A 41,237-nucleotide genomic window follows, 5' to 3' on the forward strand; every position below is an offset into this window, starting at 1 on the left:
GCTGGGCGGTCTCTACGAGGCGGTGCAGATCGAGGATGTGCGCTTCCAGCCGCTGGTGGCGCCGACAGACGAACGGGGCATCAGCGACCAGGCCGATATCGGCGCGCCCTATGTCCAGGAGGGCATGGAGACGATGGCGGGCGATCTGTTCCGCTGCACGCCTGGTGCGGCCTTGCTGGTTCCGCCGGCTCCGGCGGTGGGTGAGGGCGGCTATATGCTGTGCATCGCGTTCAGGCCGGTGGTGCGGCGCGAAGCGGCGGACGAGGTACGCGCGGCGGCATAATCGAGAGAGAGTGGCTCCTTTCCACCGGCCAAAGAAACAAAATGTGATCAAAACAGGAATATATGCTTGACATTCCTGCTGGAGCGCGATAGGCGTAAATAGAGAGTGGGAGAGCCGCGGCAGCGGTCGCCCGCTTTTTTCATTTCCAGGCATCGCCAATGATCCGGCCAGCGACGGCGCAAAAGCTGTCGCGCGGAGCGGTGTCCTGCGCCCTTTCTCCAGACACAGGATGATGCAATGACAGTCGAGATCAGCTTCTTTGCGAGAGCCGCGACGGGCGGCCTGCCGGTGGCCGCGGACCCGGGACAGGACGGAACCGGTGCCGAGGCGCTGAGCATCGCGATCACCGCCACCCCGGCGCTCAGCGCGGCGACGCCGGACGGCCAGACGGCCATGTCGATGATCGCCACCGAGGCATTCCGCTACGAATATAGCCAGGCAGGGGCGATCGCGGCGGTCGCGAACTCGAACTATGTTGCCGCGGGGGAACGAATGTGGTAGAGCATCTCGTTTACACCGAGAGGGTCGGCGGTTCGAGCCCGTCACCGCCCACCAGATGCAAAGGGCATTCATGGCCGCCGGCGTGCGCGCGGATCAGTTGCTGGTGGATCGCGGGCTCGTCGAGAGCCGCGCCCGCGGGCAGGCGTTGATCCTGGCCGGGCTGGTCTTCTCCGGCGAGCGCAAGATCGAGAAGGCCGGGCAGGCGCTGAAGCCCGATGCCGCGATCGAGGTGCGCGGGCGCGATCATCCCTGGGTGTCGCGCGGCGGCGTGAAGCTGGCCCATGGGCTTTCGCATTTCGGCTGGAGCCCGGAGGGCGCGGTGGCGATCGACGTCGGATCGTCGACCGGCGGCTTCACCGACGTGCTGCTGAGCGGCGGCGCGGCGCGGGTCTATGCGGTCGATTCCGGCACCAACCAGCTCGCCTGGAAGCTGCGCAGCGACCCGCGCGTGATCGTCCTCGAGCAGACGAACGCGCGGCACCTGACCGCCGCGCACGTCCCCGAGCCGATCGACATGATCGTGTGCGATGCGAGCTTCATCTCGCTGGCGAAAGTGCTGGCGACGCCGATCGGCTTCGCGCGACCCGACGCGCGGCTGATCGCGCTGATCAAGCCGCAGTTCGAGGCCGGGCGCGAGGAGGTGGGGAAGGGCGGCGTCGTGCGCGATCCCGCGATCCACGCGCGCGTCTGCGCCGAAGCCGTCGGCTGGATCGAGACGCAGGGCTGGCGCAGCATGGGCGTGACGCCGAGCCCGATCACCGGCCCCGAAGGCAATGTCGAATTCCTGATGGGTGCGGTGAAGGCCGCGGCCTTGCCGTCAATGTCGATCTGAACAGGAGCGCGGATGTCCACAGCCCAGCCCCAGCCGCCGGGCCGCCCCGAGCCGGCAGCCCAAGCGGTGAAGAGCGGATGGCTTGCGCATCTGCGCAGGCGGAAGGCCGCCTATGCGGCCGCGGCGCTGGTGGTGATCATCACCCATGGCGCGGCCTATCTCCACCGCCGCCACAACGTCGCCATCCTGACCGACGGCGGACGCGCCGCCGCGCAGATCACCAAATTGCATGTCACGCGAAAGAAGACATGCCATGTGACCTATCAGTTCAGGCTCCCCGACGGTCGGACGATCGTCAATCACTCGCGCAAATGCCCCGAAGGCGCGGCGAGCAGGGTCGGCGGGACGATCGCGATCGCCTATGATCGGAAGAATCCCCGCAAGAATTTCCCGGTCGGCGCCAATCTGTGGCATCCGGCGGCGCCGCTGCTGATCTCGCTCGATTGCATCATCCTGCTGATCCTCTACGTGGTGCTGGGATGAGCGGGCCGGGCGAGGCGGCAAGGAACGGTTGATGGGACAGATCGCATCGGCAGGACAGTTGCGGATCGCCTATATGCGCTGGGCGCTGGTGACCGTGCCGGCAATCCTGCTGCTCGGGCTGCTGTCCGCGAAGATCGGTGATTCGGGCTATGGCAATATCTGGTTCGACCGGCTGGCCAAGCCTGCGATGATGCCGCCGGGCTGGGTCTTTCCGTTCGCCTGGTCGATTCTCTACATCATGATGGGCTTCGCGCTGGCGATGATCCTCAACGCGCGCGCCGCGCGGGGGCGGGGCATCGCGATCCTGCTGTTCCTGGTCCAGCTGGCGCTCAACCTCGCCTGGTCGCCGGTATTCTTCGCGATGCACCGGATCATGCTGGCGTTCGGGCTTATCGTCGCGATGCTGCTGTGGGCGGGCGCGGCCACCTGGCTGTTCTGGCGGATCCGGCGCACGGCCGGGCTGTTGATGCTGCCCTATCTGGCGTGGCTGATCTTCGCGGCGATGCTGAACTGGCAGGTCCACCGGCTGAACCCCAACGGGCTGACCCTTGTGCCATCGGCCGGCGATACCCAAATTGTCATTCAATAACCCGCCCCCGCGCGGCAGCAGATCAAGGAAGTAGCCATGCAATCCGAAAACCGCCTGTTCGACGATTTCGTAAAGATGGTGAACGGTGCCGCAGGAACCCTGGCCGGCGTCGGGCGCGAGGCCGAGGCCACGATCAAGGAGCGCGCCAAGGACTGGATCGGTGGGCTCGATTTCGTCAGCCGCGAGGAATTCGAAGCGGTGAAAGCGATGGCCGCCGCCGCGCGCGAAGAGGTCGAACTGCTCAAGGCGCGGCTCGATGCGCTGGCGGCTGCGAGCGGCAAGTCCGAAGGCTGACGGGCAGCTATCCACAATTTTATGGCTGTCACGGGTTGAACTGTCTGGCGTTCCGGGCCACGGAAACATGCCTGGGCAGCGGAGTTTGGCCCCAATGAACGTGGACGACTTTGAATCCTCGCGCGACGTAAGCGCTCCGATCGACATGCTCGAACAATATTTCGCAGCACGTGGATGGGATTCCCAGCGCGCCGGCGACGAGGAGATCGTCGCCCAGTTCCAGGGCAGCTGGGCGCAATATGAGCTGCGCGCGGTGTGGCGCGAGGAAGACCGCGTGCTCCAGTTCCTGGCGCTGCCGGACATCCGTGTCACCGCCGACAAGAAAGCCGCGATGTACGAGACGATCGGGCTGATCAACGAGCAGCTCTGGCTCGGCCATTTCGAGATGTGGACCAGCTCGTCGATGGTGCTGTTCCGCCACGCCGCGCTGCTCGATGCGCAGGGCGAGGAGGCGGCGCTGACACTCGACCAGGCGGAAACGCTGATCGAGACGGCGATCGACGAATGCGAGCGCTTCTATCCGGTGTTCCAGTTCGTGCTGTGGAGCGACAAGACCCCGCAGGAGGCGATCGCCGCCGCCATGATCGAGACGCAGGGCGAGGCCTGAACCGCGTGTCCGCGCTGTGGCTGATCGGCGCCGGCAATATGGGCGGCGCCATGCTGAACGGATGGCTGGCATCGAGCGGCCCCGAGCGCGCGATCACCGTCATCGATCCCTTCATAAAGTCCGTACCCGATGGCGTGGCATTGCTGCGCGAGATCCCCGCCGGGTCGGAGCAGCCCGACATAGTGGTGCTCGCGGTGAAGCCGCAGCAGCTTGGCGATGTGCGGACGGCTTTCGCCGCGAAGGCGGGAGCGCCGCGCCTGCTGCTCTCGATCCTGGCCGGCGTGGAGACGGCGACGCTGGACGAGGCGTTTTCGGCGCAGTTCACGGTGCGGGCGATGCCCAACCTGCCGGTGTCGATCGGCGAGGGCGTCACGGCGCTCTACTCCTGGAACGCCGACGAGGACGTGCGCGCAGAGGCCGCCGGCCTGGTGTCGCCGCTCGGTCTGGTCGAGTGGATCGACGACGAGGCGCTGTTCGATGCGGTCACCGCGCTGTCCGGCTGCGGGCCCGGTTTCCTGTTCCGCTTCATCGAGGCGATGGCGGAGGCCGGCGAAGCGCTGGGTCTGCCGGCCGATCAGGCGTTGCGGCTGGCAACCGCGACCGTCAAAGGTTCGGGGCTGCTCGCCGCGCGAAGCGAAGACAGTCCTGCGATCCTGGCTGACCGCGTCGCCAGCCCCGGCGGCAGCACGCGCGAGGGGCTGAACGTGCTGGACGATGGCGACGCGCTCAAGGCGCTGATGCGCGCCACGCTGGCGGCGTCGGCGCGGCGCAATGCCGAACTGGCGGCAGCGGCGCGAGGTTAGAGCGGCTTTTAGTCGGATGCGCCTTCCGCCTGCTGGATGAGCTTGTCGATCATCCAGTATTCGTCGATCATGCTCGAAGGAATTCCGCTCAGGGTCGGCTCCTCGATTTCGGCAAAATGCGCCGCGATGTCGTCGACCGACGCGACCAGGTCGCGCGGCGCCAGCCAGCCGTCGTTGACGCCGAGGAAGACGCGGGCGAAGCGGTTGCCGACTGCGCTGAACATGGCGTGGGTCGACTGGCATTCCCGACTGATCAGGTAGAGCGCCAGCGCCGTGCAGTTTGCGCCAGTGTTGGTTTCCCCGAAGCGGGACGTCGCCTTGCCGATTTCGACGAAGCTTTCCGGGTTCATCACCTGCGCCATGCGCGTGGCCGCGGCAGGAAGGATCGCGTTGCACAGGACTCCGTGCGGCGCGCCTTCAACTGAAAGACCGTTCATCAACCCGGCGATCGCACCCTTTGCTGCGCCATATCCGGTCTGAGTCGCGCTGCCGAAGGTGGCGCCAGAGCCGGTGAAGAGAATGCGTCCGCCGCCCCGCTGCTTCATGTGCCGATAGATCGGCCGCGTCACGTGGAAGGCGCCCATGACGTGGATGTCGAGCAGCGAACGCGCGGCGGCCGGGTCGGCATCCTCGAAATCAAAGACGCGCATGTTGCCGGCGTTGTTGATGAGCGCGTCGACCTTGCCAAAGGCCTCGATTGCCGTGCTGAAGATCGCTTCACCGCCGGCCTCGTTGGCAACCGAATCGTGACTGGCCACGGCCTTCCCGCCGGCGGCGCGGATTTCGGCGACCAGAGCATCGAGTGCGTCGGTCGAACGACCGGACCCGGTGGCATCGGTGCCGAGGTCGTTGGCCACGACCGAAGCACCCCGCCGCGCCAGTTCGAGTGCATAGGGCCGGCCGAGCGCGCCGGCGGCGCCGGTTACGACGACGACTTGATCATCAAAGCGAATGGTCATGCTGTCTTCCTCGAAGAGAATCTCTGTGAAAGGGTGCGCCGGTCAGGCCCTGTCGAAGCGGACCTGGAGCCGGATCGGACCCTGGGCAAAAAAATGAAGCAGCCGTTCGACCGGCTGCGGATCGTCGGTAAGGGTGATGGCGCGTGATCGCGACAGAAGCGCGCGGAACCCGTGATAGAGTTCGGCCCGGGCAAGCTGGTTGCCCAGGCAATAGTGGATGCCCGCGCCGAACGCGAGATGCTGCGCGGCATTGGCGCGCTCCAGGTCGATCTCGGCCGCGTTCGGAAAGCGTTCCTCGTCGCGATTGCCCGCCGCCCAGCGCAGGTGCAGGATGGCCCCTTCGGGAATGTCGACCCCGCCGATCGCGACCGCCTTGGTGGCGCGACGGTAAAGACCAGCAAGCGGCGCCTCCAGGCGGAGAACCTCTTCGACGAAAGCGCGCACCTTGTCGGGGTCGGCGCGAAGCTCGTCCTGCAGGTCGGGGCGGGTCGCAAGGTAATAAGCGCCCGAGGCGAGGGCGCTTGTCGTCGTTTCGTTGCCGCCCACCAGAAGCTGGATCATGATCCCGCAGAATTCCGACGGGGTCAGCGGCCGTCCATCATATTGGGCATTGGCGATATCGCTGATCATCGTGTCGTCCGGGGCGTTCTGCCGGGCGCTACGGTGCTTCAGGAAGAATTCGAACATCTCCCGCTTCTGTGCAGCGAGCTCGATCTGGCGATCGGGGGTAAGCCGGGGATCGGTCGATTCGATCGTCGCGTCAGACCAGCGTTTAAATGTGTCGATCATTGCCGGCGGCACGCCGAGCTGCTCGGCGATCATCCGGATGGGGAGAGGAATCGCGAAGGCCTTCACGAAATCGAACGCGTCACCCGGGAACGCATCGATCAGGTCGTTCGCTATTTCCTGGATGCGCGGTTCGATCGCGGTGATCCGCTGGTCGCGAAATGCCATGTCGACCAGCGCGCGATAGGACCGATGGGACGGCGGATCGTTGGTCACCAGCGTGTTGACCTCGGTCACGTCGATTTCCGCATACATCGCGGTGATGCGCTCGGTCGCAGGCGTCTGCCGGGCAGACAGAAGCTGGGTGTCGTTCGAAAAGGTGCGGGGGTCGAGCGCGATCTTGCGGATGTCGGCGAAGCGCGTGACGTAATACATCCCGGTGACCGGATCGAGATGAACGGGCGCCTCCTCATGCAGCCGGCGATAGGCCGCAACCGGGCATTTCAGCACCTCAACGTCCGTAAAGCTGATGTTGGCGCCGACGGCCGCGGCGCTCTCGCTGTTCATGATGAACTCTCTCGGGATCGTGGTGGGCAGCTTATCGTTCACGAAAATTGGTAAAGCAAGCTTTACTGTATTGTGCTTGCCAAAGCTCCCCTACGGCTCGATATCCCGCGGTCATGACCGAAACCCCAGCGCGTGCAGGCGCCACGACCAACGATGAACGATTGGCTCGGCTGAAGCAGCGGTTTCCTGATTCGCTGTCGCGCCATTTGCGGCTGGTCAGCGACTGGACGATACGCTGGATCTACGATGTGGTCCGTGCGCGGGGGCACCCCGGGATTCGCCTTGTGCACGAAGCGGTGGTTGTGCCGCTGGAGCTTTCGGGCACGCGGCTGGTGGATATCGCCCGCTACAACCAGGTTTCGAAAAGCGCGATCGGTCAGCTGGCCAACGAACTCCAGACGCTCGGCTATGTCCAGCGTGACGCGGACCCAGACGACGCGCGCGCCAAGCGGCTACGCTTCACCGACGCGGGGATCAGGCTGATGCTCGATGCCATGGATGCGGAAAGCATCCTGGAGGAAGAGATTGTGGCGCTGATCGGCGCTCGCAAATGCTCGCAGTTCAAGCAGCTTGTGGCGGATCTCGCAGCCGCCATCAGTGCGCGCCAGCAGGAGGCTCCCTGACGGCGGCTTTCGCGGGCGGCGCCCGGCGCCCGGTTCGATCGTCAAAAGCCCCGTCCGCCCACGATCCCCTCCCGCAATAACGTCGGCCCAGAGGGAATTAGAAATCGCTCGGAATCAAGCACGCACGTCACTAGTTCGCCAGGTCGCGCGCGCGGTACATCAAACCGCCCGGACCGTAATAATGCAGCAGGAAATCGCGCCACAACCGCGGCGGATCGTGGCGCGGCCGCCCGCGCAGCCGGGCGAGCAGGGCACCGGGCGGCGATGCCAGCAGCCAGAGCAGGTTGGCGAGATGTGTCGCCGCAAGCCCGTGACGGCGCAGCAGGAAGCGCGCCCGCGAGGCGAACCAGTAGCGCGGCCGGCGCGCTCTCTCCCGATTCTCGGTCATCCCCGTGGCCTGGCCCCCGATATGGGTGACGCGGCTGGCCGGGACATGCCACGTCTCGAACCCGGCATCGGCTGCGCGCGCGCAGAGATCGGTCTCCTCGAAATAGAGAAAGTAGCGCGGATCCAGCGCACCGATCCGATCCAGCAGCGTGCCGCGGATCATGAAATGGGCGCCCGACACCCAGTCGACGCGTTGGGAGCTGTCGCCGACGGGCACCACCACATCGTGCCGCCACAGCAGGCGGCGCAGCGGGCCGAGGTCCAGCGCAGCGGTCAACTCGCCCAGCGGCGAGTGAAAGCGAAAGGCACTATGCCGGACGGTTCCGTCCGGCCGCAGGCATAGCCCGCCGGCAATGCCGGCCTCGGGGCGGCTGTCCAGGAAATCCACCAGAGTGCCCAGCGCGTCCGGCGCGGCGACCGTATCCGGGTTCAGAAACCAGACGAAGTCCGGTGGCCGGCCAGCGCCCGCGGTACGGGCATGATGCGCGAGCCCGGCATTGTTGCCACCGGCAAATCCAAGATTGTCGTCGAGCGCGAGCACCGAGCAGAGCCCGGTATGTTCCGCCGCGATGGAGGCTGCGATGATCTCGGCCGATCCATCGCCGGAGCCATTGTCGACGACGAGGATATGCGCGTCGCCGCGTGCCCGCACCTCATCGGCGATCGCCTCGACCGCACGCACCGTCAGTGCTGCGGTACGATAGTTGACGATGAGCACCAGAATCGGCGCGGTCATCATGCGTCGCCGGTCGCTCCCTGATCCGGCTCCCGATGAGCGGCGGATGCCCGACACATGCCCGGCATCACGCCCGATGGCAATCTTGGCGCCCCGGCCTCAGCCGAACACCCGCGCGAAGATCGTGTCGACATGCTTGAAGTGATAATCGAGGTCGAATTTGTCCTCGAGCTCCTTCGCGCTCAGCTTCTCGCCGACCTGCGGATCCGCCTTGAGTAACTCGAGCAGCGACAGCGCGCCATCCGATTCCCACACCTTCATCGCGTTGCGCTGGACGATGCGATAGGCGTCTTCGCGGCTGATCCCTGCCTGGGTCAGCGCGAGCAGGACGCGCTGCGAATGAACCAGTCCGCCCATGCGATCGAGATTCTTCTGCATCCGCACCGGATAGACGAGCAGCTTGTCGATCACCCCGGTCAGCCGAGCCAGGGCGAAATCTAGCGTCACCGTCGCGTCCGGGCCGATCATTCGCTCGACCGATGAATGGCTGATGTCGCGTTCATGCCACAGGGCGACATTTTCCAGCGCAGGGGTGACGAAGCCTCGCACCAGTCGTGCGAGGCCGGTCAGATTCTCGGTGAGCACCGGGTTGCGCTTGTGCGGCATCGCCGACGAACCTTTCTGGCCCGGTGAGAAATATTCCTCGGCCTCGAGGACTTCGGTGCGCTGGAGGTGGCGCACCTCGGTTGCCAGCCGCTCGACCGACGAGGCGATCACGCCCAGGGTCGCGAAGAACATCGCATGGCGATCGCGCGGGATCACCTGGGTGGAGACCGGCTCGACCGTCAGCCCCATCTTTTCGGCGACATATTCCTCCACGTACGGATCGATGTTCGCAAAGGTGCCCACCGCGCCCGAGATTGCGCAGGTCGCGACATCCCTGCGCGCCGCGATCAGCCGTTCGCGATTGCGCGCGAACTCGGCATGGGCCTGCGCCAGCTTCAGGCCGAATGTCACCGGCTCGGCATGGATACCATGGCTGCGGCCGATCGTCGGCGTCAGCTTGTGCTCGAATGCGCGGCGCTTGAGCACGTCGAGCAGCGCGTCGATATCGGCCAGCAGGATGTCCGACGCACGGGCGAGCTGCACTGCGAGGCAGGTGTCGAGCACGTCCGACGAGGTCATGCCCTGGTGCATGAATCGCGCCGGTTCGCCGACATGTTCGGCGACATTGGTGAGGAAGGCGATCACATCGTGCTTCACCTCGGCTTCGATCGCGTCGATCCGCTCGACTTCGAACGCGCCCTTCTCCCAGATCGCCCTGGCCGCCTCCTTGGGCACCACGCCGAGCTCGGCGAGGGCATCGGTCGCGTGCGCCTCAATCTCGAACCAGATGCGAAACCGTGTCTCCGGCTCCCAAATCTTGACCATCTCGGGCCGGGAATAGCGGGGAATCATCGAACGTCCTTGTCTTGAGCTGGCAATCGACCGGGCGCCTAGCAGAGGGGGCGAACAGCGGCAATCGAGTCGGGCGCCTCCTCCCGATCGTCCCGGCAACCGATTCGTCGTGGAAATGATCCGGGCGAACCGTTGCGGCCACCATCGGGGAAACCCTGCACGGTGTCGCGGGTTCGACTTTCTCGGGACGCTTGCGCCCGAAGGGATTTTGACCGAGTCGCTGTCAGGAGAGACGATATGAACAAGTTGATGCTTTTGGGGGGCGCCGCGCTGCTCGCCCTGTCGGGAACCGCCATGGCGCAGACGACGGGCAGCGAGCCCTCACCCGATGCGGCTGCTACCCCCGATGCCACCACGCCGTCCGCCACTGCCCCCAGTGATGCCACCGCATCGGCGGGTACGCCGGCTGCGTCGGGCACGACCCCTTCGACCGGAACCCCCGGTTCCGATGCTGTCGCCCAGACCACGGCGCCGGCTGCCGATGCCGCCGCCACCACGCCCCCGGCGACCGACACCGCCGCGGCAGGCGCCGACGCTGCCGCAACCGTGCCCGCCGCGCCTGCTACCGTCACGGCGAGCGCCGATGCCACGGCCAAGGTCAACGCCGACTGGGCGAAATACGACACCGGCAACAAGGGCAAGCTTACGCCGCTCGAGTTCGGCAGCTGGGTTCTCGCGGCGCGTGGCCAGGACGTGACGGCGCAGGTCGAGAAGAGCAAGACCAGCAAGCGCGCCAACCTGCCGGCGGTCAAGGTGCTCAATGCCACGGCGGGCGATTTCGCCAAGGCCGATACCGACAAGGATCACATGATCTCACCGAACGAGCTGGCGGTATATCTGTCGGCCTGATTGGACCGAAGCAGATGACAGGAGGGGCGGTCGCCTGGCCGCCCTTTCTCTATATGAGTCCTAACGCGCGGAGGCTCGCCTGCGCCTTGGCGCCTACGACGATATGGTCGTGGACGCTGATCCCAAGGGGTTTGGCCGCGGCGATCAGTTCCTTCGTCAGGGCGATATCCTGCCGGCTGGGCTCGGGATCGCCCGAGGGATGGTTGTGGACTATGATGAGCGCCGCCGATCCCAATTCCAGCGCGCGCTTGATCACTATGCGGACATGGATGGCCGCCTGATCGATCGAGCCCTCTGACACCAGTTCGTCACGGATCAGGACATTTTTGCTGTTGAGGTGCAGGACGCGGACGCGCTCAACGGCCCTATGTGCCATGTCTGCGTGGAGATAGGCGTTCAGTGCCTGCCAGTTTGACAGGACATCGCGCTGGCTGATCTCGGTACGGAGCAGCCGGAGCGCGGACGCCTCCGCGATCTTCAGAGCGGCGACGACGCCGTCGGTGAGGCCGGCGCGAGCCAGCGCGCCGGCATCCGCTGACAGCAACGGTCCGAGGCCGCCAAATTCGGCGAGCAGGGCGCGGGCCATCGGCTTGGTGTCCTTGCGCGGGATCGCCAACGCCAGCAGATATTCGATGAGTTCGTGGTCGAGCAGGGCCTCCGGGCCGCCTTCGATCAGGCGCGCGCGCAGCCGGGCGCGATGACCGCTGGCGTCGTTGGCCGGATCCGGTGGGCTCATGGTCATCGTTGCACAGGCTATCGGATTTTCAGCGCAATGCCATCCCGGGCGCCGGGCTTCTTCGCAGCGTCAGTTCAGGCCTAGCCGATTGAAGTCATGGATATGCACCAGGCCGATTGGCACCTCGGGCGCATCATGGTCCATGACGAACAGCGCGGTGATCTTCTTCGCCGTCATTATCGCCAGCGCGTCTTCGGCATAGGTGCCATCGGGCACGGTCTTGGGGCTCCGCGTCATCACCTCGGTGGCCATGCTGATCAGCAGCCGGTCGATGTTGCGGCGCAGATCGCCGTCGGTGATCGTGCCGATCAGGCGTCCCTTGGCATCCACGACACCAGCGATGCCGAGGCTCTTTTCCGTCATCGTCACCAGCACGTCGCGCATCGGCGTTTCCGCGGTGACCAGCGGCAGCTGATGCCCCGCGTGCATGATGTCGTTGACCGGCAGCAGGCGCGAGCCGATCACCCCGCCGGGATGGAGCAGTTCCAGATGCTCGCGCGAAATGCCGCGCACGCTCATCGTCGCCACCGCAAGGGCATCGCCCAGCGCGAGCATTAGCGTGGTCGATGTGGTCGGCGAGATATTGAGCGGGCAGATCTCGCGCACCTTCGGCAAGGTCAGGCAGGCGCTGGATATCTGGGTGATCGGCGAATCCGGTTGCGATGTGATGCCGATGATCGGGCAGCCCAGCCGCTGGGCATGATGAGTGATCGGCCGTAGTTCCGGCGTCGCGCCCGAATTGGAGAGCATGACCAGCAGATCGCCGGCGATGACCATGCCGAGATCACCATGCGCGGCTTCGCCGGGATGTATGAAGATTGCCGGCGTCCCGGTGGAGGCGAAGGTTGCCGCCATCTTGCGCGCGATATGCCCCGACTTGCCCATGCCGCTGACGACGACCCGGCCGCGCGTATCGACGATCAGTTCCACCGCGCGTGCGAATTGCTCGTCGAGCAATTCGCCGAGCGTGGCGAGCGCCCGCGCTTCGACCTCCAGCACGGTCCGGCCATGTTCGAGGATCGCCTCGCGCGCCGAACGTGCCGAATGGAGCCTGGGATCGTGAAGCATCTCAGGGCTTCATCGCGAACCAGGTCGGGTACATCGAGTTCCATGTGTCTTCGTGGCAGTCGATCACGTGGAGCTCGAGATCGTTCTCGACGACGAACCGGTCGACGGCGGCCATGACCAACGGCCAGTCGGGCGCATAGTCGTCGCCCGCGATGATGCCGCCGCGGCGCAGCTTCGGGAGCCAATCCCGGAAAGTCGCGCCGTTCAGCTCGCCATCATGGGCATAGCCATCGACATAGATGAAATCCAACGACTCGTCGCCGAACAGATGGAGCGCCTCGTCGAAGCGCATCCGCAGGATGGCATTGCGGTCGCGATAGGGGCTGAGCCGCGCGACAGCCTCGCGATATTGATCCACGCCATGGCCGCGGTCGCCTGCCCACATGTCGATGCTGAACAGATAGCCGACATGGTCATATTGCAGGATGCGCTCCGAGAAATCACCGGCCGCAACGCCAAGTTCGACGCCAACCCCGCCTTCGCGGAACAGGGTCGCCACGTCGTCCCGCCGGGTGAAGGTCCTCGCCAGCGTCTTCAGGGTCCGGCTCATTTCCGCATCGTAGCAGGATCCGGCCTTGGCCATCGCTTCGGAGCGGTATTCCTGGCCGCGAATGTAAAAGGTCAGCGCGATCGAATTGCGCGGCTTCTCGTCAGGCCCAAGCGCGTCGACGCTGTGCCAGCTCTCTTCGGTGCGCACGAAGCCATAAGCCGAATTCGGCTTGAACGCGTTGGTCTTCAGCCGCTCGAAGCCATCGCCCGCCCGCCGATGGAAGGAGGTTCCGAGGTGGATCTGCGATTCGTCCTCGGGAAGGTAGAATTGCAGAGTCGCGATCTTGCTGGCGGCGTCCGGATGAACGCCGATGCGATATCCAGGACGATCGCGGTAGAGTATCGGCACCGCGACGAGGTCCGGCAGCCGATCGCCAAACCGCTCCCTGAGGGCCGGTTCGAACTTGGCGATGATCGCCTCGGCTATGGCCGGTGCGGTGAAGACATCGATCATCGCCTGCCAGAATGGTTGATCGTCGGACGCGATCCGCGACAGCGACGCTGGGGTGAGATCAAGCAGGAAGCGGGTCGGCTTGCCATCGGCATCGATCGCATCGGGATGGTCGATCGGATCGAGCGCCTCGTCCCCGGGCAGGCGCAACAGCAGCTCGCGATAGACATTGGCGGGCAGCATATCCTCCATGAAGATATTGCCGCTGGGGACGGGGTCGACCGGTGCCGCCGCGATCCTGTCGATGATCCGCCCGATGATCTGGTCGATCGTCACGGGCGCCTCTTCAGCGGCAGGCGGCGTCGCGCATGTCGGGGACCGGGCTGCGAGCTTCGCCGGGTCGCGATGGAACAGATAGTTGAGCACGTCGCGCGTTTCGGCTGTCGCGAAAGCCGCGTTCTGCTGCTTGTGGATGAAGTGCAGTCCGGCGCCTTCGAGGATCGCGGTCACCGTCGCGACCTGGTCCGCATCGCTCTCGATCAGTTCGATCGACACCGACTGCAGCTTTTCGCTCGCCAGCGTCCGCTGCGCGCCCTTCACGATCGCGAGCTCGATGCCGTCGACATCGATTTTCAGGTGGGTCGGTATCTCCAGGCCGAAATCGGCGATGAAGCTGTCGATGTCATAGCCGATCATCCCCTGTCGGAACGCCGGTTCGAACGGCTGGCCGCGAAAGTCCAGTGCCGCCCCGAAATTGCTCATCGACGTGCCGATATCGAGGCTCGCCAGGTTCATTGCTGCGATCGACTTGCCCTCGGCGAAGGCCAGGCAGAGCGGGGTCACGAGATCCTGCAGGCCGTTGACGGCGATCGTGATGCAGAACTGATGATAGTTGGCGAAATGGGGTTCGAACGCCACCGTCCGGATGCCGCGCGCCCCCGCATAGATGCTGTAGATGCCGACATTGGCGCCGATATCCCAGAATGTCTCGCCCGGCTCGAACGTATCGATCCAGGCGATCGTCTCCGGTTCCTTGTCGAGCAGCGTGTCGTAGCGCCAGCCGGCGCCCTGTTCGGCATAATGGATCAGATGGCCGTTGGCGTTGAGCGTCTTGAAGCCCGCCGCCGCGAAATCCCTGGCCATGACGTTCATCGATCAATCTCCAGCCGCCGATCGCAACGGCCTAATCCGAATTGCTGAAGCCTTCGTTAACCATGTTCGGCATCACGCCGCGCGCAGCCGCTCATTCTCCCGCTCCAGGTCGCGCGCCCATGAGGCCAGGCCGAAACGCCTTATATCGACCTGCCGCCAGAACAGGCCGGGGTCACGATGCCACAGATCGAAGTGCGCGACCGCATTGGCGCATTGCGATCCCATGTCGATCACTTCGGCCAGCTCCGTCAGGTAGAAGGGCAGGGGCCGGTCGGTCGTTCCGATCTGCGTCTCATGCGGGAAGGCCGCGGCCTTCAGCGCGGTGTCGACGCCCTGCTGGAAGCGGGCGAGTGCGGTCTGGCTGTCGCCATCGGCCAGGCACAGCCGCGCTTCATAGAAGGATGCCGCGATCGCCTTGGTCGCCAGCAGCGGCGAGAAGACCTGCCATTCGCCCTCGGCGGCGGCGCGATACCAGCGCCTGGCAGCATCGCGTTCTCCGATCAGCTCGCTGAGCCGGCCCGCGAGGAATGCCAGCGAGATCCGCCAGCGCCGCACATGGACGGGCGTGCTGTCGTCGAGCGGCTGATCGGCATAGGCTGCGATCAGCGGCAGGATCGAGGGCGCGAGATTGTCGAGCCGCAACTCGAGCACCCGATAGCCCAGCACGGCTATCGCGGCTCCACGATCGGCCGAGCCTTCCCGCGAATCCTCGATCACGCACTCCGCGAGCCGGGCGAGCTTAATATCGTCGCCGAGTCTTTCGCCCATCTGCACCATCGAGCGGTAGAGATAGGGATTGTCATAGGCGGCCCCGAAATCCACCAGCGCAGGCTGCGGAGCCGCTCCCTTCGGAAAAGCCGGATGATCATATTCGGCTGCTCGGCCTTCGCCCATCAACGGGTTGGCGGCCGCCACGAGCAGCAGCCATCCGCTGTCACCGGCCTGGTCGAGCGAGACCGGGAACAGCGCGTGCGGGCCTTCGGGATCCGAGCTGACCGGCATCTGGACATAGCGGATCTCCGGCAGGAAGCGCTCGGATACCGCCTCGATCAATGCCGCCCAGTCGCGCGGCTGCCTGCTATCCGCCCCGTTCTGGCGAAAGCCCAGGATCAGCCGCCCGTCGAACTTCAGGACGCGGGCATAGTCGTCGAGCCGCGCCATCCAGTCGGCTGGAACGGCAGGCTCGAAGGCGACGATGAGGTCGAGCATATTGTCCGCAAGCTGCGCAAGATCGGCGTCGACGCGATCGATGTCGCGACGCCCGCCCCAATGGTCGGGCTTCGGCTTCGGCCCGACGCGCGTTATCGATCCGGCCCGCGACAACGACATCAAGACAGCGGCACCGCCCGCCGATCCGATGCCGTCGATCAGCACATGATCGCCGGGCCGGACATGATTGGCCGCCATCGCGTAGCGCGCGATGGTCGCGTCGGCTTCGATGCTGCCCTTCTGCAGCTCGCCGCCGCCACCATGCGGCGCACGCTGATAATAGCTGATCGCCGGCAGCGCCCGCCCCGACCAGTTCGAATATTCACCGAGCGTCATGCCGCCGGCATGGCGCTGCCAGCCGGCATCGAACAACACGCGTTCCAGCGAGCGCCGATCATGCCCCGCCGATTGAAGAACAAGGGCGTTCATCCGCTTGAACGGACGAATGGCATCCGCGAAAGACATCGTCGGCGCGGCATCGGTCCAGCTCAGCAGGCCTGCGGTGGGGCGGTTGTCGGTCGGCGAGGTTCCGCCCGCCGGCAGGTCGACCAGGTCGCAGCCCATCAACGCCAGCTCGCGTGCGAGATCGAGATGCGCCGCCTGGTCCAGTGCTATCCGGCAAGGACCCAATCGCTGCACGATTGCGTTGGCACATTGAATGGTCACTCGCTTCTCCCTGAACCTCGGGCGTTCGCCAGGTCGCTGCCGGATTAGGCTCCAAGCATTGAGGGTTGGTTAACCATGTTCGGCCGCGGGATCGGCGGGGTGACGCGCGCGGAACGACAGGGTAAGCGTCGCGCGATGGACGAAGCTCGGAGACGCCGCTCGCGCCTTTTGCTCGCCGCTGGCCTGGCTGGCCTGGCGGTGGCTGGCGGGGCCGTCTGGCTGTGGAGCGAGCGAACCCCGATCGCGACATCCTATATCGACGATTCGCTGAGGACGAGCGGGGTTCCTGCCAGCTATCGGCTTGCCCATGTCGGCCTCCGCACGCACCGTATCGAGCGCATCCGGATCGGCGATCCCCGCCATCCGGATCTGACCGCCGATTGGGCCGAGATAGAGCTGGCGGTCGGATTGACGGGCGTGAGCGTCCGCGCTGTCGATGCCGGCGGGGTGCACCTGCGCGGCCGGTTGGTCGATGGCAAGCTGTCGCTCGGGACGATCGGCCGCTTGCTGCCGCCGACCAGCACCGGCCAGCCCTTCGCGCTCCCCGATATCCGGCTGACGGCCCGCACGATCGGACTCGATCTCACGACGCCGCAGGGCCTCGTCCGGGCCACGCTCGATGGCAAGGGCAATCTCCACGATGATTTCAGCGGCAGGCTTCGCGTCGCATCCGGCGGATTGGCCGCCGGCGGCTGTGCGATCCTCGCGCCGGTTGCAGACCTGGTCCTCGCCGTCGAGGCAGGCCGGCCGCTCGTCCGCGGGCCGGTCGAAGCGAGCTCGGTCACATGCCCCGATGTCAGGCTCGTCGCGCCGCGGATGGCGGTCGATGCCCGGGGCGACGCCGATCTGGCGCGCTGGCGCGGCGACATCGGCCTCCAGCGCGGGCGGTTCGCGGCGGCTCAGGCCGACATAGGCCGGCTGGGCGGCCGGATCAGCTTCGACGCTTCGGCGCGGCAGGTCTCCGGCAAGGCCGATCTCCATGCCGATCGGGTCCGCCATGCCGCAGGCACTGTCGGACGGGTTGGCCTCGTCGGGTCCTACCGGCTCGATCCGGCGACGCGCCGCATCGCAGTCGATGGCGATCTCAAGCTTTCGCAGGCGCGCCTGAACGCAGTCCTGGCCGACCGCGTGGCGCGCCTGCCGGCGATGGCCGATGGAACGCCGATCGGGCCCATATTGGCCGCCTGGGCGCGCGCCGTCCGGCAGGCCGGGCGCAGCGTCGACGGAACCGCGCGATTTGCGCTGGAGCACGCTCCGGAAGGCGGCGCGTTGCGGGTCGAGCGGGTCGACGCAGCGGCATTCGGCGGGGGGCGCCTGTCGATCCGCGCCGAACGGACGGGAGGACTGGGCTGGCGCTGGCCTGTGGCCGGCCCCGTCGTCAACGGCAGCCTGGAACTGGCGGGCGGCGGCCTGCCCCATGTCTCGGTGAGCCTGCGGCAGGCCGCGCCGGGGGCGCCGCTCGAGGGTTCGGCGACGATCGCCCCCTATCGGGCCGGCGATGCGCTGCTGCGACTGGCGCCGCTGCGTTTCGGGCCGGGGCGCCAGGGCGCGACCACGATCGCCACGCACATGACGCTCGATGGTCCGCTCGCCGACGGAAGGATCGACGGGCTCGACCTGCCGGTTGCTGCCGCCATCGGCCGCAACGGCGGCTTCGCGGTCAACGCCACCTGCGCGCGCCTCAGCTTCAGCCGGCTGGCCATCGCCGGCACCGTCATCGCCAATGCCCGCTTGCCGCTGTGCCCGATCGGCGGCGCCCTTGCCGGACGACGCGCCGGCGGCACGCTCTACGGCGGGGCCAGCATCGCGGCGCCACGGCTGCGGGGCCGCGTCGGCGATCAGCCCCTGACCATGGCGGCGCGCTCGCTGACGGTCGGCCTAGGCCGGCCGGGCTTTTCCCTCGATACGCTGGCGATACGATTGGGCGATCCGGCGTCGCCGACGACGCTCGACGTCGCGACGCTCGGCGGGGCAGTGGGGGCGAAGGGATTCTCGGGCCGTTTCGATGGCGCGTCGGGCAAGATCGGCGCGGTGCCGCTCCTGATTTCGGGCGGCAGTGGCGACTGGCGGCTGGCGTCGAGCGAACTTGTTCTCGGCGGTGCGGTGAAGGTCGACGACGCGGAGCGGACGTCACCGCGTTTTCACCAGCTGGTCGCCAACGATGTCCGCCTGATCCTGAAGAGCGGCCGGATCGGCGCCACCGCGACCTTTCGCGAACCGCGATCCTCCGCAGCTGTTGCACGCGTTGCGATCCGCCACGATCTGTCGAGCGGAGCGGGCGATGCGCTGCTCGATGTCGCCGATCTGCGCTTCGGCAAGGCGCTCCAGCCGGAAGCGGTGACGCCCCTCACCCTCGGCATGATCGCCAATGTGGAAGGCACGGTGACGGGCCAGGGGCGCATCCGCTGGTCCGGCGGCAATGTCACCAGCGACGGTGACTTTCGAACCGAGAAGCTCGATTTCGCAGCCGCCTTCGGCCCGGTGAGCGGCCTCAAGGGATCCATCCACTTCACCGATCTGCTCGGTCTCGTCACCGCGCCCGATCAACAGGTGACGATCGCCGAGATCAACCCCGGCATCGCCGTCAACGATGGCATCATCCGCTATCGCCTGCTGCCCGATCGCATGTTGGCGGTGGCAGGCGGGGCGTGGCCCTTCGCGGGCGGGACGCTCACGCTGGAGCCATCGGTTCTTGACATGGGCCAGCCGGTCGCCCGTCGCTTGACCTTCCGTATCGCCGGACTCGACGCCGCGACCTTCGTCCAGCAGCTCGAGTTCAAGAATATCGCCGTCACCGGCAAGTTCGACGGCGTGCTGCCGATCGTCTTCGACGCGCGCGGCGGCCGCATCGAAAATGGGGCGCTGACGGTTCGGCCCGGCGGGGGCACGCTCTCCTATGTCGGCGACGTCACCAATGCCGATCTCGGCCGGATCGCGCGGATTGCCTTCGATGCGCTCAAGTCGATGCGCTACGATCGGCTGACCATAGATCTCAATGGTGATCTCGATGGCGAGATCGTCAGCAAAGTCCGTTTCGACGGGACCAACGACAAGCCCGAGCAGACCGCGCGATCCGGCGGGATCGTCGGGCGCCTGCTCGCGCCGGTCACCCGCCTGCCGTTCCGCTTCAACATAACGATCACCGCGCCGTTTCGCGGGCTGGTCAATTCGGCGCAGACCTTCGTCGATCCGTCGATCGTGCTCCGCAACGCCACCTCGGGCGCCGTCGAGGCGGCGCCTGTGCAGCCGACACCCATTCAGCCCCGGTAAAGCGAGATCATGCGATGAACACCCCGACATTGACGACGAAGCGTTGCGATGCGAGCCTCAGGCCATGAACAAGATGGTCCCTGCGTCTTATGGCGCCCTGCTGTTCGCGTTGATGCTGCCAGGCTGTATCCAGGTCTCCGCGCCCGACAAGCCGATCGAGATCAACCTGAACGTCAACGTCAAGCAGGAGGTGGTCGTTCGGCTTCAGAAGGATGCCGAGGATTTCATCGCCAACAATCCGGAGCTGTTTCCGCAATGATGAAGCTTTCCAATATCATCGCTGTCGCCGCGGCCCTCGCTGTCGCCGCGCCTGTGCTTGCCGCAGACCCGGTCGTTGAATCGGCGCTGTCGAGCGGGACGGTCGGCGAGCAGTGGGACGGCTATCTCGGTTTCGTCTCGGCGCCTTCGCCCGATCTCAAGGCCGCCGTCGATGCGATCAACATCAAGCGCCGCGCGGGTTATACCCAGATCGCCGCGGCCCGGAACGTCACGGTCGACCAGTTCGCGCAGACCACCGCCTGCTCGACCCTGCGCGCCGTCAAGCCCGGCCAGGCCTACAAGCTCAAGGATGGCGGCTGGCGCAAGCGGCAGGGATCGGAATCGATCACGCCGGATTATTGCGGCTAAACGCGATTTCTTGTCGGATGAAATCATCTGCCGAGTCGGAAATCACGGAAAACAAAGACAATTCAGACTATGGGCCTGATCGCTCATCGCTCTGATATCAAGAAGCATTGATCGTGACTCATCACCCCTCCCCTGAAGGCTAGGGCATTCGCACATTGCTCTTTTTTCCGTCATCCCAGCGAAAACTGGGATCTCTCCGCAATGCAACGCGGTATGAGCCGATCATACCCTGGCGCTGGCCATCGCTTCGTCGACCGCCACCGCCAGGGTTTCCATGCGATAGGGCTTGCGGACCACCGGAAAGCCTTGCGATCCCGCCGCTATGATCCGGTCGCTGTAGCCGGTCGTCAGGACGATTGGCAGTTGCGGGCGGCGCAGCTGAAGCGCGCTCGCAAGCTCCAGGCCGCTCATCCCGGGCATCACGACATCGCTGAAGACGATGTCGAACTCGGCGCCGTCATCCGCGATATGCAGCGCTTCGGGGCCATTGCGCGCCCGTACCACCGCGTGACCCAGCTCGCCCAGCAGGCTTTCCGCTAGATCGCCGACCTCCTCATTATCCTCGACCAGCAGCACGCGCCCGCAATTGTTCCGTACGGCCATGGGCTGTTCGGTGCGCTCGCGCTGGGGCAATGGCTTGTTGCTTGCCGGCAGCAGCATCGAAAGCGTGGTGCCCTTGCCGACGACACTGTCGATCCGCGCTTCGCCCCCCGATTGCGCGGCGAAGCCATAGACCTGGCTGAGGCCCAGTCCCGTCCCCTTGCCCACCACCTTCGTGGTGAAGAACGGCTCGAACACATGGGAAAGTTGGTCCGGCGCGATCCCTGTCCCATTATCTGCTATCGCAACGACAACGGCGCGCTCGCATCCTTCGGCTTCCTCGGGCGTCGCGTTGCGCGTGCAGATCGTCACTTCGCCGCCGTCAGGCATGGCATCGCGGGCATTCACGACGATGTTGAGGAGCGCCGCCTCGAATTGTCCTGGATCGACCTCGACCGGAAGCAGCGCTCGTTCGAGATGCGTGTTGAGGATGATGTTCGCGCCCAGCGTCGGCTGGAGCATCACCAGCATCTTCAATATGCTGTTGTTGAGATCGATAAGCTCTGGCTTGAGCGGCTGTCTGCGGGCGAACGCCAGCAACTGCCCGGTCAGCAGGGCGCCGTGGGTCGAGGCGTCGATGATCGTCTTGGTAAACCGCATGTGGCGCTCTTCGGACAGGCCCGGCCGCTGCAGCATCTCCGCCGAGCCCTGGATCACCGTGAGCAGGTTGTTGAAGTCATGGGCGACGCCGCCGGTCAACTTGCCGAGGGCCTGCATCTTCTGGGCCTCGCGGAGCTGTTCCTCGGTGCGGCTGCGCTGCTCCATCTGGAACTGGAGTTCGCGGTTGGCCTCCTCCAGCGTTTGGTTGACTCGGCGTAGCGCCGCCTGCCCAAAGCCCAGAACCGCCATGATCAGGGACGTCATGACCACCAGGAGCGCAATCATCGCATAACGCGTGATGCGTCGTGACAGCGGCTCGATGTCGCCGGCGAGATAGACCGTGCCGATTCTCGTCCCGCTGCGCATGACGGGTACGGTGACCTCGATCGGCACGCTCTCCGATGGTCGGATATCCGAGAACCGCGTCGGCAGCAGCGTCGGCAGGCGGGCATAGCCGGCGAACCGGGCCCCCGCTGAATCATAGACGCCTGCGGCCAAGATCTGCGGGCTGACCCGCAACGCATCGGTGGACTCCTGCGCGGCGGCCTGATCCTGGAAGTCGAGCGCGGCGGTCACGCTCGCCGCCAATATCTCGCCTTGGATCTGGGCAGCGCTCTGCCGCCCCTCACGATAGCTCCGCTCGTTCTGGAAGATGATCCACAAGCCGGCGCTCAACAGCAGCAGCATGGCCAGCGACACCAGCGCCATCAGGCCTCGACGGCTTAGCGGACGCAACAGGCTCATGATTGCCGAACGCGCGATTTGACGCTGAGCGCGAGGCTCAGCAGGCGGGCACTGATCGACAGGTTGCTGCGCGCGGCCATGGCGTCGTCGATGTGGAAGCGCACGCGACCGTCCTTCAGCGCGAAGTGCACCATGCCTCGCCCGCTACCGAGGCTGGCATCGGTGACGGTCAGGATCGACTGTCCACGCAATGCTTCCTGCATCGCGGCGACGCTCTGCTTTGCGGACCCGCCGAGAAAGGCGACATGGCAATCGGCAGCGCCCGCCGTGCTGTCGAGCCGGCGCACCACAAGCGCGTGCTGGTCGACATGCTGGCCAACCACGGCTTCGTCGACATCGGCGCCGAAGGGATCGCGGCCGATGATGCACAGCTCGAGCGGAGCTGTTGCGGCGCCGACCGCGCTTGGCGGCCAGTTCACATAAGCCGCGAACTTGGGAAGGAAGGCGGCCTTGACCTGCGCCTCCAGCGATTTCGGCGCCGCGTCGGCCGCCGCCGCCGCGGTAAGACTGGTGGCAGCCATCACCAGGCCAAGGCTGCGGCTGAGCCGCTGGAGAGTCCTGTCGGTCATGTTCACAATCGCCACTGCGCGGCAAGGAAGACGCTTCGCCTTACCTCGACGCCCACGGGCCCGACTTGCAGCGTGTTGCTCGTCGTGCCGAACTCGGCATGATAGTCGTGGAGAAGGTTGGAGCCGGTCAGCGAAAACTCGAGCTTGTCCGAAGCCGCCCAGGCGACCCTGGCGCCGAGTTCGACATAGGCCGGCGAGCGTGGCGCGGGCAGGGCGCCGATCCGGCGTAGATCGAGGTTCAGCAGGACGCCCCGGCCAAGGTCCATCGTGGATCGCAAGGAGAGCTGGTATTTCGGGTCGTTGCCGGCAATCTGCAATCCACCGAGCCTGGAACTGCCTCGCTTGAAGCGCAAATCCTTGTGCAGCCAGTTCGCTCCCGCCGCGAGGCGCCACCAGCTGCTTGCGCGGTAGTTCGCCCAGGCTTCGACACCATAGGTCTCACCTTCCATGCCGTTTTCGAAGGTCAGCGGAAAGCCGCCATTGGTGAACTCGGCACTGCGCAGATCCGAATAGACATTGTAGAAGGACGAGACGGAGAAGGAGAGGTCCGCGAGCGGCTGTGAGCGATAGCCGAGTTCGTAGGCGGTCACCTTGACCGGCTGCATATTGCCGCCGGTTATCGCCACGAGCGACCCGATCCGCTGGGTCACGTCGCGATCGAGCCGGGACGGCACGCGAACGGCGCGCGATGCCGCAAGCCAGAGCAGATTATTGTCGGCGATGGCCCAGGAGAGGCGCAGGTTCGGCATCAGCTCGATGCCGGTGTACGGCTCATGCTCCGCCTTCATGCCGACGACGAGTTTGAGCTTGTCGGTAAGCGAAACCGAATCCTGCAGGAAAAAATTCCAGAGCGTGAGCGTGCGGCCTTGTGGAACGAACTGCACCGTCTGGGTCGCGGAGAGGACGGTCGGAAAATCGTCCTTCATCGCGCGATATCCGCCGCCCGCGACGATGGCATGGTCGCCGACGGCGAAGTCATACTGCGCCTGGATGTCGTAGCTATCGAGATGGTTTGCGAACCGGCCGGGCACCGAGAGATCGATATGATCATAATAGGCCTGGACCTGCAGGCTCGAATCACTGCTCATCGATCGTGTCCATCGAGCGACCAGGTTGCGGCCGCTGACGTTCCCGTCCGGGGGCATGAGCTGCTCCTCCGACCCGTCATAGATGTCGCCCTGGACGGTGATCACATCATCGACCGACTCCCAGTCGGCCCGAAAGCCGCCCTGCACCTTGTCCCAGGCGTCGCGCACCCTCGCGCCCGTGCCGCTGCGATCCTGGTTGCGGTGCCTGAAGCCCAACACATAGGCGCGGTAGCTCAGCGCGTCGGTCAGTTTGCCGCCATATTGCAGCCGGCCTTCGACTTCGGTGTTCCCTGCGCCAAGCTCGACTGCAGCACCCAGCGTGTCGCTCGATTTCTTGGTGATGATATTGATGACGCCGTTTACGGCATTGGCGCCCCATAGGGTTCCGCCCGGCCCGCTCACCACTTCGATCCGCTCGATATCGCTCGCCGGGACTTCCTGCAGGTTCCAGTTCACGCTCGACGAGAAGGGCGTGTAGATGCTGCGGCCGTCGACCAGCACGAGCAGCTTGTCGGAGGCGCCGCCGTTGAAGCCGCGCGCCGAGATCGCGTAGTGACTGGCGTTGACCTGCGCCACCTGAAGGTTCGGCGCGAGGCGCAACATCTCGGGCAGGCGTCGAGCGCCGGATCGCATGATATCGTCATGGGTGATGACGTAGATCGCTGCCGGAGCGTTGCTCAGCGGCTCGGCGCGTTTGGACACCGAGGTCACCTCGATCTGGGCGAGTTCCTCGATCGACAGGCTGTTTAGATCGAGCACTGCCGCAGCGGGCGTCGAGAATGAGGGCAGGCCGGCCAGCACTGCCGTCCAGACGCACGCACACCACGAAAATCGCCGCCGACCAACCGATACCATGTGGCTCCAGCCCCTGTCCTGGATGTCCCATCAGAGGCAATGCGCGTTCGCGATCAACGACATCAAGCCATGGAAAACACGTAGAGTGCCGACAAGGGCATGAATCACCCCGTTGGAGAGCTACGGGCTGTTTCGGCCTGTGCCATCTGGCAAAGGCGATTTCCTGCACGCCTTGGCGTCCGATGGCCCTTTGGCTGCACCCGGCTGACCTTGCCGTCGTGCTCGCTCATGGGGCGTCCGGCGGCACGGCCAGGCTTTTTGCGAACGCCTGTTTCTGCGGACTTTCAAATATCGTAACGATATCCGCGCTGCGCCATCGGGTAAGCGCGGTTGACTCGGGAAGACCCCCTTCCTAAAGGGGCCTCGCCTTGGCGGGATGGCTCGTCGGCATGGCGTTCGCTTCCCGATAATAGGAGAGGCGGCGACATGGCGGCGAAAGATCCCGGGCAAGACCCGGAAAGCACTGAGGATCAAAGGCTTACGTCGCTCGATGAGCGGCTGCGGACGATCCAGCAGGCTGAACAGGTCAGGACGGCAACAGCGCAGAAAAAGCCTGACAAGGGATATTCCCAGGGCAATCGCGTGCTGACCGAACTGATCGCGGGAATTGCCGGTGGTGGTTTGATGGGCTGGCTGTTCGACGGCTGGTTCGGAACCAAGCCCTGGCTCCTTTTGGTGATGTTGTTCCTCGGGATAGCCGTCGCCTTCAGGAACATCATACGGATTTCTCAGGAGCGCCCGAAATAGCTTTCGGACGCTTTTGGCATAAGCAGGGGTAAGGCAAGCGTGGCAGCCGAATCGGGCAAGATCGATCCGATGCACCAGTTCCTGATCGAACCATTGTTCGGGAAGGATTGGGCAATTGCGGGCCATAACATCGCTTTCACGAATTCTGCGATGTGGATGGTGGTGACTCTGGCGGCGATGCTGCTGTTCATGGTTGGTGGGATGAAGCGCGAGCTCGTCCCCGGCCGCTGGCAGGTCGCGGTTGAAAGCTTCACCGGCTTCATCTCGAACATGATGGCGACGAACATCGGCCCGGAGGGCAAGAAGTTCACCCCTTATGTCTTCTCGCTTTTCATGTTCATCCTCATCGCCAACATCCTCGGGATGATGCCGACCGGCGTCGTCGGGGTGCATCCGTTCACGATCACCAGCCACCTGACGGTGACCGGCGTTCTCGCTGTGATCAGCTTCTCGATCGTGCTGATCGTGGGCTTCGCGCGGCACGGCTTCCACTTCTTCTCGCTGTTCGTGCCCCATGGCACGCCCGGCTACATGATCCCGCTGATCTTCCTGATCGAGCTGTTCTCCTTCCTGATTCGCCCCTTCTCGCTGGGTTTGCGACTGTTCGTCGCGATGACCGCGGGGCATATCCTGATGAAGGTGCTCGCCGGCTTCGTGATCAACGGCATCAACGCCGGCGCGCTGACGGTCGCGATCGTCTCGATCCCCAGCTTCATCCTGATGATCGGCATCACCCTGCTCGAACTGCTGGTGTGCGCGATCCAGGCCTATGTGTTCGCACTGTTGACTTCGCTCTATCTGAACGACGCGGTCAACCTGCACTGATTTCCACCTACGACCACCATCAACCTGTTTAATGCTAAGGAGTTTATCATGGACGCAGAAGCCGCAAAGCTGATCGGTGCCGGCCTGGCCGCGATCGGTGTTGGCATGGCCGCACTTGGCGTGGGCAACGTGTTCGGCTCGTTCCTCGAGTCCGCACTGCGCAATCCCGCCGCTGCCGATGGCCAGCAGGGCCGTCTGTTCATCGGCTTCGCCGCTGCCGAGCTTCTCGGCCTGCTGGCGTTCGTCGTTGCGATGATCCTGCTGTTCGTCGCCTAACAGTTGCATGGCGGGCCGGTGCGCCGGCCCCCATTTGCAACGACCACAGGGAATATCGATGCCTCAGATCGCCCAGATCGCCGCGACCTATGCTTCGCAGATCTTTTGGCTGCTGGTTGTCTTCGGCCTGATCTACTTCGTGATCGGGCGCGGCATGCTGCCCAAGATCGAAGCGACCGTCGACGCGCGCGACCAGAAGATTGCCGCCGATCTTACCGCTGCCGAGGCCGCTCGCGCCAAGGCTGACGAGACCGAGGCCGCCTATCGGGCACGGATCGAGGAAGCGCGCGCTGCCGCGCTGAAGGCGACGCAGGAAGCCAAGGCCGCTTCCACGGCCGAGGCCGAAAAGCGCGTCAAGGCGGTCGATGCCGAACTCGCGGCGAAAGCCGCAACGGCAGACGCATCGCTCAAGGCTGCGCAGTCCAGGGCCCTTGCCGAGATCGAAAGCGTCGCCGCCGAGGCTGCGCAGGAGATCGTCGCCAAGGTGTCCGGCCTGACCGTCGACAAGGCTGCCGCCGAGAGCGCGGTCAAGGCCGCTTTGGCGGCGTAACGGAGACCCATGATGTCTGTAAACGGCTCCGAACTCGTCGCCGATAATCTATCCGATGCCGCCAAGCTCGAGGGGCTGCCGCAGAACGTCAGCGCCGAGCATGCCGCTGCCGGCACCGAAGAGCATCATGTCGACCCCACGGCGCTGGGGATGACCGCGACCGCATGGGTGTCGCTGGCGATGATCGTCGTCATCGTCCTGCTGCTGTGGAAGAAGGTGCCTTCGGTCATCGGCTCGTCTCTCGACAAGAAGATTGCCTCGATCCGGGCCAATCTTGATGAGGCGGCTGCGCTCCGTGCCGACGCCGAGAAGATCAAGGCCGAATATGAGGCCAAGGCCAAGGCTGCCGCGCAGGAGGCCGAGGCTATGCTCGTCCACGCCCGCGAGGAAGCGGATTCGATCGTGACCCAGGCCCGCGCCGACGCCGCATCGCTGATCGAGCGCCGCGGCAAGATGGCCGAGGACAAGATCGCCGCGGCCGAGCGAACCGCCATCGCCCAGGTTCGTGCGACCGCGGCATCGGTCGCAGCCGCCGCTGCCTCGCAGCTCATCGCCGAGCGTCACGACGCGAGCTCGGACAAGCCGCTGGTCGATGACGCGATCACCGCGCTCGGAACCGCCCGGCTCAGCTGATCCAGCTGCATGATATCAAAAGGGCCTGCCGGCTTCGTCCGGCGGGCCCTTTTTCTTTGACTCAGGCATGCCGGTCGATGCCGGTGATCAGCCGCGCGCCCCGATCGAAGGTGAGGTAGTTCCAGGCCCAGTTGGCGCAGACGACCAGCCGGTTGCGGAAGCCGATGAGGAAGTAGACATGCGCTGCCGACCAGAGCAGCCACGCGAGCAGGCCGGATAGCTTGATCCATCCAAGATCGACGACCGCGCATTTGCGGCCGATGGTCGCCAGATTGCCGAAACTGCGGTAGCGGAAGGGTCCGGGTTCCTTCTGTCCCAGCAGCCGGGCGGCGATCACGCGCGCGGCGTACCGCCCCTGCTGCTTTGCGGCAGGCGCGATGCCGGGCACGGCGCGGCCGGTGGCATCGGTTACGGCCGCGGTGTCGCCGATCACGAACACGCGCTGATCGCCCGGCACCGCAAGGTCGGCGCCGACGATCACCCGTCCGGCCCGATCCGCCGAGCTGCCGAGCCAAGCGGCGGCGGGCGAGGCGCGGACTCCGGCTGCCCAGACGATGGTGCTTGCCGCGATGCGCTCATCACCGATGATCACGCCGTCCTCGTCGATCGCCGATACGCGCGTCTGCAGGCGAACCTGCACCCCGAGCCGTTCGAGTGCTCGCCGGGCCGCCGCTCCCAACGACGGGGGGAAGCTGGGCAGCAGCCGCTGATCCGATTGAACGAGGATGATTCGCACGCAGCGGCGCGTGATATGCGGGAACTCGCCTTCGGCCGCTGCCCGGGTGAGCTCGGCGATGGCGCCTGCCATCTCCACGCCGGTCGGCCCGCCGCCGACCACGACGAAGGTCAGAAACTCGCTGCGTTCGGCCAGGCGTTCCTGCCGGTTCGTTTCGGCGCGCTCGAGCGCGAGCAATATCGTCCGCCGCACCGCGATCGCGTCGTCGATCGTCTTGATACCCGGCGCGCGATCGGCCCAGTCTTCCCCGAAATAGCTGTGTCGCGCGCCGCTGGCGACGATAAGTGCGTCATAATCAATCCGGGCGCCGCTCGCGAGCTCCACGCAGCGCGCCGCTCGATCGACCGCCACGACGCTGTCGAGCAGCACTTGCGTTCGCCGCTGTTTCTTGACGATCGCGCGGATCGGCTGGGCGATGTCGGCGGGCGACAGACCGGCGGTCGCGACCTGATAGAGCAGCGGCTGGAACAGATGATGGTTCTGCTTGTCGATCAGGACGATATCGACGGCATGCCGGGCCAACTCGCCGGCTGCCGCCAGCCCGCCAAACCCCGCGCCCACAATGACGATGCGCGGTCGGCGCGAGGGTTCGATCCCGCTCATGGCCGTGGCCAGCGCTCATCGCCCCGCGCGAGGGCATGGTCGATCGACCAGGCGCCGCCGCCCTTGGCGATCAGCGGCAGCAAAAGTCCGGCCCAGCTCAGATGCGTGGGCCATGCGTCTGGATAGACGAAGATCTCGATCACCGTCGTCATGCCGAGCAGCGCGAGTGCGGCGGGTCGCGTCGCCAGCCCCAGCACCAGCAGGATCGGGAAGAGATGCTCGGAATAGGTCGCGACATGCGCGGCGATCTCCGGCTTTACGAGCGGCAGGGCATAATCGGTCCGGAACAGCTCGTAGGTGCCATCCGTAATCGTGAGCAGGCCCTCCACCTTGGTCCGACCGGACAGGAAGAAGACGGCCGCTATGCCCAGCCTGGCGACGAGCAGCAGCAGTTTCTCGGGCAGCAGGCGTTCGGCGAGGCGAGCTGCGCCCGAATAGAGTGATATCAGCGCATTCATGGCATTTCTCCTGGCGGCGCCCGCGCGGGCTGTGGGCAGGCGCGGGCGCCGAAAGCTCAGCTCTTCGGGGTCAGCGAACCGGGACCCTGCGGGGTCTTGATCGCGGTGCAGGTGCCGGCCTTCACATATTTCCAGGCGTCGCCCTGATAGTCGTGACGCGAGGTGCCGGCGCAGCTGGTGCCGGCGCCGGCCTTGCAGTCGTTCTTGCCGGCAGGCGAGATGCCGTAGCACTTCTCCATTTTCGGGGCATCGGCGGCATGCGCCGCGCCGGCGGCGAAGGTCAGCGCGACGGCGGCGGCGATGGCGGCATGGGTCTTCGGGGTCTTGGTGGTCATGATCGTCTTCCTGTGAATCGTGCCTCGCGCGGGGTGCCGCGCGGTGATCCCGAGGCGGAAGGAGCGGATCACGGGAAGCCAGTTCGGCCCCGTTCAGGCGATCGTTACACGACGCCGACCGAAATATTTTTCGCTTTACGGCCAGATCGCTGTAACTTCCCGCCGTTCTGCAGCGAAGGCGTTTGGGGGAGCGCATATGAGAGCGGATGAAGATCAACTACGGCGATGGATGATCAGCGGCCTCGCGGGCCATGCTGGCGACCATGCCGCGTTGCTCGCCGCGCTCGTGCCGCTCCTCCAGGCTTTTTATCGGCGGCGTATGCGAAATGCCGTCGAGGATGTAGAGGATCTCGTGCAAGAAACCCTGATCGCCGTGCACAGCCGTCGGGCGACCTATGACCCCGACCGTCCCTTCGGCGTCTGGCTGTTCGCGATCGCGCGCTACAAGATGATCGATCATTTCCGGCGCCGTCGGCAGAGTTGCCCGATCGAGGATGTTGAGGAGCTGCTGGTCGCCGAGAGCTTCGAGGGAGCTAGCATCGCGCGCATGGACGTCGATCGGCTGCTCGACACGCTGCCTGCCAAGCAGGCCGCGGCCATCCGTGACACGCGGCTGGATGGGCTGAGCGTGACTGAGGCCGCCGCGCAAGCGCGGATCGGCGAATCCGACGTCAAGGTGTCAATCCATCGCGGGCTGAAGGCGCTAGCCGCACGCGTGCGGGGGGAGCCATGATGGATACCGAGGCCTTGATCCGGTCGCTCAGCACCGATGTGAAACCGGTTCCACGCCATGCGGTTGGTCGGCGCGTTGCCCTTGGCCTCGGCCTGGGGGCGGTGGGTACGGTCGTGTTGATCGGCTGGTGGCTCGGCTTTCGACCGGATTTTGGCACCGCCATGCGCGGCTATTCCTTCTGGATGAAGTGGATCTACACCAGCATGCTCGCGGGCGCGGCGATCGTTGCAACGGTCCAGCTCGCCCGGCCGGAACCGAGCAGCTTGCGCTGGCTGCGGATTCTCGTGGTGCCGATGTTGCTGCTCGCCGCGATCGGAGCCGTGGAGATGATGCGGGTGCCGTCGCGCGACTGGCTGGCGATGTGGCTGGGCAGCAGCTGGAAGCTATGTCCGATCATCGTGCTCATCCTGGCCGCCCCGATCTTCATCGGCCTGCTGTGGTCCTTCCGGCGGTTGGCGCCGACGCGGCTGCGCGCGGCGGGCGCCGTCGCCGGATTGGCCGCGGGTGCCTGCGCCGCCGCGCTCTACTGTTTCCATTGTCCCGAAGTGTCTGCGCTGTTCGTGCTCACTTGGTACACGCTCGGTATCGCGCTCGCGTCGGCGATGGGCGCTCTGCTCGGTCCGCGCGTGCTCCGCTGGTAAAAATCCGCGGCGGTGTAACCGGGCGACAGCGGCCCGCGTATTCCTGATGCCATCCCGGCTATGGAAGGAAAATCCGACGATGATCACCGTGAAGACTGGCGTCAGCGCCGCCACCACCGCCGCCTTGCTCGCGATCGCCGCGATGCAGGCTGCGCCTGCGCTGGCGGACCGGCACCAGGACGCGAAGACCGTGCACTGCTATGGCGTCAACAGCTGCAAGGGCACGTCCGACTGCAAGACGGTCGAGCATGACTGCAAGGGTCAGAACACGTGCAAGGGCCACGGCTTCAAGGAGCTGACGCCTGCCGCGTGCACCGCGGCGGGCGGCAGCACGACCGAAGCGAAGAACTAGTCCAATGCCCCGGTGCCGGCTCCTCGCCGGCCCGGGGTGTATGTCCGCGAGGTTGCCATGCACGCTCTGCCAGCGCACGTCCCGACATTTGGCCTCGGCTTGCGCAAGCCCCATTATCCGGACTTCCTCGATGGCGAGCAGCCCGTTCCGGTCGACTTCGTCGAGGTCATCTCGGAGAACTTCATGGTCGCGGGCGGGAAGCCGCGGCACATCCTGCGCAAGGTGCGCGAACGGCATCCGGTCGCGCTGCACGGCGTCTCGCTGTCGGTGGGCTCCGCCGACGGGGTCGATCACGATTACCTGCGCCGGTTGCGCGCGCTGGTGGACGAGATCGAGCCGATGATCGTGTCCGATCATCTCTGCTGGACGCGGATCGAGGGCTTCAGTTCGCATGATCTGCTGCCGCTGCCCTATACCGAAGAGGCGCTCGACATCGTGTGCGCCAATATCGCGCTCGCGCAAGACATGCTCGGCCGCGCGCTGCTGATCGAGAATCCGTCGAGCTATATCTGCTTCGACGACGCGCCGATGCGCGAGTGGGAATTCCTCGAGGCGATGAGCCGGCGTACCGGATGCGGTCTCCTGCTCGACGTCAACAACGTCCATGTCAGCGCCACCAACCACGGCTTCGATCCGGAGGATTATCTCGCGGGGATCCCCGCCGATCGGGTCGGCCAGATCCACCTCGCGGGGCATAGTCGCGGCCGCGCGCTGCTGATCGACACGCATGACAGGCCCGTGCCGCCCGTTGTCTGGAGTCTGTACGAGGCGGCGCTCGCCCGCACCGGGCCGGTGCCGACGATGATCGAGCGCGACGATGCGATCCCGCCATTGTCCGAATTGCTCGACGAACTTGCCATGGCGCGCCGGATCGCCTGCGCCGACGCGCGGAGGGCGGCATGAGCCTGCTGGCCTTGCAACGCGATGTCCGATCCTGGCTCGCCGAGGAGTCGGAGGCGGCGGCCGGCCGGCTCGGCGCCGGCGCGCGGCCCGGGCTCGACGTCTACCTCAACAATTATCGCAGCCAGCTGATCGCCTGTCTCGGCGAGGTGTTCGAGCGGGTGCGGCTCTGGCTCGGCGAGGAGCGTTTTCTCGGCGTCGCCGCCGCACATATCGATCTGACGCCGCCGAGCGGCTGGACCCTCGATGCCTATGCCGGCGGCTTTCCCGACACGCTGGAGCGGCGGTTCCCGGATGATCCGGCGGTGAGCGAACTCGGCTGGGTTGATCTCCATCTTGCCGAGGCGTTCGTGGGTGCGGATTCCCCCGCGCTCGACGGCCAGGCGCTTGCCACGGCCGACTGGGACGGCGTCGTGCTCCGTGTGGCGCCCACGCTGGCGACCAGGCTGCTCGTCACCAACGCCGCGGCGATCTGGTCGAGCTTGTCGGCCGGCACGCCGCCGCCGCCCGTCGAACATCTGCCGGAGCCCCGCTTCCTTTTGATCTGGCGCAAGGATCTGCTGTCCTGCTTCCGCACCGCCGAGCCCCATGAGGCGGAACTGCTCGACAGCGCGGCCGGTGGCGCCCCCTTCGCGGCACTCTGCGCGCAGCTCATCGCGCGCCTGGGGGAGGAGGCCGGCGTGGCTGCGGCCGGAACGATGCTCGGGCGCTGGCTGGGCGACGGCCTCGTGGTCGACCTCGTTTGAGAGAGGCGCCGGCGTCCGGCCGTCATTTACCATTTCATCATCGGCGGTCCGCTAAAACGCCGACCATGGGCGCGATCGGCTGGATCTGGGCGTGGGTGATGTTGCTGGGCGGGGTGCGCGCGCATCTCGCCCACGCGCTGCCGTCGGGCGTGATCGCGGCGATGATCCTGTCGGGAACCGCCGCGCTGCCCCTGTTATGGAACCGCAAGGACGGCCTGTTCGCTGCCGTCGCGCCCTCGGGCTTCGTCCGCGCCGGGCTCGCGGTGCTGGTGCTGGTCATCGCGGCCATCGGCCACCCGGACGCCATGGCCGGCCTGACCGCCGCCTGAATCCGCCGATAACGCGCCCATGGGTCGAGCCGGGTGATCCTGCCGTTGCGGCGGCCGGTTGCGCGACCTAGATCAGCAGGGTGAGCGACACCATCCCCACCGACAGGTTCAGCGAAGAGAAGAGCGTCTACACGGTGCGCGGTTCGGACGCGCCCGACCTGGAGGCGGGCATCGCGGCCATCCGCAATGTCCTCAAGACGCTTCCCGCCCGTCCCGGCGTCTATCGCATGCAGGATGCGCGCGGCGATGTCCTCTATGTCGGCAAGGCGAGGGCGCTGAAGAACCGGGTTGCCAACTACACCCAGGTCGGGCGGATGCCCAAGCGGCTGAGCCGCATGGTCGCGCAGACCCGCTCGATGACGATCGTCACCACCAACAGCGAGGCCGAGGCGCTGCTGCTCGAGGCGCAGCTGATCAAGCGCTATCGGCCGCCCTACAATGTCCTGCTGCGCGACGACAAAAGCTTTCCCTTCATCCTGCTGCGCGAGGATCACGACTTCCCGCGCATCCAGAAGCATCGCGGTGCGCGGCGCGCCAAGGGGCAATATTTCGGCCCGTTCGCCAGCGCCGGCTCGGTCACCCGCACGCTGAACGCGCTGCAGAAGCTCTTCCTGCTGCGCTCCTGCACCGACAGCTTCTTCGCGAACCGCGACAGGCCCTGTCTGCTCTACCAGATCAAGCGCTGCTCGGCGCCCTGCGTCGGCCGGATCGACGCGGCGGCCTATGCCGAACTGGTGGAGGACTCGAAGGCTTTCCTCTCCGGAAAGTCGACACAGGTCCAGAAGAAGCTCGGCGAGGCGATGAGCGCGGCGGCCGAGGCGATGGATTACGAGCTGGCGGCGGTCTACCGTGATCGCCTTCGTGCGCTGACCTATATCCAGGGGAGCCAGGCGATCAACGCCGAGGGAGTCGCCGATGGCGACGTCTTCGCCTTCGACACCAAGGCGAACACCGTCTGCATCCAGGCCTTCTTCATCCGCGGCGGCCAGAACTGGGGCCACCGCGCCTTCTTCCCCGCGCACACCGCCGACGTGCCCGAGGACGAGGTGCTCGCGAGCTTCCTGATGCAGTTCTACGAGGAGGTGCCGCCGCCCCGGCTGGTGCTCGTCGACCGCGAGCCGGCGGAATGCGCGCTGCTGGCCCAGGCGCTCGGCGAGCGCGCCGGCCGCAAGGTCCAGATCAAGGTGCCCCAGCGCGGCGAACAGCGCCGGCTGATGGACCAGGCCCGCCGCAACGCGCATGAGGCGCTCGACCGCCGCCTTGCCGAATCGACCACCCAGGGCCGCATCTTCCAGGAAATGGCCGACCTGTTCGAGCTGGAAGGCCCGCCGGACCGTATTGAAGTCTACGACAATAGCCATATCATGGGCACCAATGCGGTTGGCGCGATGATCGTCGCCGGCCCCGAGGGTTTCCGGAAGGGCGGCTATCGCAAGTTCAACATCAAACGTCCGGAGACCGCGCCCGGGGACGATTTCGCCATGATGCGCGAGGTGCTCGAACGCCGCTTCGCGCGGCTGGAGAAGGAGGACCCCGAGCGTCGCAGCGGCGAGTGGCCCGATCTGCTGCTGATCGACGGCGGCAAGGGACAGCTGAGCGCGGTGTGCGAGGTGCTCGAGGATCTCGGCGTCCATGACGTGCCGGTCGTGGGGATATCGAAAGGCCCCGACCGCAACGCCGGCCGCGAGCATTTCCACCTCCCCGGCGGCCGCGAGGCGATGCTGCCGCTCAACTCGCCGCTGCTGTTCCATCTCCAGCGGCTGCGCGACGAGGCGCATCGCTTTGCGATCGGCGCCCACCGGACCAGGCGCGCCGCCAATTTCACCAGGAGCCCGCTCGACGACGTGCCCGGCATCGGCCCCGCGCGCAAGAAGGCACTGCTGATGCACTTCGGCACGGCGCGGGCGGTGCGCGCCGCTTCGCTCGAGGACCTCGAACGCGCGCCCGGCGTTTCGAAAGCGATGGCGCGCGCGATCCACGATCATTTCCACGCGGCCGGATGATGGCGACCGGCGCGCCTTCCTCCGGTTCCCCCGCCGCGCCCGCTGCGCTGACCCGCGTGCTGCTGACGATCGACACCGAGCTGACATGGCGGCCGGGGCCGGGCTGGGGCCGCTGGGAGACCGCCTATGAGCGCTCCTACGAGGCGGCGGGGGTCGGCGTCCGCTACCAGCTTCGCGTGCTGGCGCGCCATGCCCTCAAGGCCTGCTTCTTCGTCGATCCGATGCCGGCCTGCGTCTTCGGGATCGAGCCGGTCCGGCGCATGGTCGAGCCGATCCTCGAGGCGGGGCAGGAGGTGCAGCTCCATCTCCATCCGCTGTGGGTCGGCGCGCGCGACGGCCAGACCGGCAGCGAGCGTCAGCTGGCGCGCTACGGACGGCAGGCGCAGCGCGATCTGATCGCCCGCGCCCGCGACATGCTCGTCGAGGCGGGCGTTCCCGAGCCGATCGCGTTTCGCGCCGGCAATTACTCGGCCAATGACGATACGCTGCGCGCGCTGGCGGAGCTCGGCTTCCGGTTCGACAGCAGCCATAACGGCCACCAGAATCCCTGGCCCAGCGCGATCGATCTGCCGCGCGATCACATCACCCCGATCGTCCATCAGGGCATGATCGAGATCCCCGTGACCCTGATCGCCGAGGGCCGCGGATCGCGCCATCTCCAGCTCTGCGCCGTATCGCTGGGGGAGCTGAAGGCCGCGATCGCGCATGCGGGCGCGCTGGGGCTGCCGATCGTCAACATCGTCACCCACAGCTTCGAGCTGGCCAACCGAGCCGGGACGGCGCCGAACAAGGTCCACGTCAAGCGCTTCGAGGATCTCTGCGCCTTCCTGTCCAGCGAGCGCCGCCTCTATCCCACCGTCTATTTCAGCGACCTCGACGACATGCCGCTCGACACGCCCTCGACGATGCTGCCCCGCGCCCGCTTCCGCCGCGTCGGGCGGCTGATCGAGCAGATCTGGTCCAACCAGGTCGAGGAGCGGACGCCATAGCGGCGTGCCGTGCCTCATGACGCATCCGGGATGCCAGCCGCGCGGGCGATAGGGCGATGCAGCTGAGAAGCTCCGCGATCATCTGCGCGATGCGCCCCCATGGCGAACATGGCGCGATCGTCCGTGCGCTCACGCCGGACCATGGGCTGCTCGCCGGCTATGTCCGCGGCGGCCGGTCGCGGCGCCTGCGCCCGGTGCTGGTGCCGGGCAACCTGGTCGAGGCGGAGTATCGCGCCCGCACCGCCGAGCAGCTCCCCGGCCTGACGGTCGAGCTGTCGCACAGCCGCGCCGCCCTGCTCGCCGAGCCGCTCGCCGCCGCCGCGATCGACTGGCTGTGCACCCTCACCGCCGTCTCGCTGGCCGAGGGGCAGCCGCATCCCCGCCTGTACGAAACCCTCGATGCCACGCTCGCCGCGGTCGAATATGCCCCCTCGGCGCGCGGCTGGGCGGCGGCGGCGGTGCGCTATGAGCTGCTGCTGATGGCGCAGCTCGGCTATGCGCTCGATCTCACCGCCTGCACCGTCACCGGCGCCCGCGACGATCTTGCCTTCGTCAGCCCGGAAAGCGCCGCCGCCGTGTCGCGCGGCGCGGGCGCGCCCTATGCCGATCGACTGCTGCCGCTGCCCGCCTTCCTGATCCAGGCCGGCGTCGAGGCGGGGTGGCCGGATATCCTCGACGGCCTGCGCCTGACCGGCCATTTCCTGGCGCGCGACATCCTGGTGGAGCGCCGCGCCGATGCCCTCGACGCGCGCGAGCGGCTGGTCGATCGCCTGCGCCGGCTCTGCTGACGCCAAACGCCATTGCGCCGCGAGCCGCATCAGGGCAGGGGGCGGCGACGATTCAGAAGAGGGTGGATTAATGCTCATTGCCTTGCTGCCGGGAGACGGCATCGGTCCCGAGGTCATCACCGAAGCGGTGCGGGTGCTCGAAGTCGTATGCGGCGATACGCTCGAATATGAGATCGGGCTGGTCGGCGGTGCCGCCTACAAGGCGGGCGGTCATCCGCTGCCCCCGGAGACGATCGACCTCGCCCGGCGCGCCGACGCGATCCTGTTCGGCGCGGTCGGCGATCCCGATTGCGACGCTCTGGAGCGCCATCTGCGCCCCGAGCAGGCGATCCTCGGCCTGCGCAAGGCATTGACGCTGTTCGCCAATCTGCGCCCGGCCACCCTGTTCAAGGAGCTCGCCGACGCCTCGGCCCTGCGCCCCGAAGTCGCCAGCGCGATCGACATGGTGATCGTCCGCGAACTCAACGGCGATGTCTATTTCGGCGAAAAGGGCATGCGCCAGACCGCCACCGGCCGCCGCCAGGGCTATGACGTGATGGCCTATGACGAGGACGAGGTGCGCCGCATCGCCCGCGTCGGCTTCGAAACCGCGCGCGCGCGCCGCGGCAAGCTCTGCTCGGTCGACAAGGCCAATGTGCTCGAGACCTCCCAGCTCTGGCGCGACGTGGTGATCGAGACCGCGGCCGAATATCCCGACATCGAGCTCAGCCACATGTATGTCGACAATGCCGCGATGCAGCTGGTGCGCAATCCCGGCCAGTTCGACGTGATCGTCACCGGCAACCTGTTCGGCGATATCCTGTCGGATCAGGCGTCGATGTGCGCCGGATCGATCGGCATGCTGCCCTCCGCCTCGCTCGATGCCGGCAAGAAGGGCCTCTACGAACCGATCCACGGCTCCGCACCCGACATCGCCGGCCTCGGCAAGGCCAACCCGCTCGCGACGATCCTCTCCTCGGCGATGATGCTGCGCTATTCGCTCGACATGCCGGCCGAAGCCGACCGCATCGAGGCGGCCGTCGCCAAGGCCCTCGCCGGCGGCGCCCGCACCGGCGACCTCGGCGGCACGCTCACCACCTCGCAGATGGGCGACGCCGTGCTGGCGGCGCTGTAAACCGGAGCAAGGCCAACCTTCATTTTCGTCATGCTGAACTTGTTTCAGCATCCACCCAGCCACAAACCGCGCGCCGAGGCTCCTGGTGGACCCTGAAACAAGTTCAGGGTGACGGCGGAGGGCCTCACGTCAAAATTCAGGACCGCCTTCCCCCACATCCCTCCCGCCCGTCATCCCAGCGAAAGCTGGGATCTCCCTTGCCCCTTTCCGCAACAAGGCAGCACCGGGAGAATCCAGCTTTCAGCCTTTGGCTGAAGTTTATCCTGAGCGCCTGCCTCGCAGGCAGTCCAAGGGCGGGAATGACGGGCCCAGGTTGAATCCGAATACCGCTCATCCTGAGTAGGGGCTGAGCTTGGCGAAGACCCGTATCGAAGGACGCCACGTCACCCCAGCATCAGGGCACTTCGCAAACTGCCCCTTCTTCGGCCCAGCCGCGAACCGCCCTTCGCACGCCTCGGTTCACTCTCTCTCCCACTGGTCATGCTGAACTTGTTTCAGCATCCACCCAGCCACGAACCGCGCGCCGAGCCGCTTGGTGGACCCTGAAACAAGTTCAGGGTGACGGCGGAGATATACCCCGGCCTCACGTCGAGACGCAGGGCCGGCTTCAACGGGCCCCTCCGCCCGTCATCCCAGCGAAAGCTGGGATCTCCCTTCCACCTTTCCGCAACAAGCCGCCGCTCATCCTGAGCAGCCGCTGAGCCTGCCGAAGTGGCGTGTCGAAGGACGCCCACGTCACCCCGGCATCAAGGGCACTTCGCAAACTGCCCCTTCTTCGGCCCAGCCGCGAACCGGCACTTGCCGTCGCTGCCTTTGGTCACTGTGGCCGTCGTGCTGACCTTCGTCGCCGACGAGCATTTGATGAACTGCTTCTTCTCGTTGCGACAGGTCGCGGTCTTGCTGGCCGCATGCGCGCTCATGACCTTGCCGTTCGTCACCGTCTTGCTCGAACTCGCGACATGGCTCGTCGCGCTCTGGGCCCAGGCCCCGGAGCTCATCAGCATCAGCGCGGCCGCCACGCCGGTCATATAGGGTCTCATGGCATCTCTCCTGCATCGCCTGTCGACAGCGGATGAAACGCCCGAACGGTGTTTTGGATCAACGTGGGTCAGGAGGAATTCGCCTCGGCGTCTCGGGCGAAGGGGATGTTAGACCGATATGATTTGGCTTGTATCTCCTCAACGGATTCAACTGACCTTCGGGAATACCGGGGCGGTTCAACACGCGACGTTGGTCATGCACCTCATTGGGCAAGTATGCGAAGCCGCTGAATAGGCGAGCTGGATCCCAGCCCTCCCGAGAACAATTACCCTCAGCGATTACCTCCACAGCGGCGCTTAAAGTCGTTGACCGCTGCCTTTCGATCTTCGAACATCCCGCCGCGGAAACCCGGGGGGGATGTATGACCGAGCCCAAATTCAACATCGATCGATTTTTGTCGAACGGCGGAACCGACGATCGGTATGAGCAACAGCTCAAACGCCTTTCGTCCGGTGGCAAATCCGTGACCAGCATAGAGAAGGCAGTTCGAGGCGCGCTAGATTCGCTCGATGACAAACAAGGTCGTTCGTTCGTCATCTATGGCGAGCCGCAAAGCGGCAAGACCGAGATGATGATCTGCCTCACGGCAAAGCTCCTCGACACTGGCCGAGATATGATCGTTCACCTCCTAAACGATAGCGTCGATCTTCTCGGTCAGAATCTCGGCCGGTTCAAATCCTCCGGACTTGCACCGGCCGCACGCAATTTTAGCGAGATACTCGACCCCGCCATAAAACTTGACGGTCAGAAGAACGTCATCTTCTGCAAGAAAAATGGAAGTGACCTCCGTAAGCTGCTGGAAAAAATTGGGGGATGGCAGGGCATAGTAATCATCGACGATGAGGCCGATTACGCCTCTCCCAATGCCAAGGTTAATGCAGGAGAAAAAACGAAGATAAACGCTCTCATTACCGACCTTATCGGGAATAGCGGATTCTATATCGGTGTAACCGCGACCCCCGCGCGCTTGGATTTAAACAATACGTTTGACAATGACAGCAGCTTGTGGGTGGATTTTCCGCCTCACGATAAATACACAGGGCAGGATACGTTTTTCCCTCTTGAGGGCGAGATTGACTATTTTCGTACACTTCTATCAGACACTGGAGCCGATCCTAAATATCCTCGACAAGCTCTTTTCGGATTTTTGGTTAACTCTGCCTATTTGAATATTTATGTGCATCCAAACATCGAAAAAAATTACTCAATGCTGGTTCATACCAGCGGAAAGAAGGTTGACCACAAGAGCGATTGGACAGTCATGCATGACACGCTTAATGCGCTTGTCAAAAAAGATTCGAAAAACTTTAAATCTTATGTAGAATATATATGGAACCTGTCTGTCCGTCGATTTTCGGACGCTGATCCCGACCGGATCACAAATTTCATTCTCAACAATATAACTAAGCATAGTATTATCATCCTCAATAGCGAACGCGACTGGAAAGATAATTCGTCCGCCGCCACAAATCCAACTAGCTTGTTTACGATTATAATAGGTGGAAATATTGTTTCGCGAGGTGTCACGCTAGACAACCTCTTGGCCATGTTTTTTACCCGCGACGTAAAGCACAAAATTCAACAAGATACCTACATCCAGCGAGCCCGCATGTTCGGCAGTCGTGGCGATTATTTGCAGTTTTTCGAGCTTACGATACCCGAAAGTCTATATTTAGA

The 41,237-nt window shown here is 65.4% G+C and carries 44 protein-coding genes (1 of these 44 only partly in view); 29 read left to right on the forward strand and 15 right to left on the reverse strand.

The features are described 5' to 3' along the window. The 8 genes from AC1DPF_RS05505 to proC all read left to right on the forward strand — a co-directional run. A protein-coding gene (locus AC1DPF_RS05505) for an HAD family hydrolase (RefSeq protein ID WP_477960121.1) crosses the window boundary here: on the forward strand, positions 1 to 283 show its 3' end. 2,093 nt of this gene lie to the left of the window's left edge; 283 of the gene's 2,376 nt are visible here — the last part of the coding sequence; the start codon falls outside the window, past its left edge; it ends in the stop codon at positions 281 to 283. A 237-nt stretch (positions 284 to 520) separates the two neighbouring features. Continuing rightward, positions 521 to 784, forward strand: coding sequence for a hypothetical protein (locus AC1DPF_RS05510; RefSeq protein WP_477960123.1), 264 nt, complete (start codon positions 521 to 523; stop codon positions 782 to 784). A 70-nt stretch (positions 785 to 854) separates the two neighbouring features. Beyond that, on the forward strand, positions 855 to 1,616 hold the full coding sequence (locus AC1DPF_RS05515; RefSeq protein ID WP_477867741.1) for a TlyA family RNA methyltransferase: 762 nt from the start codon (positions 855 to 857) through the stop codon (positions 1,614 to 1,616). A 12-nt stretch (positions 1,617 to 1,628) separates the two neighbouring features. Next, a complete protein-coding gene (locus AC1DPF_RS05520) occupies positions 1,629 to 2,099 on the forward strand; it encodes a hypothetical protein (protein WP_477960125.1) in 471 nt (156 codons plus the stop codon). 31 nt (positions 2,100 to 2,130) lie between these two features. Continuing rightward, positions 2,131 to 2,688 carry a TspO/MBR family protein gene (locus tag AC1DPF_RS05525; RefSeq protein ID WP_477960127.1) on the forward strand — a complete coding sequence of 186 codons (558 nt, stop codon included), beginning with the start codon at positions 2,131 to 2,133 and terminating at the stop codon, positions 2,686 to 2,688. A gap of 36 nt (positions 2,689 to 2,724) precedes the next feature. Beyond that, on the forward strand, positions 2,725 to 2,982 hold the full coding sequence (locus AC1DPF_RS05530) for an accessory factor UbiK family protein (RefSeq protein WP_477867715.1): 258 nt from the start codon (positions 2,725 to 2,727) through the stop codon (positions 2,980 to 2,982). A gap of 94 nt (positions 2,983 to 3,076) precedes the next feature. Continuing rightward, the gene (locus tag AC1DPF_RS05535; RefSeq protein ID WP_477867713.1) at positions 3,077 to 3,589 is read left to right on the forward strand and encodes a type III secretion system chaperone family protein; all 513 of its coding nucleotides are present in this window, start codon (positions 3,077 to 3,079) and stop codon (positions 3,587 to 3,589) included. 5 nt (positions 3,590 to 3,594) lie between these two features. Beyond that, the gene (proC, locus tag AC1DPF_RS05540; RefSeq protein WP_477960129.1) at positions 3,595 to 4,392 is read left to right on the forward strand and encodes a pyrroline-5-carboxylate reductase; all 798 of its coding nucleotides are present in this window, start codon (positions 3,595 to 3,597) and stop codon (positions 4,390 to 4,392) included. 8 nt (positions 4,393 to 4,400) lie between these two features. On the opposite strand, the gene AC1DPF_RS05545 is transcribed toward proC, so the two are convergent. Next, complete coding sequence (locus tag AC1DPF_RS05545) at positions 4,401 to 5,351, reverse strand: SDR family NAD(P)-dependent oxidoreductase (RefSeq protein WP_477960131.1); 951 nt, start codon at positions 5,349 to 5,351, stop codon at positions 4,401 to 4,403. 42 nt (positions 5,352 to 5,393) lie between these two features. Further along, positions 5,394 to 6,686, reverse strand: coding sequence for a cytochrome P450 (locus AC1DPF_RS05550; protein ID WP_477960133.1), 1,293 nt, complete (start codon positions 6,684 to 6,686; stop codon positions 5,394 to 5,396). Positions 6,687 to 6,757: 71 nt separating this feature from the next. Between AC1DPF_RS05550 and AC1DPF_RS05555 the strand changes: the two genes are divergently transcribed. Further along, positions 6,758 to 7,267: a MarR family winged helix-turn-helix transcriptional regulator gene (locus AC1DPF_RS05555; protein WP_477867706.1), complete on the forward strand. Its 510-nt coding sequence runs from the start codon at positions 6,758 to 6,760 to the stop codon at positions 7,265 to 7,267. A 130-nt stretch (positions 7,268 to 7,397) separates the two neighbouring features. Here AC1DPF_RS05555 and AC1DPF_RS05560 read toward each other — a convergent pair whose 3' ends face one another. Both AC1DPF_RS05560 and purB read right to left on the reverse strand, forming a co-directional pair. Then, entirely contained in the window at positions 7,398 to 8,393 is a 996-nt protein-coding gene (locus AC1DPF_RS05560; RefSeq protein WP_477960135.1) for a glycosyltransferase family 2 protein, read from the reverse strand. A 96-nt stretch (positions 8,394 to 8,489) separates the two neighbouring features. Continuing rightward, complete coding sequence (gene purB / locus AC1DPF_RS05565) at positions 8,490 to 9,788, reverse strand: adenylosuccinate lyase (RefSeq protein WP_477867702.1); 1,299 nt, start codon at positions 9,786 to 9,788, stop codon at positions 8,490 to 8,492. Positions 9,789 to 10,025: 237 nt separating this feature from the next. Here purB and AC1DPF_RS05570 point away from each other — a divergent pair, with 237 nt between their 5' ends. After that, positions 10,026 to 10,637, forward strand: coding sequence for an EF-hand domain-containing protein (locus AC1DPF_RS05570; RefSeq protein ID WP_477960137.1), 612 nt, complete (start codon positions 10,026 to 10,028; stop codon positions 10,635 to 10,637). Positions 10,638 to 10,686: 49 nt separating this feature from the next. On the opposite strand, the gene radC is transcribed toward AC1DPF_RS05570, so the two are convergent. From radC to AC1DPF_RS05590, 4 genes are all read right to left on the reverse strand, one after another. Next, the gene (radC, locus tag AC1DPF_RS05575; RefSeq protein WP_477867698.1) at positions 10,687 to 11,379 is read right to left on the reverse strand and encodes a RadC family protein; all 693 of its coding nucleotides are present in this window, start codon (positions 11,377 to 11,379) and stop codon (positions 10,687 to 10,689) included. Between the two features lie 63 nt (positions 11,380 to 11,442). Then, entirely contained in the window at positions 11,443 to 12,441 is a 999-nt protein-coding gene (locus AC1DPF_RS05580) for a KpsF/GutQ family sugar-phosphate isomerase (protein WP_477867696.1), read from the reverse strand. Position 12,442: 1 nt separating this feature from the next. Next, entirely contained in the window at positions 12,443 to 14,533 is a 2,091-nt protein-coding gene (locus AC1DPF_RS05585; RefSeq protein WP_477960139.1) for a class I SAM-dependent methyltransferase, read from the reverse strand. Positions 14,534 to 14,605: 72 nt separating this feature from the next. Beyond that, positions 14,606 to 16,408 carry a hypothetical protein gene (locus AC1DPF_RS05590; protein ID WP_477867692.1) on the reverse strand — a complete coding sequence of 601 codons (1,803 nt, stop codon included), beginning with the start codon at positions 16,406 to 16,408 and terminating at the stop codon, positions 14,606 to 14,608. A 198-nt stretch (positions 16,409 to 16,606) separates the two neighbouring features. Here AC1DPF_RS05590 and AC1DPF_RS05595 point away from each other — a divergent pair, with 198 nt between their 5' ends. From AC1DPF_RS05595 to AC1DPF_RS05605, 3 genes are all read left to right on the forward strand, one after another. Further along, complete coding sequence (locus tag AC1DPF_RS05595; RefSeq protein WP_477960141.1) at positions 16,607 to 19,678, forward strand: intermembrane phospholipid transport YdbH family protein; 3,072 nt, start codon at positions 16,607 to 16,609, stop codon at positions 19,676 to 19,678. A 73-nt stretch (positions 19,679 to 19,751) separates the two neighbouring features. Continuing rightward, positions 19,752 to 19,937, forward strand: a complete 186-nt coding sequence (locus tag AC1DPF_RS05600; RefSeq protein ID WP_477867739.1) for a YnbE family lipoprotein — start codon at positions 19,752 to 19,754, stop codon at positions 19,935 to 19,937. After that, positions 19,934 to 20,305 carry a YdbL family probable chaperone protein gene (locus AC1DPF_RS05605; protein ID WP_477960143.1) on the forward strand — a complete coding sequence of 124 codons (372 nt, stop codon included), beginning with the start codon at positions 19,934 to 19,936 and terminating at the stop codon, positions 20,303 to 20,305. The genes AC1DPF_RS05600 and AC1DPF_RS05605 overlap by 4 nt, the downstream gene beginning before the upstream one ends. Positions 20,306 to 20,527: 222 nt before the next feature. On the opposite strand, the gene AC1DPF_RS05610 is transcribed toward AC1DPF_RS05605, so the two are convergent. The 3 genes from AC1DPF_RS05610 to AC1DPF_RS05620 are packed head-to-tail and all read right to left on the reverse strand — an operon-like array spanning position 20,528 to position 24,665. Further along, on the reverse strand, positions 20,528 to 22,249 hold the full coding sequence (locus AC1DPF_RS05610) for an ATP-binding protein (RefSeq protein WP_477960145.1): 1,722 nt from the start codon (positions 22,247 to 22,249) through the stop codon (positions 20,528 to 20,530). Continuing rightward, on the reverse strand, positions 22,246 to 22,818 hold the full coding sequence (locus AC1DPF_RS05615) for a TOL_0243 family YfiR-like periplasmic protein (RefSeq protein WP_477960147.1): 573 nt from the start codon (positions 22,816 to 22,818) through the stop codon (positions 22,246 to 22,248). Before AC1DPF_RS05615 ends, AC1DPF_RS05610 begins: the two co-directional genes overlap by 4 nt. A 2-nt stretch (positions 22,819 to 22,820) precedes the next feature. After that, complete coding sequence (locus tag AC1DPF_RS05620; protein ID WP_477960149.1) at positions 22,821 to 24,665, reverse strand: TOL_0244 family TonB-dependent receptor; 1,845 nt, start codon at positions 24,663 to 24,665, stop codon at positions 22,821 to 22,823. Positions 24,666 to 25,187: 522 nt separating this feature from the next. On the opposite strand from AC1DPF_RS05620, the gene AC1DPF_RS05625 reads away from it, so the two are divergent. The 5 genes from AC1DPF_RS05625 to AC1DPF_RS05645 are packed head-to-tail and all read left to right on the forward strand — an operon-like array spanning position 25,188 to position 27,792. After that, a complete protein-coding gene (locus AC1DPF_RS05625; protein WP_477867680.1) occupies positions 25,188 to 25,508 on the forward strand; it encodes an AtpZ/AtpI family protein in 321 nt (106 codons plus the stop codon). 39 nt (positions 25,509 to 25,547) lie between these two features. After that, positions 25,548 to 26,333, forward strand: a complete 786-nt coding sequence (locus AC1DPF_RS05630) for a F0F1 ATP synthase subunit A (RefSeq protein WP_477867678.1) — start codon at positions 25,548 to 25,550, stop codon at positions 26,331 to 26,333. A 48-nt stretch (positions 26,334 to 26,381) separates the two neighbouring features. After that, positions 26,382 to 26,609, forward strand: a complete 228-nt coding sequence (locus AC1DPF_RS05635) for a F0F1 ATP synthase subunit C (RefSeq protein WP_012050658.1) — start codon at positions 26,382 to 26,384, stop codon at positions 26,607 to 26,609. Positions 26,610 to 26,667: 58 nt separating this feature from the next. Then, positions 26,668 to 27,159: a F0F1 ATP synthase subunit B family protein gene (locus AC1DPF_RS05640; RefSeq protein ID WP_477960151.1), complete on the forward strand. Its 492-nt coding sequence runs from the start codon at positions 26,668 to 26,670 to the stop codon at positions 27,157 to 27,159. 12 nt (positions 27,160 to 27,171) lie between these two features. Continuing rightward, complete coding sequence (locus AC1DPF_RS05645) at positions 27,172 to 27,792, forward strand: F0F1 ATP synthase subunit B family protein (RefSeq protein ID WP_477867737.1); 621 nt, start codon at positions 27,172 to 27,174, stop codon at positions 27,790 to 27,792. Positions 27,793 to 27,853: 61 nt separating this feature from the next. On the opposite strand, the gene AC1DPF_RS05650 is transcribed toward AC1DPF_RS05645, so the two are convergent. The 3 genes from AC1DPF_RS05650 to AC1DPF_RS05660 are packed head-to-tail and all read right to left on the reverse strand — an operon-like array spanning position 27,854 to position 29,924. Then, a complete protein-coding gene (locus tag AC1DPF_RS05650; protein WP_477960153.1) occupies positions 27,854 to 29,131 on the reverse strand; it encodes an NAD(P)/FAD-dependent oxidoreductase in 1,278 nt (425 codons plus the stop codon). Continuing rightward, positions 29,128 to 29,589, reverse strand: a complete 462-nt coding sequence (locus AC1DPF_RS05655; protein ID WP_477960156.1) for a DoxX family protein — start codon at positions 29,587 to 29,589, stop codon at positions 29,128 to 29,130. Before AC1DPF_RS05655 ends, AC1DPF_RS05650 begins: the two co-directional genes overlap by 4 nt. A 56-nt stretch (positions 29,590 to 29,645) precedes the next feature. Beyond that, positions 29,646 to 29,924, reverse strand: a complete 279-nt coding sequence (locus AC1DPF_RS05660) for a BufA1 family periplasmic bufferin-type metallophore (protein WP_477960158.1) — start codon at positions 29,922 to 29,924, stop codon at positions 29,646 to 29,648. A 229-nt stretch (positions 29,925 to 30,153) separates the two neighbouring features. On the opposite strand from AC1DPF_RS05660, the gene AC1DPF_RS05665 reads away from it, so the two are divergent. From AC1DPF_RS05665 to leuB, 10 genes are all read left to right on the forward strand, one after another. Beyond that, the gene (locus AC1DPF_RS05665; RefSeq protein ID WP_477867667.1) at positions 30,154 to 30,657 is read left to right on the forward strand and encodes a sigma-70 family RNA polymerase sigma factor; all 504 of its coding nucleotides are present in this window, start codon (positions 30,154 to 30,156) and stop codon (positions 30,655 to 30,657) included. Further along, a complete protein-coding gene (locus tag AC1DPF_RS05670; protein WP_477867735.1) occupies positions 30,657 to 31,298 on the forward strand; it encodes a DUF1109 domain-containing protein in 642 nt (213 codons plus the stop codon). The genes AC1DPF_RS05665 and AC1DPF_RS05670 overlap by 1 nt, the downstream gene beginning before the upstream one ends. Before the next feature lie 79 nt (positions 31,299 to 31,377). Further along, positions 31,378 to 31,650, forward strand: coding sequence for a BufA2 family periplasmic bufferin-type metallophore (gene bufA2, locus AC1DPF_RS05675; RefSeq protein WP_477867665.1), 273 nt, complete (start codon positions 31,378 to 31,380; stop codon positions 31,648 to 31,650). 57 nt (positions 31,651 to 31,707) lie between these two features. After that, positions 31,708 to 32,553, forward strand: a complete 846-nt coding sequence (bufB, locus tag AC1DPF_RS05680; RefSeq protein ID WP_477867663.1) for an MNIO family bufferin maturase — start codon at positions 31,708 to 31,710, stop codon at positions 32,551 to 32,553. After that, positions 32,550 to 33,296 carry an HvfC/BufC family peptide modification chaperone gene (locus AC1DPF_RS05685; protein WP_477867661.1) on the forward strand — a complete coding sequence of 249 codons (747 nt, stop codon included), beginning with the start codon at positions 32,550 to 32,552 and terminating at the stop codon, positions 33,294 to 33,296. The genes bufB and AC1DPF_RS05685 overlap by 4 nt, the downstream gene beginning before the upstream one ends. A 65-nt stretch (positions 33,297 to 33,361) precedes the next feature. After that, positions 33,362 to 33,625, forward strand: a complete 264-nt coding sequence (locus tag AC1DPF_RS05690) for a hypothetical protein (RefSeq protein ID WP_477867659.1) — start codon at positions 33,362 to 33,364, stop codon at positions 33,623 to 33,625. Positions 33,626 to 33,705: 80 nt separating this feature from the next. Next, entirely contained in the window at positions 33,706 to 35,628 is a 1,923-nt protein-coding gene (gene uvrC, locus AC1DPF_RS05695) for an excinuclease ABC subunit UvrC (RefSeq protein ID WP_477960160.1), read from the forward strand. Further along, positions 35,625 to 36,617 (forward strand): polysaccharide deacetylase family protein, encoded by a 993-nt coding sequence (locus tag AC1DPF_RS05700; protein WP_477867655.1) that lies wholly within the window; start codon positions 35,625 to 35,627, stop codon positions 36,615 to 36,617. The genes uvrC and AC1DPF_RS05700 overlap by 4 nt, the downstream gene beginning before the upstream one ends. Positions 36,618 to 36,673: 56 nt before the next feature. Beyond that, positions 36,674 to 37,405 (forward strand): DNA repair protein RecO, encoded by a 732-nt coding sequence (gene recO, locus AC1DPF_RS05705; RefSeq protein WP_477960162.1) that lies wholly within the window; start codon positions 36,674 to 36,676, stop codon positions 37,403 to 37,405. Positions 37,406 to 37,475: 70 nt separating this feature from the next. Then, positions 37,476 to 38,519: a 3-isopropylmalate dehydrogenase gene (gene leuB / locus AC1DPF_RS05710; RefSeq protein ID WP_477960164.1), complete on the forward strand. Its 1,044-nt coding sequence runs from the start codon at positions 37,476 to 37,478 to the stop codon at positions 38,517 to 38,519. 746 nt (positions 38,520 to 39,265) lie between these two features. Here the strand turns inward: leuB and AC1DPF_RS05715 are convergent. Beyond that, entirely contained in the window at positions 39,266 to 39,547 is a 282-nt protein-coding gene (locus tag AC1DPF_RS05715; RefSeq protein WP_477960166.1) for a hypothetical protein, read from the reverse strand. 374 nt (positions 39,548 to 39,921) lie between these two features. On the opposite strand from AC1DPF_RS05715, the gene AC1DPF_RS05720 reads away from it, so the two are divergent. Next, positions 39,922 to 41,237: Z1 domain-containing protein (locus tag AC1DPF_RS05720; protein WP_477960168.1), on the forward strand; the 1,316-nt coding region annotated here is incomplete at its 3' end.

The organism is Rhizorhabdus sp. P4_G6 (assembly GCF_056401045.1).

What these genes read in the sequence shown, in the direction of transcription:
- AC1DPF_RS05510 (WP_477960123.1), top strand. Translation starts at nt 521, where the DNA reads ATGACAGTCGAGATCAGCTTCTTTGCGAGAGCCGCGACGGGCGGCCTG.
- AC1DPF_RS05515 (WP_477867741.1), top strand. Translation starts at nt 855, where the DNA reads ATGGCCGCCGGCGTGCGCGCGGATCAGTTGCTGGTGGATCGCGGGCTC.
- AC1DPF_RS05520 (WP_477960125.1), top strand. Translation starts at nt 1,629, where the DNA reads ATGTCCACAGCCCAGCCCCAGCCGCCGGGCCGCCCCGAGCCGGCAGCC.
- AC1DPF_RS05525 (WP_477960127.1), top strand. Translation starts at nt 2,131, where the DNA reads ATGGGACAGATCGCATCGGCAGGACAGTTGCGGATCGCCTATATGCGC.
- AC1DPF_RS05530 (WP_477867715.1), top strand. Translation starts at nt 2,725, where the DNA reads ATGCAATCCGAAAACCGCCTGTTCGACGATTTCGTAAAGATGGTGAAC.
- AC1DPF_RS05535 (WP_477867713.1), top strand. Translation starts at nt 3,077, where the DNA reads ATGAACGTGGACGACTTTGAATCCTCGCGCGACGTAAGCGCTCCGATC.
- AC1DPF_RS05545 (WP_477960131.1), bottom strand. Translation starts at nt 5,351, where the DNA reads ATGACCATTCGCTTTGATGATCAAGTCGTCGTCGTAACCGGCGCCGCC.
- AC1DPF_RS05555 (WP_477867706.1), top strand. Translation starts at nt 6,758, where the DNA reads ATGACCGAAACCCCAGCGCGTGCAGGCGCCACGACCAACGATGAACGA.
- AC1DPF_RS05560 (WP_477960135.1), bottom strand. Translation starts at nt 8,393, where the DNA reads ATGATGACCGCGCCGATTCTGGTGCTCATCGTCAACTATCGTACCGCA.
- purB (WP_477867702.1), bottom strand. Translation starts at nt 9,788, where the DNA reads ATGATTCCCCGCTATTCCCGGCCCGAGATGGTCAAGATTTGGGAGCCG.
- AC1DPF_RS05570 (WP_477960137.1), top strand. Translation starts at nt 10,026, where the DNA reads ATGAACAAGTTGATGCTTTTGGGGGGCGCCGCGCTGCTCGCCCTGTCG.
- radC (WP_477867698.1), bottom strand. Translation starts at nt 11,379, where the DNA reads ATGACCATGAGCCCACCGGATCCGGCCAACGACGCCAGCGGTCATCGC.
- AC1DPF_RS05580 (WP_477867696.1), bottom strand. Translation starts at nt 12,441, where the DNA reads ATGCTTCACGATCCCAGGCTCCATTCGGCACGTTCGGCGCGCGAGGCG.
- AC1DPF_RS05585 (WP_477960139.1), bottom strand. Translation starts at nt 14,533, where the DNA reads ATGAACGTCATGGCCAGGGATTTCGCGGCGGCGGGCTTCAAGACGCTC.
- AC1DPF_RS05600 (WP_477867739.1), top strand. Translation starts at nt 19,752, where the DNA reads ATGGTCCCTGCGTCTTATGGCGCCCTGCTGTTCGCGTTGATGCTGCCA.
- AC1DPF_RS05605 (WP_477960143.1), top strand. Translation starts at nt 19,934, where the DNA reads ATGATGAAGCTTTCCAATATCATCGCTGTCGCCGCGGCCCTCGCTGTC.
- AC1DPF_RS05610 (WP_477960145.1), bottom strand. Translation starts at nt 22,249, where the DNA reads ATGAGCCTGTTGCGTCCGCTAAGCCGTCGAGGCCTGATGGCGCTGGTG.
- AC1DPF_RS05615 (WP_477960147.1), bottom strand. Translation starts at nt 22,818, where the DNA reads ATGACCGACAGGACTCTCCAGCGGCTCAGCCGCAGCCTTGGCCTGGTG.
- AC1DPF_RS05625 (WP_477867680.1), top strand. Translation starts at nt 25,188, where the DNA reads ATGGCGGCGAAAGATCCCGGGCAAGACCCGGAAAGCACTGAGGATCAA.
- AC1DPF_RS05635 (WP_012050658.1), top strand. Translation starts at nt 26,382, where the DNA reads ATGGACGCAGAAGCCGCAAAGCTGATCGGTGCCGGCCTGGCCGCGATC.
- AC1DPF_RS05640 (WP_477960151.1), top strand. Translation starts at nt 26,668, where the DNA reads ATGCCTCAGATCGCCCAGATCGCCGCGACCTATGCTTCGCAGATCTTT.
- AC1DPF_RS05645 (WP_477867737.1), top strand. Translation starts at nt 27,172, where the DNA reads ATGTCTGTAAACGGCTCCGAACTCGTCGCCGATAATCTATCCGATGCC.
- AC1DPF_RS05650 (WP_477960153.1), bottom strand. Translation starts at nt 29,131, where the DNA reads ATGAGCGGGATCGAACCCTCGCGCCGACCGCGCATCGTCATTGTGGGC.
- AC1DPF_RS05655 (WP_477960156.1), bottom strand. Translation starts at nt 29,589, where the DNA reads ATGAATGCGCTGATATCACTCTATTCGGGCGCAGCTCGCCTCGCCGAA.
- AC1DPF_RS05660 (WP_477960158.1), bottom strand. Translation starts at nt 29,924, where the DNA reads ATGACCACCAAGACCCCGAAGACCCATGCCGCCATCGCCGCCGCCGTC.
- AC1DPF_RS05665 (WP_477867667.1), top strand. Translation starts at nt 30,154, where the DNA reads ATGATCAGCGGCCTCGCGGGCCATGCTGGCGACCATGCCGCGTTGCTC.
- AC1DPF_RS05670 (WP_477867735.1), top strand. Translation starts at nt 30,657, where the DNA reads ATGGATACCGAGGCCTTGATCCGGTCGCTCAGCACCGATGTGAAACCG.
- bufA2 (WP_477867665.1), top strand. Translation starts at nt 31,378, where the DNA reads ATGATCACCGTGAAGACTGGCGTCAGCGCCGCCACCACCGCCGCCTTG.
- bufB (WP_477867663.1), top strand. Translation starts at nt 31,708, where the DNA reads ATGCACGCTCTGCCAGCGCACGTCCCGACATTTGGCCTCGGCTTGCGC.
- AC1DPF_RS05685 (WP_477867661.1), top strand. Translation starts at nt 32,550, where the DNA reads ATGAGCCTGCTGGCCTTGCAACGCGATGTCCGATCCTGGCTCGCCGAG.
- AC1DPF_RS05690 (WP_477867659.1), top strand. Translation starts at nt 33,362, where the DNA reads ATGGGCGCGATCGGCTGGATCTGGGCGTGGGTGATGTTGCTGGGCGGG.
- AC1DPF_RS05700 (WP_477867655.1), top strand. Translation starts at nt 35,625, where the DNA reads ATGATGGCGACCGGCGCGCCTTCCTCCGGTTCCCCCGCCGCGCCCGCT.
- recO (WP_477960162.1), top strand. Translation starts at nt 36,674, where the DNA reads ATGCAGCTGAGAAGCTCCGCGATCATCTGCGCGATGCGCCCCCATGGC.
- leuB (WP_477960164.1), top strand. Translation starts at nt 37,476, where the DNA reads ATGCTCATTGCCTTGCTGCCGGGAGACGGCATCGGTCCCGAGGTCATC.
- AC1DPF_RS05715 (WP_477960166.1), bottom strand. Translation starts at nt 39,547, where the DNA reads ATGACCGGCGTGGCGGCCGCGCTGATGCTGATGAGCTCCGGGGCCTGG.